Below are 57,671 nucleotides of genomic sequence, written 5' to 3' on the forward strand. Positions count from 1 at the left end.
GATAGCTCCGCTATCACGACGTTCCGGCGCCTTGCGATGCACCGCACCAGGCGCCGCACCCTGACCGACCCTGATCCACCAGACACCCCCTAGGCACCGTTCGCCCTGCGCGCCGTCCCGCCACGTGCCATTTCCCGCCACGACCGCCGTACGACGCCCAGCCCGTGCCGACGTCCATGCCCCGTGTCCGCCCGGCCGCCTCGACCCGGGCGTCGTCGGCCGTCAGGCGCCTCGCTGGACCGGACCGATCACCGTGCCCGCGCCGACGGTCAGCGGTCCGTACGCCGTGGACTCACCCGGGATCACCCCTCTGGGGGCTCCCAGCGTGAAACCCGCCGCGTCGGCGGGAGCACCGCCGGCGCTGTTGGGGACCTGGATGTCGAAGTGGACCGGGTGGCCCGGGCCGAAGGTCACCACCGTGTTCTGCGAGCCGTACCGGCCCGCTGTGACTCCGTCCGGGGCGCCGTGGTGGTAGAACCGCACGTCGCCCGGGGAGCCGGCCAGCTTGCACGGCGCGTAGCCGCGCGCGGCGGTCAGGGTGACACGGTAGTGGCGGTGCCCGGCGGAGGCCGGTGCGGCAACGATCTTCGCGGTGTGATTCGCCGGGCGGCATGCGGAGGGCGCCTCGCTGCCCGCCCCGGCCGTCGATGACGATGCCTGTGCCACTCCCCCGCCCACCGCGACGGCCAGCACGGCGGCGCCGGCCGTGGCGATTGCTGCGGTGACGGCGGACTTCCGGACGATACGCATCGCGTACTCCCCTGCTGTTCTGCGGCCCACACAGGTGGTTCCGCTGGATCGACGGTCAAGCCCATCCCTCCCCGTCGACCGCGGGGACCAATGTCATGAAACCGTCACAATGGCGGCCCCTCGCATGCCTCCCCGGGCAGCGCCACGCCGATCCGACGGCCGCCGGGCCGCGCATCCCGTGCGGTAGCGCACGCCGCGCGACGCACATCCGACCGGCCACACGACAGATCAGATCGGACGACGGTCGAGTACTCCGGCATGCCCATGCCCCCCGCTCACCCGCGTGGCTCGGCGCCGCTCAACTCCCCTTGCTCAGGCGGCGGGAGCTCACCCGCGCGCGACGACCACGCGCTCACTCGGCCACCGTGTCACCGTGGCGGTGGGACACTCTCCACTCGCCTTCCTCCCGGCGGTACACCTGGGTGGCGCGCAGTGTGTAGGTGCGCGGCTCTCCGTCGACGGAGATGGAGGTGTGCTCAAAGCCTGCCGTATAGGCCATGTCCCCCACGACGTCGTACGACGTCAGCTCGAAGGCGTACGACGTGCAGTCCGAGAAGCTCGCGGCGAGCGCGGTGAAGAGCTCGGTGATCCCCTGCTGACCCTGGACGTTGCGCCACGCCCCCAGGACGCTCACGGGCTCATTGCGCGACCAGAGCGCCCGGCGGGGACCCGCGTCGCCGTTGTGCAGCGCCAGCTCCGCCTCGTACAGATCGTTCCTGACCCACCTCAGGAAATCGTCGCCATCGGTCATGTCTTCATCATGCGCCCGCCGATTTGGGGACGCACACCCACCGGCATGCGGGTGCCGCTCACGCCATGCACACCCACCGGCATGCGGGTGCCGCTCACGCCATGCGCACGACCACCGCCACCTCGGGGGCCCGACGGCCGGCGGCGCGGCGGGCCTCGCCCGCGGTGGCACCCGTGGCCAGGACGCGGCCCTCGCCCACCGCGAACCAGGTGCCCTCCGCAAGGCCCTCCGGCACCGGTACGGCGAGCGCGGCCGTCAACTGCGGTGCCGGGGAGGCACCTTGGCGGCTCGGCAGGACCCGTACGGCGGTGCCCGCACGCCAGTCGACCGTGCTGCGTTCGCCTCCGTACCGTCGTACCCACACCAGGTGTTGCGCCACGATCAGCGGGCCGAGCACGGTCAGCAGGGGGAAACCCGCGGTCAGGGCGCCGAGCGCGAACAGCAGACTGACGACTCCCGTGACCGCGACACCGACACCCGCCGCGACGAACCCCGCGCGCCGCCCGAAGGCGCGGGTCGCGACCAGCGGGAAGAGGACGAGGAGCAGGAGGTCGCCGAGGCCGACGGCCACCGGGCTCGATCCTCCGGTCAGCGCGAACATGGGGGCGAAGGGGCGGCCCTGGACCTGGGTCACGAAGTCGAGGGTGACCCGTGTCAGGGTGGTCGCGATCAGGTCGTAACAGGTCAGGACGGCGGCGAACGCGGCCACGTGCACCGGGCGCATCCCGCTCTGGGCCCAGAGGTTGGCGACGCCCACCACGGCCACGGCGAGCAGTACGTCCGTGCAGACGCGTACGGCGACGGCGTGGCCGGTGAGCGCGACGGCCACGGCGAGGGCCGTGGCGCCGAGGGCGAGCAGCCAGGACCAGCGCCCCCCGCACAGAGGCGCGAGGGTGAACTGGGCAGCCAGGCACAGCACAAGGCCGAAGAGCGCGGAGACCGCGGCGCCCGGCATCGAGAGGTAGAGCAGCGGCGCCACGACCACGCCGACGCTGAGGACGGCGATGTCACCGGCGGCGTACACGCCCACCGGCGGTCTGGGCATCGGGACGCGCGCGAAGTAGCCGGCCGCGGCCGCGATCATCGCGGCGGCGCAGGCACTGAGCGCGACGAGGGCGAGGGGGTTCATACGCCGCTCCCGGTACGGGTGTTGGCCGCGCGGGCCGATTCGAAGGTGTGCTCACGCAGGTCGGCGCGGACCGGTGCGGTGGGTGGCAGGTCGGCGCGGTCGTCGTGCAGGACGATGCCGGCCAGCGCAAGCCCGGCGGCCGTGGCGCGGTCCTCAAGCCGGCCGAGCAGCGCGGCGGCGGGCAGCGTACGCACCAGCAGGTGCAGGTGGACGCCGGAGCCCGCATCCTCGGTGAGGGTGTACCGGGCGGGCAGCGGGACGTCCGGTTCCGCCTCGATCAGGTCGAGCAGGGACCGGGTGGGCAGTTCGGCGCTGAGCGGCCCGGTCCAGCGCCCCAGCACGGCGGAGGTGGCGGGCATATGGGCCAGTTCGCATGCCGGGGCCGTGTCCGGCAGCCGCACGAGGTCCCCGGTGGCGTAGCGCAGCAGCAGGGTGCACTCGCGATAGGGCACATACGGGGTGTGCACGATCATGCCCGTCGCGCCCTGCGGTGTCGGCTCCCAGGTGAGGGGGTCAAGCACCTCCAGGTGCCCGAACTCGCTGGTGTGGTGCAGGTGTCCGGCCGCGCACGGGGTGGCGCCGGACGGCAGGGTCTCGGTCATCAGGTAGGACGTCGACACGGGCGCGCCGAAGACGGCTTCGGCTCGCTCGGCCAGGGGCGCGGACAGCACTTCACCGCCGACGCCGATGCTTTCCAGGCCGAAGTCGGCGGGCCGCCAGCCGCCGCGTTCGGCGAGTTCCACCAGGGCGGCGAGGTAGGAGGCCGAGGCCGTGAGGTGGGTGATCCCCGGGGACTTGCCGGGCAGTCCGAGCGGTGCGGCGAGGCGGTCCAGGGCGACGGCCGGGTCCACCGTGCCGAACTGGACGAAGGACGCGCCGACCCGCGTCGCCGACTCGGCCGCGTTGAGCAGCGGAAGGGTGGCTCGCGAGCAGCCGGCGTAGGCGAGGGTGTGGCGTGGTCTCAGGCCGAGGCCGAGAGCCGCCGAGATGGTGCTCAGCGCAATGGTGGTGTCGAGTTCGGCACGTGAGTACCAGACGGCGGTGGGTGTGCCACTGGTGCCGGTGGTCAGGGCCATGAGGGCGGGCACGGCCGCGGACGAGACGAACGCGGTGGGCATGGAGCGCAGCGCCTTCTTGGGAGTGACCGGCACCCGGGCGAAATTGTCCGCGTCCAACTCGTCCGGTTCCAGGGCGAGTTCGTCGAACACCTGGCGGTAGTACGCGGTGTGACGGACGGCGGCGCGGGTGGTGGCGCGCAGGCTGCGGCGGGTGACGGTGCGGCGCACCTCGGGGTCGATCTGGGCGGCCTGGCCGGACTGGCCTGGCAGCAGCGCCGAGTCGGCGCCGGGTTCGCCGAACTCGGCGAGGGTGGCGACCAGGTCGCGGGCGATCCGCTCCAGGTCCTGCGGGCGGATCCGCCGGTTGCGCAGGATCGCCATGCCGTAACGGAGTTGACTCAGGGCGGTGCCGAACAAGAAAGCCTCCTGGCCTGGACCGGACAGTGTGTCGCCCGGCCCGGGCCGGGGCCGGATCAGGTCAGGCCATGTGCGCGAACATCGCGGCGGTGAGCGTGCTCAGTGCGTACTTGAGGTAGTGCTTGACCATGTCGGTTCCTCCCTCGTCGGGCGGCGGCTCGGTGGCGGCCACGTCTCGCGGTGCTGAGCTTCCGGCCGGATCGGCCGGAGCAGCGGCAGTCTAGGGACGGTGGGGTGAGCTTCACCAGATGTGGTGGCCACCAACTATTCACGACTTTCGCGCATGTGCCTCACACCCATGAGAGCGGCAGGAGGTCGCTTGTGACATCTTTGTGGCCGGAATTATGGCCTCCGCCACATGTGCCCGGCCCACTTCCTGATGGGGTGACCCCATGCGACAACGTACTTGCCTCCTGGCCGCCCTCGCGGCGGCCGCCCTCCTGCTCACGGCCTGCGGTACGGAGCACGCAGGCGCGGGGAGCCCGGGCGCGTCCGCGGGGCCGTCACGCAACGGGGTCGAAGATCCGGGCAAGGACGGCGTCCGGATCACTTCGCTCACCCTGCCCCCGGGCCCCGCGTCGCCGAGCCGCAGCGCTTCGGCCTCCGTCGATGATCCGGCCGGCCACGCGGGGATCTCCGTCGACGATCCCAGCAAGGATTCCGGGATCGTCGCCTTCTTCGAGATCACCAACAAGGGCGCGCAGAGCCTGACTTACTCGGTCGTCGTCACCTTCATGAGCGGCGACGGCGGAGCGATGGCACAACAGACCGCGACCGTGCGTGATGTCGGGCCCGGGAAGACGGTACGCGGCTCGGTCCGGGCCGGCCACCTGCCGCCCTCGACGCCGCGGGTGACACGGGCCAAGGTCCTCGAAGTGACCAAGGTGCCCGCCGGTGAGGCCCCGGCGGCGCCGGGCACGTGCCCGGCCTCGGGGATCCGCGTCAGCGCCGACGAGGGCAACGCGGCCATGGGGCTGCGCGTGGTCGGCCTGCACCTCGACAACTGCGGGACGCGCGACTACAGCGTCGAGGGCTACCCGCTCCTGGAGCTCATGGACAGCGACTTCAACGCCGTTCACGGCATCACCATCCGCCACGGCGGCGGGGTCACCACCGAGGCCGGACCGGACGAACAACCCCGGCCCGTCACGCTCAAGCCCGGCGAGTCGGCGATCGCCGCCCTGGTGTGGCGCAACACCACGCTGTCCGGCACAGCGGTGAACGTGCCCCATGTCAGGGTCCGCGCGAAGGCCGGCGCCGAGCCGGTCACGGTGACTCCCCACCTGGACCTCGGCACCACAGGAGAGCTGGGCGTCAAGCCGTGGACCAGGGCGAAGGCGACGGGCGCCCGCGAGTGAGGTCGCGTGGGCTCCGGGCCCCCGGCAGGGGGTTCAGTGGCTCCGTCGACGCCCGTGGCGGGGGCTCGCCGTGTGGTCGAAGGCGAAGGCGAGGATGACGGCCATGATGAGCGGCGGAAGCGAAAGCATTACGAACGTCATGGCGGTCGTGTGCCCGGTGCACCAGGGTTGATGTACCCCCGTTGGGGGGACTGCTCCTCGCACATCCGGAGCGGGGAAGCGAGTTCGAGTGGGGAGTGCGTCGGCGGCCCCCGTCGGCGCCGAGCACGGTCCGTAGCGGGTCGTACTCACCGAGACATCACCCGGGTGGCCCAATTCGACTCGAAGAACCCCGCCGGGGCCTGGGGCGGGTGTCGCCCGTTTCGGCGGGGAGTTGCGGTAGCTGACGCGGGCGGGTTGTGGCGGGGTTGGAGGGAGGAATGCGGCACCACATCCGGACGCCGCCTCTTCCCCCACACGTCAGGAGTGATCCGCATGAGCACTGGTGACATGTTCAACCGCCCCGAGGGGCTCAAGGGCCTGGTGGCCTACGACCCGGAGGGAGAGAAGATCGGCGGTGTCGAACAGGTCTACCTCGACGACGCCTCGGGCCGCCCGGAATGGGTGACGGTCAAGACGGGGCTCTTCGGCACCAAGGAGTCCTTCGTGCCGCTGGCGGGAGCCCGCCACGACGGCGAGGCCCTGCACGTCGCCTACGCGAAGAGCATGGTGAAGGACGCCCCGCGTCTGGACGCCGAGGAGCACCTGGACGCCGAGTCGGAGCGCGAGCTGTACCGGCACTACGGCGTCGACGGCCACAACACCCGCACGCCGGGCCCGGGTGGGGCCGCGGGAAGCGTCGACGTACCCGGCAACGCGACCGGAACCGACGTCCACGGCCGGTACGCCAAGGACGAGGACTCCATCGTCCGCTCCGAGGAGCGGCTGCGGGTCGGCACCGAGAACGAGCAGGTGGGCCGGGCACGGCTGCGCAAGGTCGTCGTCACGGAGAACGTGTCAACGACCGTCCCGGTCAGCCACGAGGAGGTCCGCGTCGTACGCGAGCCGATCCGTGAGGGCGACCGGACGCGTGCCGACATCGGCGAGGCGGAGACCGAGGTGACGCTGCACGCCGAGCGGCCCGTGGTGCGCAAGGAAGCCGTTCCGGTCGAGCGGGTGCGCCTGGAGACGGAGAAGGTCACCGAGGAGCGCGAGGTGAGCGACACCGTCCGCAAGGAGCAGATCCAGTACGACGACGCGACCGGCAAGGACGAGCGTCGGCGCGGCGAGGGCAACCGCGGCGAGCGCGGACGCCGCTGACCCCGCGCGGCTGCTCATGGTGACCGCCCGTCGCCCCCGATGAGTCGGGGGCGACGGGCGGTCATGCGATCCGGACGAGGAACGTCCGCCACGGGCCCACCCACTGCGGCGCCCGTGCGCTGGGAGGGCGGCGCGGCGGCCAGGTCCGACGACGCCCCGTTCTGCCCCTTCCCTCCCGCCGGCTCAGCCGGTCGATTCGTGGGGCACGGGGTGGCCGGGCCGCTTGCTGCCGGAGTGGGGGGCGCCCCTGCGGCCGGTGCCCGCCTCGTCGGTGTCCGGCACCTCGCGGTCGGGCCGGTCGCCGTGCGTACCTTCATCGGGGTGGTCCGCGGCGTCCCAGCGGTCGCCTTCGCCGCCGGCCTGCTGGTCCGGCAGATCACGGGGTATGGGCTCGGGTACGGGCGCTCCGGCGTCTCCCGGCCCCTCGGGCCTGCGGTCGTTCACGGTGGGTGCTCGCTCTCGGTCGGCGTCTCGTGATGGCAAGTCGTAATGGCATCTTGTGATGGCAAGTCGTGATGGCATCTCGTGCCGCAACGCGTACCCAGGTCGGCACCACTGATTCGGACGGGCGCCACTGCCCGTCCCCCGCGCTGCGGCGAGGGGCGCTGCTACGAGTGCACGGGGCCGGGGCCCGCGGCGCCGGGGTGGCCCGATCGCAGAGCTGCGGCCGCCTCGTCCAGCAGGGCCCAGCCGTCGACCTCGACGTTCCGCTTGTCGCCCGGTTGCCACCCGCGGGCCACGGCCACGTCGAGCAGGGCCCGGACGGCGCCCGGCTCGTGCAGGTTCAGCGCACTGCCCCGGACGTACCCCACATCACCCGAACCCAGGGGGAAGCCGCCCGGCACGAACCGGCCCGGGCCCTGCGCGAACACGATGCGCAACGAGCCCGCGGCGCCGGCCGGCTGTGGCATCAGCGCGAGCGTTTCCCGGCAGACCCTGGGCCCGTCGCTGTCCGGTACGCGATGGCTGTGGCGCACACTCCACCAGTACACGCGGCCGTCAACGACCAGGCGACGGAGCTTCTTTGGGTGGCGGGGCACGGGTGCGAGCGTACGCCGCTCGAACGACGAATCGGCATCTCGCACCACAGGGGCTCATCTTCACCGCGTTCGTCGGACCGCGCCCCTACCGATCCTCTACGGTACGAACACGCCGTTGCTCATCGCGGTCCGTATGGAGGAGGAATCCTGTGCTGTCTCGCTACGGCCCCCAGAACGCTCCCGCCGGCGACGTGGGTACGGCGCTGATGATGATCGACTCCCGGCTCAAGGGCATCCACAGCGGCACCTCCGGGTCCGACCCTCAACAGCAGGCGCTGACCCGCCAGTTCACGGAGTCGTTGAGCTCGAAGGCCATCGACGACGTCCTCGACGGCACCTGCACCCTGATCTACATGTTCATGACGTGGCTGCGGCAGGCCCACGAGGAGCACGACAAGGACGTCATCGAGTACGTCGTGCCGAACCTCGTGGCCTCGATGCGCATGATGCCCAAGAGCATCCGCCCCGAAGCCATCCCCACCATGGCCGGTCTGGTCATCGCGGCGGGCACCGAGCTGAGTCCCAATCTGTGGCGCAAGCAGTACGGAGACTGGACGGACGCGGAAATGACTCCCCTGGAAGCCACCGCCTTCCTCCTAGCGGAGCACATCAACCGCATCACCGACGACCCCGACTTCGCCACCCGCCTCATCGCCGAAGCTCTGCCCTCTTCGGACGACGACCCGGACCTGGCCGACGAGTACGACGACGACTTCGACTCCTGAGGCGCCCCAACTGAGGCCCTGTGGCGTCGATCTGACGAGGCAACAGGCCAAGGCAGCGTGGCGGCCGTTGGGGCCCAGGCCGTCTTGCCTGCCCCAACCACCGCTGCCGGGCGCGGAATTCGCCCGCTACTCCTCATCCGCCCCCTCCTGGGCGGCCCGGTTGGCACGGTCGATCTCGGCCATGTGCTCCTCCGCCCAGCTCCTCAGCCCCGCGAGCACCGCGTCCAAGGAGCGCCCGAGTCCGGTGAGCCGGTAGAAGACCCGTGGCGGCACGGCCGGTTCGACCCGGCGCGCCACCAGACCGTCGCGGACCAGGCTTCGCAGCGTCACCGACAGCATCTTCTGCGAGACGCCGGGCATCCGACGCTTCAACTCCGCGAAGCGCACCTCGTCCGGTGCGGCGTCGGCGAGCGTCTTCACGGCCATCGACGTCCACTTCGTACCGATGCGGTCCAGCAACTGCCGCGTCGGGCACTGGGGATCGAACAGATCGCCGCGTACCCCGCGATCGGCGGCCCGGGCTCCTCGGGTGGTCACCTGTGGCTCACCACCTTCCTTGAAAGTGCCGTCTGGTAAGCGATCGGGCAGTTACCTATCGTTCCCTGGTCACCCATGGTAACCAGCCGGAAGGCCGTCATGCCCGTCACCACCGCGCTCCACCTGCGCCGCATCGCCACGAACGGCGTCGATCTCCACGTCGCGATCGCCGGGGACGGTCCCGCGGTCCTCCTGCTGCACGGTTTTCCGCACACCTGGGAACTCTGGCGCGACATCATGGGCCGGCTGGCCGGACAGTACCGGGTCATCGCCCCGGACCTTCGAGGCTTCGGTGCCAGCACACGGGCCGTCGAGGGGTACGACGCGGGCACCCTCGCTGCCGATGCCGAAGGGCTGCTCGACGCGCTCGGTGAACCCTCCGCCGCGGTGGTCGGCATCGACGCGGGCGTCGCACCCGCGGTCCTGCTCGGGCTGCGCCAACCGCACCGCGTCCGGCGCCTGGTCGTGATGGAGGCGCTGCTCGGCCGCCTGCCCGGCGCGGAGGACGTCCTCGTGGGCGGCGCCCCGTGGTGGTTCGGTTTCCACGCCGTCCCCGGCCTCGCCGAGAACGTTCTGCACGGCAACGAGGCCGCCTACATCGACTGGTTCCTCGACTCGGGGACGCTCGGGCGTGGCGTGCCCGACGCCATCCGCGCGGCCTTCGTGCACGCGTACACCGGGAGCGAGGCCCTGCGCTGCGCCTTCTCGTACTACCGGGCCCTGCCCACCAGCGCGCGCCAGTTCCAGGACGCCGTCGCGACGGCTCGGCTGACCATGCCCACCATGGCCGTCGGATCGCACCCCGTCGGCACGGGGCTCGAAGGCCAACTCCGGCTCATCGCCCATGACTTGGTTGGTCACCGGATCCAGGACTGCGGCCACATCATCCCGCTCGACCGCCCCGACGCGCTGTTCGCGCTCCTCGCTCCTTTCCTCGCCGCCGATCCGCGGAACTGACCGGAGCGGGGCCCAAGAAGCGCCCGGCATAGGGAAACCCCTCTCACTTCGCGCAGTGCCTGGCCGACGGGTTCGGGACTGCGGACACTCATGCGTCGGCGCGGCTCCACCCACGAGCAGCGTCGTCCGCACACCCGCACGTGTCCGCCGCCTTCCTCGACCGCCCTGTGCGCCACCGGCGGCCGCCCCCGTGCACGAAGCGAAAGGAACCCCCACCCCCATGGAGATACGAAGAGCCGGGAGACTCCTGACGGTCGCGCTGGCCTGCGTGTCCGCGTCCGCCATCGCGCTGCCCGCCGCCACGGCGGCCCCGGCCCCGCCCCCGCACCCCGCGCCCGTCGGCGCCGGCGCCTTCGCCGCGGCTCCCTACACGGCCGACCCGTCACCCGACGTCCGCAGCCACGTCGTGGACGCCGCGCAGAAGGCACTGGCCGCCCACGCCGGCGCCGCCCACACCGCGGACGGTGACGCCTTCTCGGTCCGCAATCTGGTGGTCGACCGGGACGGTTCCGCATCCGTCCGCTTCGACCGCACATACAAGGGCCTTCCCACCTACGGCGGCGACGTCGTCGTGCACCTGAACAAGGACGGCGCGTACCAGTCGCTCGCCACGGGATCCGGGACCTCCGGGTCGGTCTCCACCGAGCCCCAACTGGCCGCCTCCAGTGCCGCGGAGACGTCGAGGGCCGCGTTCCGGGGCCACGTCGACTCGGTCTCCGCCTCGCACCTGGCGGTGCAGATGGCGGGCTCCGACGCCACCCTGGTCTGGGAGACCGTCGTCAGCGGCGTACGCGCGGACCGGACACCGAGCCGCCTGCACGTTCTGGTGGACGCCCGTACCGGCAAGGTCGTACGGACCAATGACGAGGTGAGTACGTTCGCGGCCGAGGGGGCCGCGAACGCCGACGCCTCGAAGGTCGGTGCGGCGGCGCGATCCGCCGCCGCACCGACGGTCGCCGGCACCGGACAGTCGATCTACAGCGGCCGGGTCGCCCTCGACGTCACCCAGAGCGGCAGCGGCTACTCCATGCAGGACCCGTCGCACGGCAACGGGTACACGACCAACCTCAACCACGCCACCAGCGGCACCGGTTCGGTGTTCACCAGCTCGACCGGCACCTTCGGCACCGGTTCCACCAGCGACCCCGCCTCGGCCGGCGCCGACGCGCACTACGGCGCGGCGAAGACGTTCGACTACTACAAGAACGTCCAGGGCCGCAACGGCATCTTCGGTGACGGCCGCGGCGTGCCGTCGCGGACGCACTACGGCAACGCCTATGTGAACGCCTTCTGGGACGGCACCCAGATGACCTACGGCGACGGGCAGAGCAACGCGCGCCCGCTGGTCGAACTCGACGTCGCGGGCCACGAGATGAGCCATGGCGTGAGCGGCGCCCTCACCGGCTGGGACGAGACCGGCGAGACCGGCGGCATGAACGAGGGCACCAGCGACATCTTCGGCACGATGGTCGAGTTCTACGCCAACAACCCGGTGGACACGCCCGACTACACCATGGGTGAGCTCATCAACATCAACGGCGACAACAAGCCGCTGCGTTACATGTACAACCCGTCCCTCGACGGGTCGTCGCCCAACTGCTGGAACAGCAGCAACGGCGGTCTCGACCCGCACTACTCGATGGGCCCGCTGAACCACTGGTTCTTCCTCGCGGCCGTCGGCAGCGGGGACCACGGTTACGGCAACAGCCCCACCTGCAACAGCTCCACGGTCACCGGAATCGGCAACGACAAGGCCGCCAAGATCTGGTACAAGGCCCTCGCCTCGTACGCCAACAGCAGCGAGAACTATCACCAGGCACGCACCGACTCGCTGAAGGCCGCCGCCGATCTGTACGGCGCGCACTGCACCGAGTACAACACCATCGACGCCGCCTGGGCGGCGGTCAGCGTCACCGGCGCCGACCCGGTCCCCGGCAGTTGCAACAGCCAGCCCGGTTCGCCCTCGGTGACCAACCCGGGCAATCAGAGCGGCACGGTGGGCACGGCCGCGTCCCTGCAGATCCAGGCGAGCGACCCCGGCGGTGAAACGCTCACCTACAGTGCGACCGGCCTGCCCGCCGGGCTGTCCATCAACTCCTCCACCGGCCTCATCACCGGCACTCCGACCACTGCCGGCACCTCGTCCGTGACCGTCACGGCGAAGAACACCGACAACGCCACCGGCACGGCGTCCTTCACCTGGACCGTCAGCGGCGGCGGCACCCCGCCGCAGGGCTGTGACAACCTGCCCGCCTGGAGCGCGTCCACCAGTTACGCGCCGGGCGACCAGGTCGCGTACAACGGCCACACGTGGTCGTCGCAGTGGTACTCGACCGGCGCCGAACCGGGCGCGCCCGGCTCCTGGGCCGTCTGGAAGGACGCCGGCGCGTGCTGAGCGTTCCTGAGTGACACAACTTCCGTACCCGACCGGGCCGTTGGTCTTTCGACCGGCGGCCCGGCCGTGTGCGCCGACGACGTGCGCCCGATCCCCGATTGGTCTTGACCTTTCACGGAACGCGGTCCTAGATTCGGCGCGGCACCATGAAGGGCAGGTTCATGATTGATGTCCGGGTCATGAACACAGCTGTGTCCGGAAGGGCTTGCGATGACCGAGCCGACCACCCTGCCGGAAGGCGTCCGGCCACTCTCGGTGGAGCGTGGCGCGGTCCGTGACGCCGTACGGGCCCATGTGTCACGCGGCGGCGGTGTTCTCCTCACCGGCCCGGAGGGCATCGGCAGGTCCACGCTGGCACACCAGGTGATCGCGGATCTGAGCGGCCGCGGCCACCGCGTCCTGCGCTGTTCGCCCTCGCCCGCCGAGACGGACGCCCCCTTCCTCGGACTCATCGACCTGCTGTCCGACGTCACCGATGACAGCCTCGCGGCGCTGGCCGCCCACGAGAGAGCCGTACTCGACGACACCCTGTTGCGCAGCGCACCGGCGCCGCGGGCGGGCCGGGCCGCGGCATCCGGGCCGGTGGCCGGGCGTGACGCGCTCGTCCTGCGGATCGCCGTGCGCAAGGTCCTCGCCCTGCTGTGCGGTGCCGGTCCGCTGCTGCTGGCCGTGGACGACGTCCAGTGGCTCGACCGGCCGACGGCGGACATCCTCACGTACTGCGCACGGCATGCCGGCCCGGGCCTGTCCGTGCTGGTCACCCTGCGGCCGGGACAAGCGCCCGCGTCCTCCCCCGCAGGCCCGGACTACACCGGCGGCGCGATGGACCTGTGTCCGCGACCCGTCCGCCGGATCCAGGTCCCGCCCATGACCGTCCATGAGATCGCCGACATGCTGGAGTGGCACGACCACCCCTGCTGGCCCCGCCCTCTCGTCGCCCGTCTTCACCGGGCGAGCGGCGGCAACCCCCGCACGGCGCTGGTGCTCAGCTCCGCCCTCGACGAGCGCGTGCGGACCGAAGGCGTCCACGGCGTGCACGGTGTCGACGGCGCGGCGTTGCCCGACCCCGCCGAACCGCTCCCGGTCCCGCACTCCCTTCGCGGCCCGATCCTCGACCGGGTCGGTGCCCTGCCGGTCCGCGCCCGCACCACACTCATCGTCGCGGCCGCCGCGGTGCGGCCCACGGTGGGGCTTCTGCGGCGCGCGGGCCGCCGACATGTGGGGGCCGATCTCGACCTCTGTGTACGCCATGGCCTCCTTCGTGTCCTTTCCGCGTCGGACCACGGGGCCATCCGGTTCATGGATCCGCTGACCCCGATGGTGCTCCGGGCCGAGACCCCGTACGAGCGGCTGGTGGACGCGCACCGAGCGCTGGCCGAGGCGTCCGACGACGCGGTCGAGCGCGCGCACCACGTGGCGCGGCTCGCGGCGGGCCCCGACCCGGTCGTGGCGGCGGGGCTCTCCGACGCTGCCGCCGCGGCACGGCGCCGGGGCGCGCCCAAGACGGCGGCGAGACTGGGCCGCATGGCCGCCGAGTACACGCCCGCCGGGCACACACATGCCGACATCGACCGGCGGCTCACCGCCGCCGAGGACGGCATCGAGGCCGGAGACCTCGACTTCGCGCGGCAGCTCGCGCACGAGGTACTGGGCGACGCCGAGCGGCCGGCCGACCGTGTACGGGCCTGGAACGTGATCATCGACTCCTGCGGCCAGGCCATGGCCGAGATCGCGGACGTCTTCCCGGAGGCTGTACGCGACGCCGCGGGCGATCCCGAACTCCTGGCCCAGCTGCACTACCGGATGAGCTGGCGCGCATGGATGGTGGGCGGCTCCGCGGCACGCGCCCACGGCCATGCCGTCCGGGCCGCGGGGCTCGCCGCGCGGACCGGGGACCGGCGCACCGAACTCATGGCGCTGACCCAGCAGGCCGCCCTGGAACTCTTCCTGGGGCGTCCGGGGTCCGAGGCGACTCTGGCGGCCGCCCTCGCCGCTCCGCACGACGTGTACGCCATGGCGCACCACAACGGGCCCCTCTACCTCAAGTACCGCTTCCACCTGGTGCGCGACGAGCTGGACGAGGCCAGGGCCGAGCTGCGCACCCTGGTGTACCGGCTGCGGCAACGCGGTTCGGCGGACAGCCTGAGCCAGTGCCTGATCGGTCTTGCGCAGGTCGAGATCCATCGCGGACGCTGCCAAGCCGGCCTGACCATCGCGCGGCAGAGTCTGCGCATCACGCAGGAGGCGGGCCTGAGCCAGGGGCCCGCCTGGTACGCGGTGGCGCTCGCCGAGACCGCCGGTGGCAGCCTGAGCCAGGCGATCACCGCGGCCGAAGCGGCCAGACGCCACAGCGAGGACGACAACGACCGGCTCTTCCTGCCCCGGGCCCTGCACGCCGAGGGAAGGATCAGGCTGTTCCTCGGTCAGAGCGAGCAGGCCGCCGAACTCCTGGCGCGCACAGGCGAGTTGGAGACGGCGCAGGGCCAGCGGGACCCGGCGACCCGGCGGTGGCACGCCGATCTCGCGGAGGCCCTGGCCGCCGTCGGCGCACTCGACGAAGCGAAGTCCGTCATCGCGGTGGCCCGCCACCAGGCCGAGCGGCTTGCCCGGCCGAGCGTCCTTGCCCTGCTGGACCGCGCGGCGGCGGCGGTCGCGACCGAGCGAGGCGAACCCGCCCGCGCCGCACGTCTCCTGGAGGGCGCCGCCACCCGGCTGCGGGCCGCCGGGTACCCCTTGGAGGAGGCCAGGACCAGGGTGGCACTGGGCCGGGCCGGGCGCCTCATCGGGGACGAGAGCGCCGCCCGCGCGGCGTTCGCGGCCGCATGTCGCGTCTACACCAAGGCCGATGCCCGCCCCTTGGCCGCCATGGCGCGTGCCGAACGCGACCGCGCGCAGGACGGCCCCGCCGCCGCCCGCCTGCCCGAGAGCGGCTCCTGGTCGGAACACCTCACATCGACCGAGCGCAGCGTCGTCGCCCGGGTCGCCCAGGGCGCCACCAACCGCGAGATCGCGGCCGGTCTCGTCGTGAGCGTGAAGACGGTGGAAGCGGCCCTCACCCGCGCCTATCGCAAGCTGGGCGCGAAGTCGCGCGTGGACGTCGCCCGCATGGTGATGACGCGGCCCACGGCTTAGGGGGTGTCTGGTGGATCAGGGTCGGTCAGGGTGCGGCGCCTGGTGCGGTGCATCGCAAGGCGTCGGAACGTCGTGATAGCGGAGCTATCGGGGCGTTTCGGCAACGCCGCGAGGTGCCGTGCCAGGCGCCGCACCCCCGGCCATGATCCACCAGACACCCCCTAGGGGCCATCCTGGGCCGCACTCCTTGCGGCGCGGGGCCGGGCGGGCCCGACCGCGCGGCCCCGCCATCGGCGGCCCGTCAGGCTCGGCAGTGCAGCATCTCCAGCGGCGGCTTCGCCAGGAGGTCCGCCCAGAAGTCCTCGCCGTATTCACGGATGCCGGCCTCGGAGATCTGCAAGGGGACCCACTGCAGTTCACTGAACCCCGCCGCGCGCAGGCAGTCCTCGTAGACCTCGCGGCGCGGCACCGTACCGAGAATGCTGATCGGCTCCGGGTCGAGGAGTGCGGTGACCCGCGCCCGTGGGCCCGCCTCGGCCTCCTCCCCCGTCGGCTCGCAGAGGAACCCGTAGCGGTCCAGGGACGGGCAGTCGAATTGGTAGTCGGGGCTTTGGGCGAACATGAAGAACGTTCCGCCGGGCACCAGGCTCCGGTGGATGTTGCGACACATCTGCTTCAACTCGGCAATGCTCTCCGCGTAGTTGAGGCACTGCACGCCCAGCGCGATGTCGAAGTCCTGGTCGAAGGTGCGCAGTTCGGCCACGTCGCCGACCTCGTAGCGCACACCCAGCGGTTCACGCTCCTCGATCCCCCGGGCGGCGGCGATCATTTCGACGGAGATGTCGACCCCCACCACATCCGTGGCGCCGCGCCGCTTGAACTCCCTGCTGTAGAATCCGGTGCCGCACGCCAGGTCGAGGACCGACTTGCCGCTCACATCCCCGACCATGGCGAGGAAGCTCGGCACCTCCCCGTGCCGCGTCAGGGGAAGCGCCTTGAACCCCTCGAATGCCTCGCCGATCTTGTCGTACTGCTGCACGCTCACGTGCCGCTCCCTCGTGTACTTCTTCGTCCGGTACATGGCTGCGCCGGGCCCTTCGGATCCAGAGATCCGCGGGGCCCGGCCCGCGCCAGAATCCTCCTCCGCGCCGCCCGGCCCGCCGTACTGGCAGAACACACGAGAAGTCGCCCGGACGACCCTCGTATCAACCAACACCCTGTGTGGCGGTGTTGGTGGCCCACACACGGCGCGCGACGATGACACGACGGTGACGCGGCACGTCCCCCGGCGCCCATGGCCATCGCGGCGGCCGTGCCGTTACTGTGCGGCCATGGCGAATTTCGTACTGGTGGCAGGCGCACGGCTCGGAGCCTGGGCGTGGGACGAGGTGGTGCCGGAGCTGCGCGCGGCCGGCCACGGGGCTCATCCGTTGACGCTGTCGGGCCTTGCCGAGAAGCGGGATGTGCCCGCGGGGCAGCACACCCATGTCCAGGACATCGTGGGGGAGGTCGAGGGCAAGGACCTGCGCGACGTCGTCCTGGTGGGCCACAGTTACGCCGGCATTCCGGTCGGTCAGGCGGCCGTCGGGATCGGTGACCGCCTGACCCATCTGGTCCTCGTCGATGCCGAGGTCCCGGTCGACGGCGCGGCGTTCGTCTCCGCCTGGCCGGACGGCGGCGCGACGGTGACGGCGTCGATCGCCCAGAACGGCGGGTTCTGGCCCCTCGCGCCCGCCACCCACTATGACGGTCACGGTCTCACCGATGAGCAGATCGCCCGGATCGCGCGGGGCGCGACACCCCACCCCGGTGCCACGCTGACCGAACCCGCCGTGCTGACAAGGTCACTTGGGGAACTCCCGGCGACGTACATCCACTGCCTGCTCGCCGGAGCCGAACCGGGTGACGACGTGGCGGCCCAGTCGTCGGCCGGTCAGCACTGGCGGCTGGTCGAGATGGACACCGGGCACTGGCCGATGTTCTCCCAACCGCGCGAACTGGCGCGGCTCCTCCTCGGTACGGTGGAGGTGTGACGCTTGTCTCCCGCGCGGCTCCGCATCGGGCGCATCCGGCCCGGACCTGAGTGGGCGTCACCCATTAGGCTGCTGCAACGGGCGGAGCCGTAGCGCAGAGGTCGACGCGCGCGGTCTCCAAAACCGCGAGGACGCCGGTTCGAATCCGGTCGGCTCCGTCCGCCCGGCGCTGCGCTCACTCTCACTCCTGGGGCAGGTCCAGTTTTTCCAACGGCCGTACGGCGGGGCCGTGGACGACCTCGCCGTCCACGGCGAAGCGGGATCCGTGGCAGGGGCATTCCCAGGCGCGTTCCGCGTCGTTGAAGGAGACCAGGCAGCCCAGGTGCGTACAGCGCGCGGACACCGCGGTCGTCGTGCCGTCCTGGTCGCGGTAGACGGCACAGCGCCTGCCACCGACGCGGACCACCGCGCCCGAACCCGGGGCGATCTGTTCGACGGTGTCGACGTGGGTGGGCCGCAGCCGGTCGCCGATGAAGTGCTTGGCCACCTCGATCTGCTGCCCGAGCAGAGCGGGCGCCTCGCGCACCGTACTCGCGACGCGTCGGGGGTCGTACAGTCCCACCCACGGCGGCTCATTGCCGGGATCGGTGATGAGCCTGGTCAGGAGGCGTCCGGCCAGCACGCCACCGGTCATGCCCCAGCCGCCGAACCCCGTGGCGACATAGGTGTGCCGGGCGCCCCGGTGGAAGGAGCCGATCAGGGGCACGGTGTCGCTGGGGTCGTTGTCCTGCGCCGCCCAGCGGTACGCGGTGGGGCCCACCGGGAACCGTTCGCGCATCCAGCTGTCGAGGCGGAGGAAGCCCTGGTGGGCGTCGCCGGTGCCGGGGGTGAAACTCTCCCCCGTGACGATCAGGAGGCGCTGCCCGTCGGCGAGCGGCGCCGACCGTACCGACCGCTTGCCCTCGTCCTCGGTGATGTACATGCCTTCGGGTGCCCGGTCGGCGGCGATGGGGGCCGCGACCACCAGTTCCCTGCGTACCGAGAGGCGGGCGAAGAGCATCGCACGGTCGAAGACGGGATAGTGCGTGGCGATCACGACGTCGTGTGCCGTCACCGTGTGCCCCGCTTCGGTGGTGACACGGCACGGCGTCCCCTCCTCAAGGCCGGTGACGCGACTGCGTTCGACGATGCGGCCCCCGCGGCCGACCAGGTCCTCGGCCAGCGCAAGGAGATACTTGCGCGGATGGAACTGTGCCTGGTCGGGCACGCGGACCGCCCCGGCCGTGGCGAAGGGAAGGTCCGTTTCGGTGACGTACTCGGCGTCGAGCCCGGCGTCCCTCGCGGCACGCGCCTCGGCCTCGATCGCGGAGTTCGACGAGGCGTGGGCGGCGTAGCAGTAGGCGCTCGTCCGCTCCAGGTCGCAGGCGATGCCCAGCTCGTCGACGATGTCCACCACCCGCTCCACGGCGTCCTGCTGGGACCGCGCGTAGAGCCGGGCGCCCTCGGTGCCCCGGGTCCGCAGCAGGCTCCCGTACACGAGGGAGTGCAGGGCGGACACCTTGGCGGTGGTGTAGCCGGTGACGCCGGAGGCGATGCGGTCCGCCTCCAGGACGACGACGCTCCGGCCCGCCCGAGTCAGCTCCCACGCCGTGCTCAGACCGGCGATCCCCGCGCCCACCACCGCGACATCGGCCTCGATGTCCTCGCTCAGGGGGGCGTGGCGCGGCCCGGGGGTCGTGTCCATCCAGTACGACTCGTTCTTACCGGGAAGCTGGGGCGAAGTCTGCATGGCGTTGCTCTCTCCCACGTCTCACTCGGACCGGCGGCTGTGCGAGTGCCCTGATCGGCGGCGCGCACACCCATGGTCCGTCGGCACCGCCCCGCGCGCCCGCCGTACGACGGCGCGCCGGTCCAGGGCCTCCCGCTACGCAGCCGCCGGCCGGTCCCGGGCCGGCCGTCCGCCATGTGCCTCTCGACGGGAGCGCCGCAGGCGCCGGCGGTCAGGCGCGGACCGCGGGCTTCAGGACCTCCTCACACCATGCGCGGAAGGTGGTCGGGCTCGCGGTGTCGGGAGTGCGCGGTACGCCGTCGTCGAGGCCGTCCTCCTTGGCGCGCATCATGTCGACGTAGCCCGCCACGAACGCGCTCCCGAGCCCCTGCCCGACGAGCGTGGCGCGGAACGCGTCCAGTGACTGCCGCTCGTAGCGGACCGGCCTTTCGAGTACGTCGGACATGATCCGCGCCATGTCGCCGGCCGAGAGGTCCGCCGGGCCGAGCACCGCGACCTCGCCCGTGCCCGTCCATGAGCGGTCGACGAGCAGAGCCGCGGCGGCCGCGGCGATGTCCCGGGTGGCGGCCGCCGGTGCCCTGCGGTCGACGGCGACGGTGTCGGTGAACACGCCGTGGTCGCGGATGGAGGTCACCTGCCGCAGCAGGTTGTCCATGAAGCTCGGGTTGGCCAGCGCGCGGTAGGCCACACCCGTACGCGCGATGAGATCGTCCATGGTCAGGGACGCGGTGACCAGTCCTGCCCGGTCGGCGACAGGGGTGCCGCGGCCGAGCGCGGAGACGCCGACGACGTGCCCCACCCCGTGTGCCGTGAACGCCTTCGCGGCGGCGCTGGTGAACCCGCTGTACGCGGCGTCCAGGCTGGGTGCCCGCGGGTTCGGCGGGACGAGCCAGAAGACGGCGTCCGCGCCCGCGAAAGCACGGTCGATCACGTCGGCGTCATCGTGCGCGCCGGTCACGACGTCGACGCGGGAGCGGACCTCTTCGGTGAGTTTGCGCGGGTCGCGCACGATGACGCGCAGCTCGTCGCGACGCTCGGGGACCTCGTTGAGCAGGATGTCGAGGAGTCGGCTGCCTATGTGGCCCGTAGGGGCGGTGATGACGATCATGTTTCGAGTCTCACGGCGGTCCCCCAGCGGCGTCCAATGCCCTTCTCGGCGGATTGATACCGTGAGGGCATGGATCTGGATCTGCGCAAGCTCCGTTACTTCGTCGCGGTGGCCGAGCAGCGGCACTTCGGCCGAGCGGCGCAGCAGCTCTACATCACCCAGCCGGTCCTCAGCCGGCAGATCAAGGCTCTTGAGCAGGAGCTGCAATGCGCTCTGCTCGTACGGACCACTCGCAGCGTCGAGCTGACGGCGGCCGGGCAGCGGCTGCACGAGGAGGCGGAGGCGATCCTGGACGCGGTCACCACGGCGGTGCGGCGCGTGCACGACACCGATCGCGGCGTCCGGCGCCTCAGCGTCGCCTTCACCCCCGGACTGCGGGTCGCGGAGGCGATCCGGGCGTTCACCTCGCGCCACCCGGAGGTGGAGATCGAGATCGTCCCTGCCCTGTGGTGGGAGCAGGACGCGCCCCTTCGGGACGGCCGGGCCCAAGTGGCCTATCTGCGGCGGCCGTTCGACGACGTGGGACTGCGCACCGTGTCCATCGGCCGGGAGGCCCGGGTGGCCTGCATGTCCGCGGGGCACCGCCTGGCCGGCCGTGACGAGCTCACCTGCGCGGATCTCGAAGGCGAGCGCCTGCTCGACTCGCCTGCGCGCCGCACCTCTTCCCTGGAGGAGAAGTTCGAGCTCGTCGCGTCCGGGGACGACATCGCCCTCGTCCCCGTGAGCGTCGCGCGCTCCTACTCGCGCCCCGGTCTCGTGCACCTTCCCGTAACGGACGCGCCGGGCCTCGACACGTGCCTGGCGGTCCTCGCGGACCGGCGCGAGAAGCTGCTGCGCGACTTCCTGACGGTCGCCACCTCGACACTGCGGGGCAGCTGAGGCTCGCCCGCCACGGGCCGCCACGGGCCGCCCACCGAGGTGCCGGCTACGCCGCCTCAGTCGGGGAGGGCGCCGAAGAGCATGTTTCCGGCGCAGCCGCGCTCCTCACTGGTGAAGTAGTCCTGGAATGCCTCGTTGAGCTCGTCGAGACTGACGGCGCCGTCACCGTTGGTGTCGAGGCGCCGGGCCACGGTGCGGGCGTCCGCCGCCGGCACTCCGAAGGTGTCGAGCAGGCGCTCGGTCTCCTCGGTTTCGAGCATGTTGTTGCCGTTGGCGTCCGCGGTCGTCAGGAGGGCCACCACCATGGGCAGGAAGTGCGTGCGATAGGCGCTGGGGGTGCCCACCAGCTGGGCCACCGCCTCCTCGAAGGCGTCGCGGTGCAAGGGAGTCGACGGCGGCGCGCCCGCCACTCGGCGCACGTGCGTCCACGAATCCTGGAACGCCTGCGTGAGGAGGGCGGCCCCGGAGGATTCGGGAGTGTGCCCGAACGCCTCGCCGATGTTGCCCGCGGCCCTGAGCCAGTCGGCTTCGTCGACCAGACCGTCCTGGTCCTTGTCGAACAGGGCGAAGAGCGCCCGGTACTTGGTGGCGAGGAACGGCGCGACGGCTCCGCGCCGAAGGACCGTGCCCGATGGCGGGAGCGTCATGGCGGTCGTCGTGAGGTACGAGCGCGCCACGGGGTTGGCCGAGGACGCGAAGTGGGGGGCGCGCCCCTGGTCGAGGGTGTCCAGGTAGGCGCGGGTGGCCCGGTGTCCCGCGGCGGCGCGGCGCTCGTTGACGGCGATCTCCTCGCGCGGACCGGCCCGGAAGGCGGCGTCCGCGCCCTCGTCACCGGCTTCCCCGCTGGGCAGGATGTGCACCCGGACGCCGGGCGGGTGGGCGCTCAGGATCTGCGCGAGCCGGTGACGGCGGGAGATCTCGAAGGCCGTCGGGCCGATCTGCCAGGGCCATCGCGCGGGCTGGAGAGGGCGCTCGCGCTGCCGCATCCGCAGGACGTAGACGGTGGTCACGCCGTAGGCGACGGCCCTGCCGACGGGGGCGGTCTCCACGATGCCGCCGTCCACGTAGTGCTCGTCGCCGATGCGTACGGGCGGCCAGAGGCCGGGGATGGCGCAGGAGGCGAGGACCGCGGGGAGGAGGGGGCCGGAGTCGAAGTACCGGGCAGCGGCACGTTCGATGGAGGCGGCGACGCACTGGTAGGGCAGCACCAGGTCCTCGATGCGGGTCCGCCCGCCCAGATACGATCGGGCCACCTCGTGCAGGGCGTCCATGGACGCGAGGGCCGCCCGGCGCCGCAAGGCGTTGAGCAGCAGCCCCCGGGCCGTTACGGACATGACACGTTTGCCCAGCAACTCCCTCCACATCTCGGCGAGTTGGTCACATACGGCCACCGTGGGGTTCCTGGCGAGCAGCGCGCCCTGCAAGGCCCCGACGGAGGTGCCGAAGACGAGATCCGGGACGATGTCACGTTCCAGCAGTGCGCGCAGCATGCCCACCTGGTAGCCGCCCAGTTTGCCGCCACCGCCGAGGACGAACGCGGTGCGGGGTGCCGATCCGTCCGACGTGGGGGCCGGGATGTCCGCTGCGGGCATGGTCTCCTCCTGATGACGCTCTCCGTGCCATGGTGGGGTCGGCGCGTCGCCCGTCCCCGGTGGACTCGGCCAAGTGGGTGGCCGTTCCTCCGGGTGCGGGGGGCGGCACGTTCGTCCGGGCGTGTACGTGTGCTGACCGCTCACCCGGATGCGGGGGGCGGCACGGCGTGTACGTGTGCTGACCGCTCACCCGGGTGCGGGGGCGGCACGTTCGTCCGGGCCGGTACGTGTGGTGCGTACCCATGCGTCCAGTTCTCCCCAGCGCTCGTACAGCCAGGTTTCGAACCCGTCCGGGTCCCGCGGCACCTCGCCCGCCTCGAAGCTCTGCCAGGAGACATGGACCGACGCGTCGCCACGGGAGGGATAGCCCCGGCCCAGGCGCCACGGCAGGACGTCCTCCAGCCCCGTGTGTGCCACCACCACGACGTGGGCGCCGGGCGAGTTGGCGAGCAGCACCGCGGCGCCGCGGGCGAAGGGCGCCATCACATGGGGCATCGTCTCCGCGGCAGCCGCCAGGTCGTGTCTGCCGGAGCGACGCAGGGACGCGATGCGCGCCCGTCGGCGCCGCATGCTGAAGTTCGTGCCCTCGGGCAGGATCAACGCGGCGTCACCGGCCCCGAGGCGGGACCCCATCGCCGCGAACTCCCGCCCCGCCGCGGCCCGCCCCTCGGCATTCCACCGCATCGGGATCACAGGCACCATGTCCACCAGCGCCGCCGCACCGGGCAGGCAGACGGCCGCGCTCTTGCACACGCCGTGCGGACTCCGTCCCAACGCCTTCATGGCCACGTGGACCGCGAGCTGCATGTTGAGCAGTCCCGCGTGCCGCAGCAGCACGACGACCGGCCGCGCGGGGTCAAGACGCGGCGGTTCTGGACAGTCCATGGGCATGCCGACCGCACGGAGCCCGGCACCGAAGAACAGGCTGGTCGACTTCCGCGCCAGTGCGACACCCATGCCGGGGCACTCCGACGGGCCGAGCGCGCCACGACGCCGGGCCAGGTGAAACCGCAGGCCGCCGACGACCGCGCTCACCTCGCAGGTGAGCAGGTACGCCGCGAACAGAAGCGCCAGGCGCGCCACGCCGCGGACCGGCCCCGGGAGCCACCGGGCAACCACCCTGAGGGCCACCAGCACGGGTGACAGGCCCAGCACGACGAGCACGCCCAGCACGAGGAGCGCGATGTGACCGAACACGCGGAGTGCCCTGCCCAGCACGTGTGCCGGGGTGGCCCCCCCGACCCCGCCGACGACGTGGACCGGCGCCCCGGCGACCGTCTCCGCGAGGACGGGACCGACAGCCCGCTCGATTGGCTTCATGAACCAACTGGTTCTCACAGCCGAAGGAGCCCCGCAAGCGGAGCCCCGCCCCGCCGGACCACCTCGACGCCCGCGTCCTCGGAAGATGGGATGACCCGGAGGACCGACGGCGGGTGCGCCGGACGGCCGACGTCCCGTCGGTCCCGGCTGCCCAACAGGGCACTCCGGCAAGGCGCTTGGGCGAATCGTAGCCACTGGGGGCATGTCCCACGGGAAAATGCCAGAAGTTCCCCCTTCTCGCGACACAGCGCGTAACTTCTCCGTCACTGCGGCACGGGATGCGTACCGCGGTGATCTGTCATCACACGACGCCAAGGAGGGGATCTCCGCGTGCCCGGAATCGACGAGTGCCTGCTGGAGACGATGCGGCTGCCCGGCGCGCTCGGGGCAGCACTCGTCGACTGGACCAGCGGGCTCGCTCTCGGCACCATCGGTGACTCACCCGGCGGCGACCACGAGGCGGCCGCCGCGGAAGCCGCCGAGTTCGCCAGGAGCGCCGTCGAACACCCCGTCTTCGCGCCCGGCGCCCCGGACACCGCCGACGAACTCGTCGAGGACGTCCTCGTCACCGCTCAGGGCGGCTACCACCTGCTGCGTTTCGTCAGGACCGCCTACGACAGCAGCATCTTCCTGTACCTCTGGCTGGACCGGGAGCTGGGCAACCTCGCGCTCGCCCGGCTGAGGCTGCGCGATCTGGCCGAGCGGCTGGTACTGGCGTGAGCCCCATGGCGGGGTCCACCGGCGAACGCCAACTCTCGCCGATGCTGGCCCGGTTGGTGGCGGAACGGGCCAGCGGCGCGCTGCTGCGCGACACCGGCACGCTCTACCTCGTCGACGGCCAGGTGGTGCACGCGGAGAGCCCGTCCGCCCCGGGCATCGACGTACTGCTCACGGTGGGCGGCCGGCTGCGCCCCGAGGGCTGGCAGTGGGCCGTCGAGCAGGCGGGAGCGCAGGGAAAGGTGGGCCGCTTCCTGGTGGACAGCGGTCAGGTCACCGGCGGTGAACTGGAGTTGTGCCATCTGGGTGCGCTGTTCGACGCGGCGTTCTTCACGCTCTCGCCCAGCAGCGGCCCCACCCGCTTCCGTTACGGAGTGGCGCACTGGATCGGCCCGGTGCGGCCCGTGCCGGCGAGCGCGGTGGCCCGGGAAGCGGCCCGGCGCCGGGAGTTCCTGTGCCGGCTCTGGCCGCACCCCGAGGTCGACACGGCCCCCGTGGTGCCCGCCCAGGGCCGGCACGGGATCCCGGTGACCGGCCGTCGGCGCGCACTGCTCGCGCTCGCCGACGGCGTCCGCACACCGCAGGACATCGCGCGCCTGCTCGGCCGTCCGGCCTTCCACACACTGGTCGACGTCCGCCGGCTCGCGGCGTGCGGGGCGATAGAGACCCCGCTGGCGATCGTCCCGCAGCACGGCATGCCCGCTTCGGTGGCGCTGGCCTCGGCCGAAGCGGAGTCCGTCGCGGACGTGGCCCTGCTGCGCAGGCTGCGTGACGGTCTGGAGGCCACGCTGTGATCCGCGTGCGCAGGCAGCGCGCCGAAAGGAGACAGATGATGGCGGCAGAGGCGGAGGTCCTCGCCGAACTGCACAGGCTCCGCGTCCGGTTGCCTCAGCTCAGCGGCGCCGTGGCCGCCAGTGTCGACGGCCTGGTGCTCGCCCAGGACTCCACGAGCGAGGCCGAGCCCCTGGCCGCGCTGACCGCGGCCGCCCTCGGTGTCGCCCAGCGCCTCACCGACACCGCGGGCCAGGGCGCCTTCCACGAACTCCTGTTACGAGGCGAGGCCGGCTATGTGGCGACCTACGCGGCGGGCTCGTCCGCCGTGCTGACCCTCCTCGCCCAGCCCCGCATCAACGTGGGGCGGCTGCATCTCGAAGCCCGCCGGGCGAGCGCCCGGATCGGCGACCTGGTCGACGGCAGCCTCGGCCGACTGGAGACCCCATGACTCCCACCCGTCCCCGGGCCGACCGGCCGGGGAACACATCGGACGGCAAACAGCGGAAAGGAAGCACGAATCCCATGGCGAACACGGAAGCCACGCTCAAGGAAGCGATGACCACCATCGAGGGGACCATCGGCGTGGCCCTCGTCGACTACAGCAGCGGCATGGCCCTCGGCACTCTGGGCGGCGGCAAGGAACTCGACCTCGCGGTGGCCGCCGCGGGCAACACCGACGTGGTGCGGGCGAAGGTGCGCACCATGGAACTGCTCGGCCTGAAGGACGAGATCGAGGACATCCTGATCACGCTCGGCTCCCAGTACCACCTGATCCGGCTCCTGACGGGACGCGGCCACAGCGGGCTCTTCCTCTACCTGGCCCTCGACAAGGGCCGGGCCAACCTGGCCATGGCACGCCACCAGCTCAGGAAGGTCGAGGCCGAACTGGAGGTGTGAGCCGCGCGCGCCCGCCGGCCCGTGGCGCCGCGCCCTTGAGGGGCGGCGCCACGGGCCGGATGCGTGTGCCGGGCCAGGAGAACGGTCGCGCCATCGGCATGCGCTGAACTACCCGGTCTCCGTAAGGGAGTTGGCCGGAGCGGGCGCTCGGCCTCAACGGCCGGCCGATGTCTCCTTCCGTACGCATTCGATGAGGTAGTCACCGGTGTCCGGGTCGATCACGACGCCGTGGGCCTCGCTGTGGAAGCCGGGGAAGGCCCGGTCGAACGCCTCAAGGGCGCCGAGGTAGCGCAGGACCGGCCCGTCGGGGGCGCCGAGTGCTTCGCCGGGCATCAGAACGGGGATGCCCGGCGGGGTGACCGTCACCATCGCCGCCGCCACCCGTCCCGCGGCTTCGGCGAGACGCAGACGTTCGGTGCCGCCGCGGATGAGCTGCTGGTAGCAGCGCTGCGGCGGGACGACTGGCTCGGGCAGGTCACGGAAGGCGGTGTCCAGGGCGTCGATGAGGTCGGCGCGCGTGAGGTGTTCGTGCATCTCCTGGCACAGGCCGCGCAAGGTGGTGTGGCCGTAGCGCTTCGGGTGTCGCTCGACCAGCTGGGGCAGCACCTGTCGCAGGGGGGTCTCGCCGTCGTGCAGCGCCTTGAAGTCCATCAACGCGTCCATCAAGGTGCCCCACTTGCCCTTGGTGATGCCCATGGAGAAGAGGATGAGCGTGGTGTACGTGTCCGTCTTCTCCACGACGATGCCCCGCTCGGCGAGGTAGGAGGTGAGGACGCGGGCGGGAATGCCCCATGGTTCGCTCACGCCCGCGGCCGTGACTCCGGGGCAGGTCAGGGTCACCTTGATGGGGTCCAGCATGCACTGGCCCCGGCTCAGGCCCGGGAACCCGTGCCAGTCCGCGTCGGGGTCGAGCTGCCAGCACTCCGGTTCGGTGGCCAGCAGCGCGGGTGGCGCGTCCGCGAAGGGCGTACGGGTTCCGGTGGCCGGTTCGATGACGCTCTCGGGCTGCCAGACGCCGAAGAACCAGGCCGGCCGGTCACCGGCGGCGGCGATGCGGCGGCCGGTACGGACGACGGCCTGCCGGAACCGGATGGCCTCGCAGACGGCCTCGTTGATCAGCCATTCCCCCTGGGGCCCGTCCATCATCGCGGCGGCGACATCGAGTGAGGCGATGGCGGGATAGAGCGGCGAGGTGGTGCCGTGCATCATGAACGCCTCGTTGAACCGGTCGTGTTCGACCGGGGCACGCGGCGAGGACCGCACGTGCACCATGGCGGCCTGGGACAACGCGGCGAGGAGTTTGTGGGTGGACTGGGTGGAGAAGACGGTGGGCCGCCCCTCGCCCTCGAACGTGTCCGGCCCCACCGCCATTCCGTAGCGGCCGCGGTAGAGGGGGTGGAAGCGCGCGTAGGCGAACCACGCCTCGTCGAAGTGGAGCCGCGGGGTACTGGGCGCGAGGGCCCGCGCGGTCCCGACGGTGTCGTAACACAGGCCGTCGTAGGTGGAGTTGGTGATCACCGCGTACTGGGCATCGGCGGAGAGCGCCCCCGGCGTCAGCGGGTGGGACGCGATCCTGGCGGCCACCGCGGCCGGGGCGGTCTCACTGGCGGGAAGCGGGCCCGCGAGGCCGTAGCCGTTGCGTGTCGGCACGAGGTAGACGGGGCGGGCGCCGGAGATCACGAGCCCGTGCAGCACCGACTTGTGGCAGTTGCGGTCGACCAGGGCGATCTCGTCGGTGGTGACGCAGTAGTGGCCGACCATGCGGTCCGCGGTGGAGTCGCCGTGCAGGACGAAGTACGTACGGTCCGAGCCGAAGATCCGGGCGGCGTTGTGCTCGGCGTCGCCGATGGGGCCGTTGTGCTCGAAGAGAGAGCCCAACTCGCCGACGGAGATGGAGAGATCGGTGCGGAAGAGACGTTCCCCGTAGTAGTCGAAGAACGCCCGGCCCACCGGTGACTTCAAGAACGCCACCCCGCCCGAGTGCGCGGGCGTGTGCCAGGAGTATTCGTGGGCGTCGTCGAATCGCCGCAGCGCCTTGAAGAACGGCGGCAGGACGGCGTCCCCGTAGGCGTGCGCGGCGTGGGCCACGCGTCCGGCGATGAACGAAGGGGTGTCCTCCAGCGGCCAGACGTATCCGACGACGGCCTCGGCCACCCACAGCGGCAGCCGGTCGAGGCCGTGGTCGGAGTCCTCGGCCATCACGACGAAGACGGGCAGGTCCTTGAACCGCCGGGAGATCTGCCGCAGGACGGCCGCACCCCCTGCTTCCGCGTCCTCGGCGCCGGCGTCGGCACTGACGTCGTCCGGCCGGCCGCGTTCGTACGGAAGCTCCCACGCCACCATGGCGGCGGTCAGGCCGGCTTCGGTCCGCAGAGCGGCGCACGCACTCTCGGCGCTGCGCGCCCACCGCACTTCGAGGCCCCGGTTCTCCAACTCCTTTCCGATGCGGCGCAATTGCTCGGTTCCGGCGCCGCCCCCGAGGGGGTCCTCACGCAGGGCAAGCAGGACACTTCCGTTCGCCATGACCATCTCCACGCCGCTTCGCGATCCGGGCGGATCGGTGGCCAGCTTCCTGCCAACGCACCGGGGCATATGCGAAAAGCGTGACGGAACCACCTGTACGGGTCAGGGACGCGGCACGCCTTGACGGGGCCGCCCGGACGGCGGACCCCACCGCGTGCCGCACCCCGACAGGCTTCTGGCAGGCCGTCAGATGGTCATTGCCTCCTGGATCCAGCGGTTCACCCGGTAGGGCATCCACCACCCGAGCTCGCCGACCCGCAGCATCAGGCGTTCCTCCAGGAAGTCCGCCAGGACGGCGGCCGGCACCGATGCCGTGGGGCTGCCGTAGGAGAGGGTCTCGATGGCCCGCCGGTACTCGGGCTCCTCGACGGTGAAGCGGCGCAGGTCGCCCCAGCGGCGGTCGCGGATCTGCACGAAGCCGGGGCCCTGCCTCCACAGGCACTTGCACAGGTAGTGCCCTTCGCGCCACTGGCGCAGGTCGCCGGACGCGTCGCCCGTGCCCTCCAGGCTCTGCGGCGGCTGGAGGTGGCTCAGGTCCCGCCAGGTGGCGTCGGGCGCCGCCGGGTCCATGCGCAGCTTCCACTCGACGAGGACGGCCCGGGCCGTCAGGTCCCGTACGAGACTCAGCAGACGTACCGCACGCTCGGCGGCGCCCGGGGCGTCGAGACCGGTGAGGTCGACGGTTTCGCGCAGCCGGACGCGGCGGGTCCCCGCCTCCCACAGCCGGTCGCTCTCCTCGCCGATGGGGCCGGTCAGTTCGATGTCACCGAGGTGCATGCCGGGCAGCGCGCACGCCTGCGGGTCGTAGTCGCGCCAGGCGGCGACCGTGAGGGCCGGGGCGGCGGTGGTGAGGGCGGTGCTCATCGGTCTTGTCCTCCTACTGCTGGGTCAGACACTCACGGGCTCGGGCGCGGCGGTCTGTCCTGCTCCGTCGATGGCGGCATGCGCGTGACGCATGAAGTCCAGGCGCAGCAGGTCCTCGTTGACGGCCGATGGCGCGATGTGGACGTACTGGCCGCCGTCGGTGAAGACCAGGCCGAGCGCGAGCCAGGAGTCCAGGAGCTGCTGCACCTCGTGCTCGCCGCGTGCGGCGCCCTTGGCCCGGGCCGCGGCCTTGCGGGTGAGGGCGGCGGTCGTGTGCGGCTGGTCGAGGAGGCGGAAGACGGCCAGTTCGAACGGGTCGGTGAGCTCCATGGCCCGCCAGTCGAAGGTGCGCCGCCGGCTGACCAGGACGATGCGGTCGCCGAGGTCGGTCTGGGTGAGCCGGGCGTCGGTGTGATGCTTCTTCCAGGCGTCGATCGCGTCGTTCAGGGCGGTGACGGTGGGCTCGGTGATGCCGCGCTGCGGGGCTTCGAAGACGTACGCGAGGTCGTACAGCTCCGACTCGGGCAGGTCGTAGGTGAACCGGTAGTGCTCTTCGGGGCGCAGTCCGTCGAAGCCGAGTTCGGGGCGGTTGAAGTACGGGCTGAAGCGCTCGATGGCGATGCGCGCGGAGAGGTCGACGGGCGGGTCGAGGTGTTCCAGTGCGGGTATCTGCGCGATGACGGGGTCGTAGTCGTCCGCGGTCTCGCCCGGGAAGCCGTGCAGGTAGTTCCAGGCGACGGAGAGTCCCGTCTCGGCGCCGTCGCGGAGCATGCGCACGTTCTGGCAGCCGCTGACGCCCTTGTCCATGAGGTCGAGGACGCGGTTGTTCAGGCTCTCGATGCCGGGCTGCACGTAGATGAGGCCGGCTTCGGCGAGCGTACGCAGCTGGCCGCGCCGCATGTTGGCCTTGATCTCGATGTGCATCCGCAGGTCGTAACCGCTCTCCATGATGCGGGGCAGCACGGTGGTGAGGTAGCCCATGTCGAGGATGTTGTCGACGAGGTACATGTCGAGCACGCGATGCTGCCGGGCGAGCTCCATGATCTCTTCGAAGAACGTGTCCGGGCTCTTGGAGCGGAACTGCATGAACGAGCCGTTGAGGCCGCAGAACGTGCAGTGGTGCTTCTCGCCCCACCAGCAGCCGCGCGCGCCTTCGACGACGAGTTTGGGCTCGGCCCAGTTGCGGGCCACGGAGGCCGCGAGGCGTTCGAAGTAGCCGCTGTAGTCGGGGGCGAGGATGGTGGCGGGTGGCAGCGGGCTCGTGGCCATCGGGTTGACGACGCTCCTGCCCTGCGCGTCGCGGTGACACAGGCCCGGTACGGTGGCCAGTTCGTCGGCGCCGGCGCCTTCGGCGATGGCGGTCAAAAGCTGCGGGAAGGCCGCCTCGCCCTCGCCCCGGATGACATGGTCCACGAACGGGAAGTTGCGGTGGACGGCCTCGCCCTGCTCGCCGTCGCAGTTGGCGCCGCCCATGACGGTCACGATGTGCGGGGCGAGCCGTTTGACGTGCTTGGCGGCGGCCAGTGCGGCGGTGTTCTGCTGGAAGGTGGAGGTGAATCCGACGACGTCGGGCGCGTAGTCCACGATCCGCCGGGCGATCATTTCGACGAACTCCGGTACCTGGCGGTGGAGTTCTCGCGACATGCGCAGCCGGGACTTGCGTAGTTTGCCCTGCATGGCGGTCGCGAATTCCTCTTCACGCCAGGTGGGGTCGTCATAGAGCGCCGAGGAGAACACCCAGTCGCCGCAGCCCAGGAAATAGGAGGACAGCGAGTAGTACTGGTAATCCTCCGGGGCGAATTCGGTGCGCTCGGTGATCCAGTCGGTGAATTCGAGATTGGCGTGCAGGACCTCGGCGCGGGCACCGGGCACACGTTCGTCCACGCTGCGTTTGAGGATTCCCAGCGCGAGCGAGGGAAGGTCGATCGGCGACCAGGGCATATTGACCAGCAGGACACGCATGTCGGCTCCTCGGTGGGTGCGGAGACGTGACGGGACGGGGGCCAAGGGGCCGGGGGCCAAGGGGGCCGAGGCTGTGCCGGCCCGGCGGCGGACCGCCGGGCCGGCCGCGAGGATCAGTCCTCGTCGCCGTCTTCGGCGTTGCGGAACGGAACCGTCACGGATATGCCGATACCCGGCTTGCGGTTTTCCTCGTCACCCGCGAGCGGGTCATTGTGGATGATGTCCTTCTGCATGGCCGGAACTCCTCTCTGTGTGGGTGGTGCCTTGTGTGCTGTGTCCGGCGGGTGCTCAGGAGCGCACCCGTCCGGGATCCCCGGACCGTTCGGAACGGGGAGACTTGGGGGCGGCGCGGGGCCGCCGGCGCAGTTCGCGGTCGAGGAAGACCACGGCGCGGCGCAGCACGGCCACGTGATCGCCGGCCTCGTAGCCGTCGTGGCCGGTGTCCAGCCACATCGACTCGTGCCGCACACCTGCGTGTTGGAGGGCCGTGAGGTAGTCGCGGACCTGGCCCGGCGGGCACTTGGCGTCCCACCGCGCGGCGGCGACGAGCAAGGGGGCCCGGACTGCGGCCGCGTAGTGCAGGGGTGAGCTGCGCCGGTACCGCTCGGGCACCTCGTCGGGGGTGCCGCCGAACAGCCGCTCGTCCAGGGCGCGCAGGGCCGGGGTCGTGGTGCGGTGGGCGGCCGCGCAGTCCGCGACGGGTTTGACTGCCACGCCCGCCTGCCACAGCCCGGGCCGCACGCCGAGCGCGAGCAGGACCAGATAGCCGCCCCAGGAGGTGCCCCACAGGCCGGTCGCGTCGGCACGGACGACACCGCGGGCGACGAGATCGGCGCGTACCGCGGCGAGGTCGGCCACCTGGGTGAGGCCGACGCCCTCGCCGAAAGCGCGCCGCCAGCGGGGACCGTATCCGGTCGAGCCGCGGTAGTTGACGCGGACGACGGCGAAGCCGGAGGCGACGAGGGAGTGCACCACCCCGTCGTAGGCGTCCCGGTCGTGGTCGGCGGGCCCGCCGTGCACCAGGAACACCGCGGGTACCGCGCCCTCGCGCCCCTCGGGAAGGCTGAGCAGCGAGTGCACGGGCCCGTCCGGGCCCGGCGTCCACAGGTCCCGGTGTTCGCCGGGCACCAGCACGGTGACGCCGTCCGCGAGGGGCAACGCGGTGCCCGCGGTGGAGAGCATGCGCGGCGGGTTCGCGGTGTCCGTCCAGAGATAGTGCACGTCGTTCCCGTGACGGGGTGCCGCGTCGAGCAGGGTTCCCCGGGGTGTCGGCACGGGCTCGACGGTGCGCTCCAGAAGGCGTACGCGGTGCAGGGTGCTGCGCCCGTACCGGTCCTGGCGGACCAGGACCGACTGTCCGTCGGGGTGCCAGCGTGCGGTGATCTCGGTGTCGAAGGCGCACCAGGAATGGCTGACGGTCCCCGTCTCAGGGCTCCAACTGGCCAGTACGTAGCGGTTGTTGGTTTCGCGGACGAGGAGGAGTTCGGCGCGGTCGGTGAGGGGTGCGAAGCCCAGTGACCAGAGCCGGCCCTCCGGCCCGTCCCCGGCCAGGACCACGCGGGTGGCGCCGTCGGTGGCGAGCACGGTCACGGCCCGCGCCGAGCCGGCGGCGCCGCTGAGCGCGAGGAGGCGTCCGTCGCGCGTGATCCCGGACAGAGCGGCGTGGCCGTCGACGCGCGTCACTTCGCGGGCCGCTCCCCCGCGCGGGCCCAGATGCACGGTGGTCGATCCGGCGACTCCCAGTGCCATGGCGACGCACGCGTCGTCGCTGACGGCGAGGCCGTGCGGCTCGCCTTCGGGGACGCCGGTGAGTCCCGGCAGGTCGGGCCCGCCGGTGAACGGCTGGAACCGCCAGTGTCCGGTGCCGTGTTCGTCCTCGTCGAACCACCACACGGCGGCGTCGCGGTCGATGGCGCAGTGCAGCGTGCCGTGCGGGCGGGCGGTGACGCGACGGGCGAGGAGTGTGGTGGCGTCCCACGTGAACACCTCGCAGCGGCCGTCGGCGTCGGCCGTGAACACCATCCGCGTGGGATCGGCGGCGCACACCTCGGGCAGCGCGGCACGGTAGACCTGATAGCGGCGCGTCATGCCGTCGCCCCCCTCAGCCGCGAACGCACCACGGTCGTGCGCCACGCCAGCGCGGCCAGTGCCCCGGCGCACACCACGGCCGGCGCGGCCGTCCCGGCACGGGTCACGCACAGTCCCGCGAGCACCGGCGCGAGGGCGGCCGACCCGCCCACGGCGCTCGCGAGGACGGCGCCCGTACGGGCCTGAAGTCCGGGCGGGGTCTCTTGCAGGGCGCGGGCCTGGAGGACGACGCCGACCAGCGGCATGAGCAGACAGAACACGCCGAACAGGGCGCCGTACGTCCAGGGGCCCTCGGCGGTGGCGAGGCCCGCCGCGAGCGGGACGAGCAGCCACGTCACCGTCACCAGCAGCCGCGCGGCGTCGATGCGGCCGGCGAGGCGTGGCGCGGCCAGCGAGCCGGCCAGCCCGGCGGCCCCGGACAGCGCGAGGACCAACCCCATCGGCCAGCCGCCGTGGCCGCTTTTCTGGAGAGTGAAGACCGCTCCGTAGTAGAGCGCGACGATGACGCCGTTGACGGTGGCCATCCATGTCACGACGAGCCGCAGGAAGGGCGAGCTGCGGACCAGGGCGAGCCCGGCGCCCAGTTCCTGCCGGACGCGAGGCACCCGGCGCGAGCGCGGAGCGCGGGCGGCCTCGGCGGGGACAGGGGCGACGGAGCTGGGTGCGGGAGCGGCCCCGGCTCCGGATCCGGCTTTAGCTCCACCTCCGGCTCCGGCTCCGGCTCCGGGTCCGGGTCCGGGTCCGGCTCCGAGGCGGTTGTCCGCTTCCTCCGCACGGGCCCCGGTCGGCGAGGACGGCTGTCGTCTTGGCCGCAGGTCCGAACGCAGTGCCCGTACGCATCCGGCGGCGACGGCGTAGGACACGGCGTCCGCGAGGAACGGCAGGGCGCGGGCGGCCTGGTAGAGGGCGCCGCCCAGCGCCGGACCCAGGATCAGTGCCGCCTGGTCGCCCGCCGACAGGCCGGCCACCACGCGGGGACAGTCGGCGGGCGGGGCGATCATGGCCACGGTGCCGGCGGCGGCAGCCTGGTACACGGCGGTGGAGAACCGCTCCACCAGGACCGCGCCGAGCAAAAGCGTGAGGGGTGGGCTGCCCGCGGCGGCGGCCAACGCGACGCCGGCCATGGCGAGCGCGGAGACCGTCGCGGACCAGAACATCACGGGTTTGCGGGCGCCCCGGTCGGCCGGAACGGCCGCCAGAGGGGCCAGGAGCAGGCCTGCCGCCGTGGACACTCCGGCGACCAGACCCACCACCGCTGCCGAATGCCCGAGTCCCAGGAGCAGCAGCGGCAGCACGACCCCGGACGCCTGGCTGCCCAGCGCGTCGGAAGCACTCGCCCACCAGAACAGCCGGACGTCACGCGCTGCCGGCCGTCGGGCCGCCCGCCCGGCGGTGGCGGTGCCGGGGCTCAACAGTGCCCCGCCAGCGCCGCAGATGTCCCCGGAAGATCAGGGGAATCCGTTTCACGCACAGCCACCCCACAGTTGGTCAGGTTGCGAAGAATATGTGCAGGAATCGAAACGAGCGGGAGCCTAACCAGGCGTTCGCCGGAGCCACAAGGGTTCCGTCTCGGAGGCCGGAATCGAACGCCGTAAGGCCCAGGCAAAGAAACCGGTTGCTCTGTACGGGGCGTACCTGCGAACAGGGGATCGTCGCGACCGGACGAAGGAGGGGCGGCGCAGAGGCTGCTCCTGGTACGAGGAGCCCTCGCATGCTTCCGCTTCCGCTTCGCTCAGGCGAACAGCCAGGCCCGGCGCATCCGTTCGCGCACTCCACCTGGCATATGCACATTCCCGTCGGCGAAGGCAACCGTGCTCGCGCCCGTCGGGCCGCGCCCGCCCGGTGGAGCTCCGGGCCTCCCCGCGCGTGGACCAGGGGCACTCCGCGCGCCCCTGACTCGCCATCGCGCCAAAGGGTTCCATCCGGCGCGGGCATTGGCCAAAAACGTACGGGTCGGCGAGGGCGACGCCCGCCCGGGTCGTTCCCGCGCAAGAGAGCCCACGCGTGAGCCCCTGGCCGAATCATCGACCAGGGGCTCGTGGCCACGCTGTCCCGACCGGGCCCCGTGGAGGGTCCGGCCGGGGTCCAGGGCGGGGTCGGCGGGGTTACGGCGCCATCTCGTAGGCGCCGGCCAGCGCCTCGACGCGCTCCCAGACGCGGGCCGAGCGGGCTTCGTCGACGACCGGACGCCGGACCGCACCGAGGGCCCAGCTCTGCTGATCCGCGGTGGCGGAGTCCTTGCCGTGCAGCTCGACGGCGTGCGCCGAGAAGTCCCGTACGAGGACGGCGAAGAGCTCGTCGAGCACGTCCTGCTCAAGTCCGGTCAGGCGGGCCTGCTCCAGGATCAGCTGGCCGTGCACGACCAGGGCGAACAGCTGGCCGACCGCGAGCAGCAGGTCGAGGTCGCGGCTCTGCTCCTCGTCGGGGGCCGCGGTGGTGACGAACGCGCAGAGTGCGTCGGCCTGTTCGCGGAACCGGGCGACGTTGGGCACCTCCGCGTACGCGTCGAAGGCGGTGCGCCAGTCGTGGAAGCGGATGGCCCCGAGGCCACGGGCGGGGCCCTGCCGGAACAGGAACGCGTCGTCGGCGGCGTCCAGGCGGCTCGGCACGTCCGCGTACGCGACCGGGTTCAGCAGGTGGTTGCCCATGAACTTGAGGATCAGCGCCAGGTTGACGTGGACGGTGCCCTCCAGCTTGGGCAGTCCACGGATCTCGACGGCCGCCTGGGCGAAGTAGTTGTCCTTCTCGAAGCCCTTGGCCGCGATGACGTCCCACATCAGGTCGATGACCTTCTCGCCCTCGGTGGTCACCTTCATCTTCGTCATGGGGTTGAAGAGGAGGTAGCGACGGTCGTCGGGCCCGGCGGAGCGGAAGTAGTCCACGGCGCGGTCGCTGAACAGCTTCATCCCGACGAGGCGTACGTACGCGTCGGTCAGCTCGCGCCGCACGTGCGGGAAGGCGGTCACGGGACGGCCGTACAGGACGCGGTTGTGCGCGTGGGTGACGGCCTCGTACATCGCGTGCTCGCAGATGCCGATCGAGGCGGTGCAGAGGTTGAACTTGCCGACGTTGACGGTGTTGAGGGCGGCATCGAAGGCGGCGCGGCCGGTGTGCAGGATGTCACCGGGTTCGACCGGGTAGTCCGCCAGGCGGAACTCGCTGACGTACTTGGAGGAGTCCACGACGTTCTTCACGAGGTGGTACGCCTCGTGGCGGCTGTCGGCGGCGAAGAAGACGTAGCCGTCGGGGCCCTCGACGTCGGTGCGGCGGCCGAAGACGGAGACGAGTCCGGCGGCGTTGCCGTTGCCGATGTAGTACTTGGACCCACTGGCCCGGAACCCGCCGTCGCCGTCGGGTTCGAGGAGCATGTCGGTGGAGTAGATGTCGGCGCCGTGGGTCTTCTCGGAGAGACCGAAGGCGAACACCTCGCCCTGGGCGAGCAGTTCGGCCGCGCGGGCGCGGGCGTCGGCGTTGTCGCTCTGCCAGACCGGGCCGAGTCCCAGGATGGTGACCTGCCAGGCGTACCAGTAGTCGAGCCCGTAGAACCCGAAGATCTCGTTGAGTGCGGCGATCCGGGCCGTGTCCCAGCGCTTGTCGTCCTGCTCCGCGCCGGCGGCGGACGCCGGGGTGAGGAAGGTCGCGAACAGCCCTTCCTTCGCGGAGAATTCGAGGAAGTCGGCGAGCCAGGCGCGGGAGCGGTAGTCCTCGATCAGCCTCCGCTTGCCGCGCGCCTCGAACCAGTCGATGGTCGCGCGCAGCAGCCTGCGGGTCTCGGGGTCGAAGTGGGTCGGGTCATAGGTGCGGGGGTTGAACAGCAGCGGGTCGGCCACGGTCATTCGCCTTTCCGGCTCGGGGAGTTGGGGAGGAAGGGGTGGAGTGCGATGGGCTGGGTGCGTACGGGCGTCGCGGCCGGGCGGATGCCGCCGCGGCCGTGGGGCATCGGTTCAGAGGCCGGCGTCGAGCCGGTGCAGGGTGGCGATCACGTCGTCGAGCCAGGTGAGCGTCATCCGCTCGTACGCGATGCCGCCGCGCAGGACGACATGCTGCAGTTCCCGCCCGGGGTCGAGCGGGTCGGGGTTTTCGGCTTCGATGAAGTCGCGCCGCTCCCCCGCGAGATAGCGTGCGAGCCGGTCGGCGTGCGCCCGGCGGTGCCGCTCCACCTCGCGCAGCAGCGCGGCCGGGTCGTCGAAGGCGGCGCCGCGGATCTTCACGGCGAGCTCGTGCCGGACACTCTCCGGCTCGATCGGTTCGTGCAGCCACCGCGCGAGCGCGTCCCGGCCAGGGCCGGCGACGGAGTACTCCTTCTTGTCCGGACGGTTGTGCTGCGCCACCTCAAGGGCGTCGATCCAGCCGTCGCTCTCCATGCGCTTGAGGACGCGGTAGATCTGCTGATGTGTGGCCGTCCAGAAGTAACCGATGGACCGCTCGAACCGCCGGGCCAGCTCATAGCCGGAGCCCGGCTTCTCCAACAGCGAGACGAGAATCGCGTGCTCAAGCGCCATACGCGAATCCTTCTATGCAACTCGTTGCATAGACAAGCCGCGCCGCCCAGGTGAGACACGGCTCACCCGCCGACGCCTCCCGGGCCTCCCCGGCGAGTTTCGTTTGGAGCGGCGCGCCCTGGGCACTGGGAGGGACCGGCGCGGGCGCGCGGATGAGCGGCCCGCACCGGCTGGAAGACCCGAACCACAGAACCGCGAGGTAGTCATGAGCGACGACGGCAGGGCGGACGACGTCTATCAGCCCACGGGCGGCAACGAGGAGCAGGAAGACGCCGCTCCGCTGGACCTCCAGGACGCCATCGGCGAGCGCACCTACGACGACATGCTCGATGAGGGGTACTCGCCGCCGGAGAAGCCGCTGGGTGTCACGAAGACCGGCGTCACGGCGGCCGAGCAGAGCGCGGGCGAGTCCCTTGACGAGCGGTTGAGCCAGGAAGTGCCCGACACACAGGTGCCCGCGGGCGATGCCATCAGGGACCTCCCGGGCGGTGACGGCGAGCCGGTCGACCCGGAGTCGGGCGATGAGCGCGCCGGACGCCTGGTGGCACCCGATGCGGGAAGCCACCCGGACACCACCAAGGAGCTCATCGCCTCCGACGAGGGCATCGACGCGGGCGCGGCCAGCGCCGAGGAGGCGGCGGTGCACGTCGTACCCGAGGAACAGCTCCCGCCGGAAGCGGGCTCCGCGCGCTGAGCGGCATCACCGCGGCCGTCGCCCGGGGCACGGGCGCCGTGGTGATGCAACTCCCTCATGCGCCTGCGGCACCCACGTTGAAGGGGCGGCGAGTGGGGGCCTGGAGGAGGCGCCGCCGGTTGAACTTCACCCGCCCACCCAGGCCAGGCCCCCAGCCGCCCCCAGGGCCGCCGTAAAGGACTCCTTGACATCGTCACCACGTAAAGGCACCCTTTACGTGTGACCGATTCACCGTTGTCCCTCACCGCGCTGAGCGCCCAGCTCGCCGAGCAGGCCTCGGCGCTGGCGGCGTCCGCCGGCAGCCCGCTGACTTCGCCCGCCTACCTCGACCTGGTCCGGCGCGCCCAGCAGGTCGATGCGCTGGCCGAGCAGGTCCTGAAGCTGTGCGTGCAGCAGTCACGAGACGCGGGTCACACCTGGCAGGAGCTCGGAGATCTGCTCGGGGTCACCCGGCAAGCGGCCTTCCAGCGCTTCGGCAAGCCCATCGACCCCCGGACCGGAGAACCCATGGACAAGACAGTGCACATGACGGACGCGGCGGAACGCGCCACCCGGATCGTCACGGATGTCCTCGAAGGCCGGATGGACGCGGCACGGCCGTCGTTCAACGCCGAGCTTCTGGCCGCGTTCACCGACCAGGTGCGGGCCGACGGCCTGGCCACCGTCGCCGGACTCGTGGGAGCCTTCGAGGGGTTCGGCGACGGCGAACCGTTCGTCCGCCGGATCGGCGACCACACCGTCGTCGACATCCCGCTGCGGTACGAGGCCGGGGACATGAAGGCACGAGTCGCGTTCGACACCGAAGAGAAGGCCGCCGGCATCTTCATCCTCCCCGCCGAGACGGCCTGAAGCACCACGTCGCACACCGGCGTCGGGGGTGGTAGGCCGCACGGCGTGGCCCCACGCGCGCCTGCCCCCTCCGCTCCGTCGGCCCTCTCCCCCGCACGGAAGAGAACCGGCGGGCGCCGCGTCAGGGGTACGACACCACGGTGGACGGTGTGGTCGACGTGCCGGACGTCGGGGAACCCGCTTCGTTGATGACGTGTTCGTACTGCCCGTTGCCGCCGAGTGACACCACGAGCACGTCGTGGAACTTCACACCCGCGGTGTTGGGGGCGGCGAAGCCGTGGTGCTGGACGATGCCCGGGTCGGCGGTGTAGTTGCAGTAGCTGCCCAGACCCCAGGCTTCGTGCGTGGCGACGTTGTCGCCGACCTTGTACGCGGCGTAGCCCTTGATGTTGCCGTCCTGGACGGCCGCCTGGCTCGGCGCGTCGTACGCCTTCTCGTTCTGGAAGAACACGGTGCGCCCGCGCCGGCCGAACCACTGGACGTCGTACTTGTTGAAGTGCTCCACGAACAGGCCGGTGCACAGCACGTCGTCGCCGTTGACGACGACGCCGTAGTCGGCGCGGTTGGTGTCCCAGCCCACGCCCGTGCCATGGTCGGCGCGCCACACCCAGGTGTGGTCGACGATGGTGCTGCGGCTGTTGATCACCATGCTGGTGGTGGCCTTGCCGACGCCCGCGCCTCCGATGCGTATGAACACGTCCTGCACGGTGGTCGGGTTGGCCGCGTGGTCACGCGAGGCCCCGGCCGGGCCGACTTCGAGCAGGGTCGTGGAGTTGACCGGTCCGGCGTCGATCAGGAAGCCCGCGAGCCGCACGCCGTCCACGTCGGCGACCCGCAGCGCGGTGGCGCCGTTGTCCGGCACGATCGTCGCGTATCCAAGGCCCAGGACGACGGTGTTGGCCCGGTCCACCTGGATCGGCCGGTCGACGTGGTAGATCCCCGGGGTCAGCAGCAGATGCAGGCCCTGCGCGAGTGCTTGGTTGAGGGTGGCCGCGCTCACCCCGGGCTTGGCGACATAGAACTGCGACAGTGACAGCGAGGTGCCCCTCGGTGTGCCGCTCCCCCAGGTGACGCCGCGCGCGTCGGTCCGCTTCTCGGGCAGGAAGACGCGGAATTCACTGCCGTTGACGTACAGGAAGGGCTTCTCGCGGGAGACCGGCGTCGTGTCGAGTGTGGTGTACGGAGGGTTCGGGAAGCTCTGGGCGGGGGCGCCCTGGACTCCGGAGAACACCATGTTCCACACGGCGTTGACCCAGCCGCCGATCACACTGTCCCGGGTGTACCACTGCTGTTGCGAGTACGGGCCCACCTGGCCGTCGATGCGGCTGTCGGCGATGTAGCCCCCGCTGGCCCAACCGTAGCCGGACGGCGCGAGGTTGAGGCCACCGCGTACATGCATCCGGCGGAACGGCGCGGCCTGGGCCACGGCCCAGCGGTCCGTGCCGTTGACCGGGACGAGCGCCAGGTTCTCCGCGGAGCGCCAGAAGTTCTGCGTCGCGTTGCCGTTGGCCCAGCCGGCGTCCACGGTGACGTCACCGTTGATGGTGGTGTCGTCCGGGGAGAGCCCGAGGCCGGCGATGGAGGTGTAGAAGCCGATCTGCGCGTTGAGACCGCTGTAGCTGCCGGGCTTGAACAGCAGGGCGTAGCGGCCGGTGCCGAACTGGGCGGACTCCTGCTGCTGGAAGACCTGGTCCAGCTTTGCCTGGATGCCGGGCGTGGACGGGTCGAAGACGATGACGTCGGGGCCGAGGTCGCCCCCGCCCGGCAGGACGCGCGGCCGGGCGGACGGAGCGGCCGCCGACGCGTGGGCGGCCGGGCCCGTCAGAAGAGGGGCCGTCGCCGCGGCGGCGGCGACGGCGCCGAGCACGCTACGGCGCGCGACCGAGGAGGGGCGGGAGTTCGGGGCGTCGGGCGGAACAGGGGGCATGGGGCGACTCTCCTGGTTCAAGAGGTGAACGTAAGGGGGTGGGGGAGCGCTCTCTCGCCGGGGAATGCTTCATCCCGCTGAACCCGGCGTCAAGGGTAACGGCAGAATCTCCACGGTTCGCGTTCACAGGTCGTCACCTACCGGGTGCACACGACCATCTCCCCGTTCGCTCAGGTCAACTGCCCTTCAGAGACGCCCTGTTGCTGTGCACGTGAGAGCGCAGATCCTCCGTCGACTCCTGTCGGACCTCTTGACACCTGCGCGTCGACAACCGGAAACTCCAGAACCGGGAGAGCGCTCTCCCATTCTCCGGCCGCCCTCGGCGTCCGACGCTCCCCGGCTGTGTCCCGTGAAGCCGCGCCGCGACAACAGCACCTACATCGACGGCGCCAAGCAGGTGGTCTCCCTGTCGTTCACCGACCTCGGCGGCGGCCGGCTGACGTTCACGGCGCCCGACCGCCCCGGCGTGTGGAAGGTCTACGTCAAGGCGACCGACGGCCATGGCAACGTCGGCGTGGAGACCCGCTCGGTCAAGGTCGTACCGCCCGTGGTGAACGGGACGGACCTGGCCCGTGGCAAACCCGCCACCGCCTCGTCCTTCCAGGCGAGTTACGGCGACTGCCCGTGCACGGCCGCGAAGGCGGTGGACGGCGATCCCACGACCCGTTGGGCCGGCGACTGGAGCGATCCCCAATGGCTCCAGGTCGACCTCGGCTCGCGGACGTCGTTCCGGCATGTCCAACTGGTGTGGGAGGCCTCCTACGCCAAGGCCTACACGATCCAGACCTCCGACGACGGCCGGACCTGGCGGACCGTGCGCACGGTGACCGACGGCAACGGCGGGATGGACGACTTCGACGTCACGGGCGCCGGCCGCTACGTGCGGGTCGACGGGACGGCGCGCGGTACGGGCTACGGCTACTCGCTGTACTCGTTCGGCGTCTACACCTGACGACTCGGCAGGAGGAGGGGGCCACCGGGTGGACGAGGAGGGGGCGGGGATGAACGACGACGAGCTCGACCGGTTGATCGACAAGCTCACGCTGCGGGCGAAGGTCGCGCTGCTCACGGGCGCCGACACCTGGCGCACGGCGGCCGAGCCCGCGGTGGAGCTGCGTTCGTGGACGATGTCGGACGGGCCGGCCGGGGTGCGCGGCCCGTCGTGGGACGAGCGGCACACCGCCGCCCTGCTGCCGTCGGCCACCGCGCTCGCCGCCACCTGGGACGAGCAGCTGGTCGAACGGCTCGGCCCGCTCCTCGCTCTGGAGGCGCGGCGCAAGGGAGTGCACGCGGTCCTCGCGCCCAACCTCAATCTGCATCGCAGCCCGCTCGGCGGCCGGCACTTCGAGTGCTTCTCGGAGGACCCGGAGCTGACCGGCCGCATCGGCGCCGCGCTGGTGCGTGGCGTCCAGGCGCACCAAGTGGCCGCCACGGCCAAGCACTTCGTGGCGAACGACTCCGAGACCGAACGCCTGACGGTGGACGTCCGGGTCGGTGAGCGCGCGCTGCGCGAGGTGTATCTCGCGCCGTTCGAAGCGGCGGTGGCCGCGGGTGTCCGGCTCGTCATGGCCGGCTACAACGCGGTCAACGGGGTGACGGCGACAGCGAGTCCGTTGCTGAGGACGCCGCTGCGGACCGAGTGGGGGTTCGACGGCGTCGTCGTCTCCGACTGGGGCGCGGTGCGCGCCGCGCGGCCGGCCGCGCACGCCGGGCTCGACCTGGTGATGCCGGGGCCCGGCGGGGTGTGGGGCGAGGCTCTGGTGCGCGCGGTGCAGGCGGGGGACATCGCGCCGCACATCGTGGACGAGAAGGTACGCAACCTGCTGAGGCAGGCGCATTGGTTCGGCGGGTCGAGACCGGCTCGCGCGCGGGCGCGGCCACCCCTGCGGCCGGGCTGGGTGCGGGCGTTGCTGCGCCGGGCGGCCGCCGCAGGCACGGTCCTGCTGGCCAACCGCGGCGTCCTGCCGCTGGATCGCGACGGCCTGGCGACGGTGGCGGTCATCGGGGCGCACGCCGCCCGGACGCGCACCCAGAGCGGCGGGAGCGCCGGCGTGTTCCCGCTGCGCGAGGTGGGTTTCCTGGACGGCATCAGGGCTCAGCTGCGTGGCCGCGCGAAGATGGTGCACACCCCGGGGCCCGCTCCCGGCGGGCCGCCGCCCCCGCTGGACGGGACGTGGTGCACCGATCCGGACAGCGGCGCGCCCGGGGTCCTGCTGTGCGTCCTCGACGCCGCCGGGCGCGCATTGCATACGGAACACCGGGACTGCGCACGGCAGTTGGAGCCTCCCCTGCCGCCGGACACGCACACCGTGGAGATCCGGGCCCGTCTGCATCCGCGGGAGAGCGGCGTCTGGACGCTGGGCATCGCGGGATTCGGCCCCATGAGTCTGCGCCTGGACGGTGAGCTCGTCCTGGCCGGAGATTTCGCCCTGGACACCGACGACCCCGCCCTCGTGCACGTCACCCCGCCGCTTCACAGCGCCGCCGTCCCGTTGACCGCGGGCACCGCTCCGCTTCTCGTCGCGCGCCGCGAACTGGCCCCTGGCACCGGTCGCGCGGTGGTCATCGGCGCCGCGCCGCCCGCCCCGGACGAGACGACGGCCCTGGCCGCCGCCGGCCGGGCGGCGAGCGGGGCGGACGTGGCGATCGTGGTCGTCGGCACGACGGAGCACGACGAGTGCGAGGGCCGCGACCGCCACCACCTCGCCCTCGGCTTCGGACAGGACGCCCTGGTGCGCACGGTGGCCGCCGCCAACCCGCATACGGTCGTCGTCGTCAACAGCGGCGGCCCCGTGGAGATGCCCTGGCGGGACGACGTGGCGGCCCTGCTCCTGTCCTGGTTCCCCGGACAGGAGGGCGGCACGGCCCTGGCCGACGTGCTGTTCGGCCGCACGGAGCCCGGCGGGCGCCTCCCCACCACCTGGCCGGCCAGGCTGGAGGACGCCCCCGTCATCGGCACGTCTCCCTCCGGTGGGCGGCTCACCTACACCGAGGGCATCCATGTCGGCCATCGCGGCTGGCTGCGGTCGCACCGGACGCCGGCCTACTGGTTCGGTCACGGGCTCGGCTATACGACATGGGCGTACGAGGAGTTGACGGGACCGGCCACGGTCCGCACGGGAGACTCGTTCACCGTGCGCGTGCGCGTGCGCAACACCGGGACGCGGGCGGGCCGCGAGGTGGTCCAGGTGTATCTGGCCCGGCCCGGCGCCGCGGTCGAGTACCCCGAGCGGTGGTTCGCGGGACACACCGCCGTGTACGCGCCCCCCGGCGAGGTGGTCACGGCGCGGGTGCGGATCCCCGCCCGGCTGCTGCGGCACTGGGACACGCGGGCCGGCCGGTGGCGTACCGAGCCGGGAACGTGCCGGGTGTTCGCAGGGCGTTCGGCTGGGGACGTACCGCTGACGAGCGAGGTGGAACTGCGGACGGGTGAGTGAGCAGGCCACCCCGGTGGCCGGGCCCGGAAGGAGGGCGGAGAGCGCTCTATACGGTGTCACAGGCGTGCCGTTAGGGTGCGGGCATGAGCAGGCAGGCCCCCACCCTTGAGGACGTCGCCCGCGAGGCAGGCGTCTCCCGGGCGACCGTTTCCCGCGTCGTGAACGGCGTGCGCAACGTGGACCCGGCGATCCAGGCACAGGTGCGGCGGGCGATCGACCGGACCGGGTACGCGCCGAACCGGGCCGCCCGGTCGCTGGTCACCCGGCGCGCCGAAACCATCGCGCTGGTGGTGTCCGGCGCGGGCGGCGGGCCGGACGAGAGCCAGGAGGCCTTCGCCGCCCGCGTCTTCGCGGACCCCTTCTTCGGCAGGGTGGTCGCCGGAGTGGTCGGCTTCCTGCGCCCGCGCTCGATGCATCCGGTGCTGATGTTCGCCGAGTCGGCCGACGACCGCCACGAGGTGCTGACCTATCTGCGGCAGGGGCGCGCCGACGGCGCCCTCGTCGTGTCGACCCACGCCGACGACCCGCTGCCCGCGCTTTTGGCCTCGGCGAAGCTGCCGACCGTCCTGTTCGCCCGTCCGGCGCTTCCGGTGCCGCTGAGCTATGTGGATCTGGACCACCGGGACGGCGGACGGCTCGCGGCGGAACGGCTCATCGCGCGCGGTTGTCGCCGGCCCGCCACCGTGGCCGGACCGCTCGCCGTGACCGCGAGCCAGGAACGGCTGGCCGGCTTCCGCGACACGATGGCACGCCACGGTCATCCTTACGTCCCGGTCGCCGAGGGCAGCTTCACCCTGGACAGCGGCGTTGCCGCCATGGCGCGACTGCTCGCCGAACTGCCGGACGTGGATGGGGTGTTCGCGGCCAACGACCTCATGGCGCAGGGCGTCTGCCGGCTGTTGGGGGAGCGGGGGCACCGAGTGCCCGACGATGTCGCGGTGATCGGTTTCGACGACTCCGGCATCGCCACGAGCTGCCGTCCCCCGCTGACGTCGGTGCGCCAGCCGGTCGAGGAGATGGCCGCGGAGATGGCCCGGCTCCTCGATGAACACATCCGCGGACAGCGCACCGATCCGACGTCTGTCGTCTTCGACCCGGAACTGGTCGTGCGGGAAACGGCGTAGCGGCGTTCCCCGCGCTGCTGGCGGAGCCTGGGGCCGAGCACCGGGAACCCCTCTGACGCCTGCGGGCCGTGCGTGGCCGGTCGCGCAGTTCCCCGCGCCCCTGACCCCGTTCACGGCTGGGCCGTGGTCGCTCCTCGCGCAGTTCCCCGCGCCCCTCACCCCCTTCACGGCCGCGGGCCGCGGTCGCTTCCCGCGCAGTTCCCCGCGCCCCTCACCCCCTTCACGGCCGCGGGCCGCGGTCGCTCCTCGCGCAGTTCCCCGCGCCCCCCTGGCGGGGCGGCCTTGGCAGCGTGTCTCGTTCGAGCATCTTCAGCCTGTCCGGCGTTTGAGGACGAGCGCCCTTCAGGCGCGAACGGGGTGTGGGGCGGAGCCCCAGGGGGCCGACGTGGGCCTCATCTGCCGGGCGGGGACGCGGAGTTCGTTGGGTGAGACACCCTGCTGTACCTCTTGACGCCCGACTCACGACGCCGCTTAACTCACGTCTTAAATTAAGCCATGTGGGCTTTCAGGAGTCGACCGGTGACGGCTTCGGGGAGCGCTCTCCCGGCTTTCGACTCCCGGAAAGGGACACCAGGGCCATGCGCACCATCCGAGCCGCGGCCGTAGGCGCCGCCACCCTCTCTCTCGCCCTCGCGGCCACGGCCTGCGGAGGCGGCTCGTCCGCCGGTGGGTCCAACGACTCGCCCAAGACGCTCACTTACTGGGCCTCCAACCAGGGCGCCAGCATCTCGGTCGACGAGAAGGTCCTCGGGCCCGAACTCGACAAGTTCGAGAAGCAGTCGGGCATCAAGGTGAAGCTGGAGGTCGTGCCCTGGTCGGATCTGCTGAACCGGATCCTGACCGCGACCACGTCGGGCCAGGGGCCGGACGTGATGAACATCGGCAACACCTGGAGCGCTTCGCTCCAGGCCACCGGGGCGCTGTTGCCGTGGGACACGGCGACCTTCGCCAAGATCGGCGGCAAGGACCGGTTCGTCGCATCGGCGCTCGGTTCGACCGGCGTACAGGGCAAGGACCCCGCCGCGGTGCCGTTGTACTCGATGTCGTACGCGCTCTACTACAACAAGCAGGCCTTCGCCGACGCGGGCATAGCCGCGCCGCCGGCCACCTGGGACGAGCTCGTCGCCGACGGCAGGAAGATCGAGGCGAAGGGCAGGAACGGGCTGGGGGCCGAGGGCTCCAACCTGTCGAACAACATCCACCAGGTCTTCGTCCTCGCCAAGCAGCACGGTGCAGAGTTCTTCACGGCCGACGGCAAGCCAAACTTCACCAGTGACGGGGCGGTCGCTGCCGTCAAGCAGTACGTGGACCTGATGGCCAAGGACAGGATCGTCAGCCCGAGCAACGCCGAGTACGCCCAGAATCAGTCCCTGAGCGACTTCGCCAAGGGCAGGACCGCGATGGTGCTGTGGCAGACCGCGTCGGCCACCTTCACGTCACTCGGCATGAAGGACTCCGAGTGGGGGGTGGCTCCCGCGCCCGTGCAGTCCGGTGCGCCGGGGAGCGGAACGCAGGTTAACTCGATGGTGGCCGGCATCAACATGGCTGTCTTCAAGAACACCCACAACCTCGACGGCGCGGCACAGTTCGTCAAGTTCATGACGAGCGACGCCGAGCAGAAGATCCTGAACACTGCCTACGGATCCATCCCGCCGGTCAAGTCCGCGCAGTCGGATCCGGCGTTCAACGCGCAGGGCACGGCGGTGCTGCGGCAGACCCTGGCCGCCAGCGCGCAGGCGCTGCCCCAGGTCCCCGACGAGTCACAGTTCGAGACGGCCGTCGGCACGGCGGTCAAGGAGCTGTTCGCCGAGGCGGCGGCCGGCCGCGCGGTGGCCACCGACTCGGTCAGGGCCAGGCTGCGGAAGGCCGAGCAGCAGATGCCCGCGAAGTGAGCCCGGACACCGTCATGACGACCACAGCCCCCGAAGCAGGCCCCCGAGCGGCGCCCCGGAACTCCCCCGGTGCGGCGCACGGCCCGCGCCGTACCGGGCGGATCAGGCGCATCGGACTGCCGTACCTGCTCCTGCTGCCCGCCCTGCTCCTCGAACTCCTCGTCCATCTGGTGCCGATGGTCATCGGCATCGCCATGAGCTTCAAGGAGCTCACTCAGTTCTCCATCCGGGACTGGGGCTCCGCGCCCTGGTCCGGCTTCGACAACTACAAGCTGTCGGTGGACTTCGACGGGGCGGTCGGCGAGGCCCTGTTGCACTCCTTCCTCGTCACCGTCATGTTCACCCTGTTCTCCGTCGCCTTGTGCTGGTTGATCGGCACCGCGGCCGCCGTCTGTCTACAGGACACCTTCCGCGGCCGCGGCCTGCTGCGGACGATCTTCCTGGTGCCGTACGCGCTGCCGGTCTACGCGGCCGTCATCACCTGGGCGTTCATGTTCCAGCACGACAACGGCCTGGTGAACCACGTCCTGCACGACCAGCTGCACCTCACCGACAAGCCGTCCTTCTGGCTGATCGGCGACAACAGCTTCTACGCGCTGCTGACCGTCTCGGTGTGGAAGGGCTGGCCGTTCGCCTTCCTCATCGTGATGGCCGGCCTCCAGAACATCCCCAGGGAGCTGTACGAGGCCGCCGCGCTGGACGGCGCGGGGCGGTGGCAGCAGATCCGCCGTATCACCCTGCCGTCGCTGCGCCCGGTCAATCAGGTGCTCGTCCTGGTGCTCTTCCTGTGGACGTTCAACGACTTCAACACCCCGTACGTCCTGTTCGGCAAGTCCGCCCCGGAGGCCGCCGACCTCGTCTCCATCCACATCTACCAGTCGTCGTTCGTCACCTGGAACTTCGGCACCGGCTCCGCCATGAGTGTCCTGCTGCTGCTGTTCCTGCTGGTCGTGACGGGCGCCTACCTGCTGCTGACCTCCCGTGGAAGGAAGACGGCCGATGCCTAGCACCGTCGCGACACCCCGGCCGCGCGGCCGGCAGCCCGCCTCGCCGATGGCGCCGCCGCGGTCCTTCCTGTGGTCCCGGCGGATCTTCCTCACCCTGCTCACCGGCTTCGTGCTGCTGCCCGTGTACGTCATGGTCTCCAGCTCCCTGAAGCCCCTGCAGGACGTGTCCGGGAAGTTCCGCTGGCTTCCCAGCGGGCTGACGATCCGCCCGTACATCGACATCTGGTCGACGGTGCCGCTGGCGCACTACTTCATGAACTCGCTGATCGTGGCGGGCACCGCGACGGTCTGCTCGGTCGCCATCGCGGTGTTCGCGGCCTACGCGGTGAGCCGTTATTCGTTCCGCGGCAAGCGGGTCTTCACGATCACCGTGCTGTCGACGCAGATGTTCCCGGGCATCCTGTTCCTGCTGCCCCTGTTCCTGCTCTACGTCAACATCGGCAACGCCACCGGTGTCGCGCTGTTCGGCTCGCGCGGCGGGCTGATCCTGACGTACCTCACCTTCTCGCTGCCGTTCTCCATCTGGATGCTGATCGGGTACTTCGACTCGGTGCCGCGCGACCTGGACGAGGCGGCGCTGGTGGACGGCTGCGGCCCGCTCGGCGCGCTGTTCCGTGTCGTCGTACCGGCCGCGGTCCCCGGCATCGTCGCGGTCGCCGTCTATGCCTTCATGACCGCGTGGGGCGAGGTGCTGTTCGCATCCGTCATGACCAATGACGCCACCCGCACCCTGGCGGTCGGCCTCCAGGGCTACTCCACCCTCAACGACGTGTACTGGAACCAGATCATGGCCGCATCGCTCGTCGTCAGCGTTCCCGTGGTCGCCGGCTTCCTGCTGCTCCAGCGCTACCTCGTCACCGGCCTCACCGCAGGCGCCGTCAAGTGACCAACTCCCGCCGCCCGAAAGGCACTCACGTGTCCACACCGATCGACTTCGCCGCGCTCCCGCACGATTTCCTGTGGGGTACGGCCACCTCGGCGTACCAGATCGAGGGAGCCGTCGCCGAGGGCGGCCGCGCGCCCTCCATCTGGGACACCTTCTCCCACACCCCGGGGACGATCGACAACGGCGACCACGGGGACGTGGCCTGCGACCACTACCACCGCTGGCCGCAGGACATCTCCCTGATGAACCAACTGGGCGTGAACGCCTACCGGTTGTCCATCGCCTGGCCCCGTGTCGTGCCGGGCGGCGACGGACCGGTCAACCCCGAGGGGCTGGACTTCTACGACCGGCTGATCGACGGCCTGCTCGCCGCGGGGATCACCCCCTCCGTCACCCTCTACCACTGGGACCTGCCGCAGGCCTTGCAGGACAGGGGCGGCTGGCCCGAGCGCGCGACCGCCGAGCACTTCGCCGCGTACGCATCGGTCGTCGCGGCGCGCCTGGGCGACCGTGTCTCCCGCTGGGCCACCCTCAACGAACCGCTGTGCTCGGCCTGGATCGGCCACCTGGAAGGCCGGATGGCGCCAGGCCTGACCGACCTGACGGCGGCGGTCCGCTCCTCCTACCATCTGTTGCTCGCGCACGGTCTTGCGGTCCAGGCCATCCGGGCCGGCGCTCCGGGCGCCAAAATCGGCATCGTCAACAACCTCTCCCCCGTGCACCCGGCCACCGGCAGCCCGCAGGACGTGGCCGCCGCCCTCCGTGTCGACGGCCACACCAACCGCTGGTGGCTCGACCCGGTCCACGGCCGCGGCTTCCCGGCCGACATGCGCGAGGTGTACGGAGTCGAACTGCCGGAGCGCGCAGGCGACTTGGCGACCATCGCGGCGCCCCTCGACTGGCTCGGCCTCAACTACTACTTCCCCGCGTACGTCACCGACGACCCGGGCGGCCCCGCTCCGTACGCCCGTGCAGTACGCCGCGAAGGCGCGGCGCGTACCGGCATGGACTGGGAGATCGACGCGAGCGGCATCGAGAGCCTGCTGCTGCGACTCACCGACGAGTACGGCGCCCGCAAGATCTACGTCACGGAGAACGGGTCGGCCTTTCCCGACGCCGTGCGTCCCGACGGCGGTGTCGACGACCCCGAGCGGCAGGACTATCTGGAGCGCCACCTCGCCGCGTGCGCATCCGCCGCCCGCAAGGGCGCCCCGCTCGCCGGATACTTCGCCTGGTCCCTGCTCGACAACTTCGAGTGGGCGTACGGCTACGACAAGCGCTTCGGCCTCGTTCACGTCGACTACGCCACCCAGGCGCGCACCATCAAGGCGAGCGGGCACCGGTACGCGGAGATCGTGCGTGCCCACCGCGAGCGGGCCGGGCGGACGGCCTGAGCGGTCCGCGCCCCCGGCACCGCGGCGGGCGGCCTGAGCGGTCCACGCTGCCAGCACCGCGGTGGGCGGCACCCCGGCCCGCCCACCGCGGCCGCTGCGGCATCCCTGGTGCTCAGGACCACCACACGGCAGCCGGGAGGCTACCGGGCTGTCCTGGCGTCGCGCCGACACCGTCGAGAACGGGCATCCGAATGTCCATCACGACGATGTCGGGACGCGGCCGGTATCAGTGCGCTCCCACGACGCACGCGTGTCCGAGAGGGCGACGGATGCCGGCGCCTCGGAGAATTCGGGCGACGGGCGCCAGGCACTCCACCCCTCCCACCAGCGCCCACCGCTCTCGATCAACTCCACGACCTCGGCGGCAGCGGCCCGCACCGCCTCCGGCTCGCCCGGTCCGAAGCCGCCCGCGTGCACCCGTTCCTCGAAGTGGTCGACGTCCTTCCACGTGTAGGAGGAGCCGTCGGCGGCGATCACCAGGTCGAGTTCCTGGTCGAGCGTGTCGAACCCGTGGGCCGTGCGGCGCAGGGGTTCCTGGAAGTTGACGTACCAGTCCTGGAGCTCGCCGTCCTTCAGCCGGGCCCATACGGAGTATCCGTCGCCGGCCCGCTGCAATTGCAGCACGCCGTCCGACTGCCAGGTGTGCTCGAAGTGCACCCAGGGATGCGGGCCCCACTTGAACTCGCCGCCGCCGAACGAGAGCGGTGTGCCCTTGGCCAGATAGGCGGCGAGCAGCACACCGTCGTCGGCGACGACGCGCAGGGGATAGACCATCCACTCGCGTCCCTCAAGGATCTCTCTCCTGACGATGACCTCACCGCTGCGAAAACATGGCTCCATGCCGAGCCACCCTATGAGTCATGCCGCGCCCGGTCGCCGCGGGGTGGGGCGCCCGCCGAACGGCGAGGGGCGCGACTCCCTCCCTTGCCGAGGTTCCACTCGCTCCGGAGGTCCCATCCGCTGTGGAGGCCTCCTTCGGCCCGGAAGCCCCGTCCGACCCGGAAGCCCCATCCGGCGGCGAAGCCCCATCCGTTCCAGTGCCTCAGCGGTAGTCCACTTCCGCGAAGGGCCAGTCGGATGCCAGCCAGGCGGCCACGGCGTTGTGCAGTGGACCGTCCAGTTCACCACGGGCGGCACACACCCAGGAGCGGACGTCCGTCACATGCCGGTGCGTGCGCGACGGGTAGATGTAGACACAGCCGATCACGTCACCCGCCGCGTCGAGAACCGTGTAGGTGAAACCCGTTCGCGCTGCGAAGTCCTTGGCGTGGGCCACGAGGTCCCGCAGGTTCGCCGCCAGGTCCATGCCCTCGGCCGGCGGCCAGTCACGGCCGTGGAAGCCGGGCGTGGTCCGGATGTGCTCGATGCTCGACATCCAGGCGACGTGGTCGGATTCGTTGTGCTGCGGCCCGAGCGGTTCCAGGCGGAACCCCTCGGCCGCAAGACCCCGAGGAGCGACGAAGTCATCGGGCACGAAAGGCTGCTCAGTCATGTGCACAGGTTAGCGAGCGCTCCCGGCGAACGGTCGTGCGGCGTCCCCGCTCTGCGGGCCCGGCGGTAATGGGGCGCCGCGCCGCGGCCGTTGACCCGTCCCTCATTTCTTGTCCCCCACCGCCGCGGCCATCAATTGCCCGCCTGTCCCTGCCATTCCGCCCGGTTCGCGGACACGGACGGCAGCCGAATTGCACGGCCTTTCCGCACGCCCCCGGACGGAGCGGACGTCCGAATTCAGGAACCGCCGGCCGTGTCCCTCAGCAGTTCGGGTACGAAGTCCGCGCCGCGTGCCGGGGCCGGGTATCTGAGGTGGGCGAGGCGGGCCTGTTCCTGGCGCATGTGCATGAACGACTCCAGGATGTATCCGACCATCAGCACGAGCACCGCGATGATCATGATCGCGGCTGCCAGGACGGCGGTGGGCAGTCGGGGCACGGTGCCGGTGCGGACGAATTCGGTGACCAGCGGGAGACCGAGCACCAGGGAGACCAGGGTGAGCAGTGCGGCGATGACGGCGTGGAACTGTGAGGGGCGCTGCCGGCGGGCGAGACCCAGGATGAGTTTCAGGATGCGCCAGCCGTCCCGGTAGGTGCGCAGCTTGCTGACGCTTCCGGCCGGGCGGTCCTTGAAGTCGACCTCCATCTCGGCGGTCGGCAGGCGCAGACTGAGGGCGTGCACCGTCATCTCCGTCTCGGTCTCGAACTCCCTCGACAGCGCGGGGAAGGACTTGACGTAGCGGCGGGAGAAGACGCGGTAGCCACTGAGCATGTCGCTGACGTCGTTGCCGAACAGCGAGCGCACGGTGCCGGTGAGCACTCGGTTGCCGACCGCGTGGCCCGCACGGTAGGCGGTCTCGACGATCTCCCTGCGCGCTCCGACCACCTGGTCGTAGGGGCCCTCGAAGAGGAGGTCGACCAGCTCGCGTGCTCGCGAGGCGTCGTAGGTGTCGTCTCCGTCGATGATGAGCAGCGCGTCGGCCTCGATGTCGGCGAAGGCACGGCGGATCACATTGCCCTTGCCCTTGCGCGGCTCGTGCCGCACGATGGCTCCCGCTTTCAGGGCTTCGGCGACGGTGTCGTCCGTCGAGGCATTGTCATATACGTAGATGACCGCCTCGGGAAGTGTCGCGCGAAGGTCGGTGACGACCTTTCCGATCGCGGCTTCCTCGTTGTAACAGGGAATGACACACACAATCGCCGGATTCATCAGAGGACCCTCATTATGTGAAAAAATCCAGTGGTTTTGGGCGCTGAGTGTGCAGATGGTACCTCAGCTTGTTCATTGAGCTTCCTTACGTTTACGTTCTAGGCATGCTGCAATCGAGGGCCTTGAGTCGAGTCGTATCCGAATGGGTGCGAAAGATCTGGCGAGAGGTCGCCGCCTTCGGTGTGGTCGGCGCTGTCGCGTTCGTCGTGGAGACCGCGAGTTTCAATCTGCTGATCCTCGGCTCGTCCTCCGGCGGCGGGCCCCTGAAATCGGTGCCCGTTCTCGCCTCCGTGGTGGCCACCTCGCTCGCGATGGTGGTGAGTTGGTTCGGCAACCGTCACTGGACCTATCGGGACCGGCGCGGCGCCGTCGACCGGCGCGAGGTCGTGTGGTTCGTGGCGGTCAACCTGGCGGGCATGGCCGTGACCGCGGCGCCCGTGTTCGTCGCGCATGAACTCCTGGGCCTCGGTTCGCCGTTGAGCGACAATGCGGCGCGCCTCGTGGGCTGGGCGGCGGCGACGCTGCTCCGTTTCGTCGCCTACCGCACTCTCGTCTTCACCCCTGCCGGAAAGGACTCCGCACCCGTGCCCGCAACCCTCCACAGGTGGACCACTGCCTGGGACCGCGCCCGTCGGGACGGCACCCTGTGGCCCTGGTGTCTCGCGGCGCTCGCCGCGCTCTGCGCCATGGCGGTGAACACCGTCTTCCACCCCGGCTATCTGAGCGAGGACAGCGCCGATCAGCTCCAACAGGCCCTGGGCGAACGGCCGGTGACGGACTGGCATCCCCCGGTGATGGCCCTGGTGTGGCGGATCCTCATCGACGGCACGGGCGCCATCTCCGCCATGGCCGCGCTCCAGGCCGCCGTCCTGTGGGCATCGCTGTGGGTTCTGGCCCTGCTGGTGTGGCGCAGGACCGGGAGCCGGGGGCTGTCCCTCGTGATGCTCGCCGTCGGGCTGACGCCCCACATCCTGACCTTCACGGGGGTGGTGTGGAAGGACGTCCACATGGCGTACGCGCTGCTCGCCGCCCTCGCGGTGGCGCTCACCGCGCGTGAGCTGCCGCCCGGCCGGGCCCGGTCGCGCTGGGCCCTGCTGGTCCTCGGTGTGCTGTTCCTCGCCTATGCCGTCCTGGTCCGCAAGAACGGCTTTCCCGCCGTGGTCCCCGTGTTCGCGCTGCTGGTCCTCGCGGTGTGGCCGGCCCCGGGCCGTCGCCGCTGGCTGGCCGCCACCGGCATCCTCGTTCTGGTCACCACCGTCGGGAGCGTCGGCGTGTCGGCGGCCACCGGCCCGGTGGCCACCCGCCAGTACGCGCAGATCCCGCTGGACGACCTCACCCATGTACTCGGCCCGGCGCAGATCCGCGCCGCCGCCGAAGAGGCCGGTGCGAGCGCGGACTTCCGTGACCGCCTGGTCACCGCGACGGTCGACTGCGCGAAGCGCAAGGTCCCGGCCGACGTGTACTTCAACTGCTATCCGCGGGACCGCTCGCTCGGTGTCACGGAACTCGGCCGCAACGCCGGCGTACTGACCCGCATGTGGACGCAGCAGATGCCCCGGCACTGGAAGGGCTATCTCGCCTACCGGGCCCGGGTGTTCTCGAAGCTGCTCTTCCAGGGCAATCTGCCGTTCTACGACGGCTCCGTGACCAAGCTCGACGCCTTGAAGGGCGCGCCGGTCAACGAGTCCCTTGAGTTCACCGTGCAGAGCTATGTGACGGGCTTCGTGCACGATGTGCCGATGCTCTTCCAGGGCTGGTTCTGGCTGGCGGTCTCGCTGGTGTTCGCCCTGCGCCGCCGATGGGCCGGTCCCTACTCACGGGAACTGCGCCTGCTCGGGGCCAGTTCGGCCCTGTACATCCTCGCCTATCTGCCCACGGCGCCGCAGTCCAACTTCCGTTACGTGTACTGGCCCGCGCTCGCCGGGACCGTCGGGCTCGCGGCCGTGCTGATCGGCCACCTGGCACGCCGCCGAGCGACGGCCGCCGACCGTGTCACCGGGACGGGCGCTCCCGCACAGGCGGTGCCGGCCGTACCGGTGTCCAGCGAGGCGACCGGAGGCGGACCGCACGAGAACATCGGCGTCTCCGGCTGACCGCGCCCCCGCCGGATACGGCAATGAAAAGGTCAAGCGTTACCCATCCAGGTCAAGTTTCACGCCCGTACCGCACTTATCGGGCAGCCCCGGAATAGTCGCCTGGGGAAACAGGTTTATGCCGCATGTACCCCCCGCGGGTGCGGCCGACGACCACTCCCGCCCCCGGAGGCTCCGCAATGCCCCATCCGACACCTCACCAGCAGGCCGCGCCCCGCGGCATACGCGGTGTCGTCCCGGTACTCGCCTTCGCCGGCATCACGGTCGCCGTGATGCAGACGCTGCTCGTGCCGGTCATCAAGGACCTCCCGGTCCTGCTCAGCACGTCACCGGCCAACGCCACCTGGGTCATGACCTCGACCCTGCTGGCCGGCGCCGTGGCCACCCCGATCATGGGCCGGCTCGGCGACCTGTACGGCAAGCGCCGCATGCTGCTCGCCAGCCTCGCCATCATGGTGGTCGGCTCGCTGGTCGCGGGCTTCACCAGCCAGCTCCTCGTGATGATCGTCGGCCGCGCCCTCCAGGGCTTCGCCATGGGCGCGATCCCGCTCGGCATCGGCCTCATGCGCGACCAGCTGCCCCGCGAGAAGCTGGGGTCGGCGATGGCCCTGATGAGCTCGTCCATAGGCGTGGGCGGCGGGCTCGCGCTTCCGCTCGCCGCCGTGGTCGCCCAACACACCGACTGGCACGCCCTGTTCTTCGCCTCGGCGGGCCTCGGCGTGGCCGCCATCGTCCTCACCCTCCTGTTCGTACCGGAGAGCGACGTCAAGGCGGCCGGCACCTTCGACGTGCTCGGTGCTCTCGGCCTCTCCGCGGGCCTGGTCCTGCTGCTGCTCCCGATCACCAAGGGCAGCGACTGGGGCTGGGGCTCGACCACGACGCTCGGTCTGCTCGGCGCGGCGGTCGTCGTTCTCGTCCTGTGGGGCGTGATGGAGCTGCGCGTCAAGGCGCCGCTGGTGAACCTGCGCACCAGCGCCCGGCGCGAGGTGCTGCTCACCAACCTCGCCTCCACCATGGTCGGCGTCGCCTTCTACGCCATCTCGCTCGTCCTGCCCCAGCTGCTCCAGCTGCCCTCCGCCACCGGGTACGGCCTCGGCCAGTCCATGGTCGTCGCCGGCCTGTGCGTGGCGCCGCTCGGCCTGACCATGATGCTGACCGCGCCGGTCTACGCGCGGCTCTCGGCCAAGTACGG

45 protein-coding genes, 1 tRNA gene and 1 pseudogene (1 of these 47 running past the window's edge) are annotated in these 57,671 nt (G+C 71.3%); 24 read left to right on the forward strand and 23 right to left on the reverse strand.

Annotated elements, in window-relative coordinates; all coding sequences use genetic code 11:
* Positions 1 to 222: 222 nt before the first annotated feature.
* From ACGFW5_RS23230 to ACGFW5_RS23245, 4 genes are all read right to left on the reverse strand, one after another.
* Positions 223 to 750, reverse strand: a complete 528-nt coding sequence (locus ACGFW5_RS23230) for a DUF4232 domain-containing protein (RefSeq protein ID WP_393836204.1) — start codon at positions 748 to 750, stop codon at positions 223 to 225.
* A gap of 352 nt (positions 751 to 1,102) precedes the next feature.
* Positions 1,103 to 1,501, reverse strand: coding sequence for a nuclear transport factor 2 family protein (locus tag ACGFW5_RS23235; protein ID WP_393836205.1), 399 nt, complete (start codon positions 1,499 to 1,501; stop codon positions 1,103 to 1,105).
* A 94-nt stretch (positions 1,502 to 1,595) separates the two neighbouring features.
* Positions 1,596 to 2,630, reverse strand: a complete 1,035-nt coding sequence (locus ACGFW5_RS23240) for a hypothetical protein (RefSeq protein WP_393836206.1) — start codon at positions 2,628 to 2,630, stop codon at positions 1,596 to 1,598.
* Positions 2,627 to 4,105: a phenylacetate--CoA ligase family protein gene (locus ACGFW5_RS23245; protein WP_393836207.1), complete on the reverse strand. Its 1,479-nt coding sequence runs from the start codon at positions 4,103 to 4,105 to the stop codon at positions 2,627 to 2,629. Before ACGFW5_RS23245 ends, ACGFW5_RS23240 begins: the two co-directional genes overlap by 4 nt.
* Before the next feature lie 392 nt (positions 4,106 to 4,497).
* Between ACGFW5_RS23245 and ACGFW5_RS23250 the strand changes: the two genes are divergently transcribed.
* On the forward strand, positions 4,498 to 5,463 hold the full coding sequence (locus ACGFW5_RS23250) for a DUF4232 domain-containing protein (protein ID WP_393836208.1): 966 nt from the start codon (positions 4,498 to 4,500) through the stop codon (positions 5,461 to 5,463).
* Between the two features lie 474 nt (positions 5,464 to 5,937).
* A complete protein-coding gene (locus tag ACGFW5_RS23255) occupies positions 5,938 to 6,762 on the forward strand; it encodes a DUF2382 domain-containing protein (protein WP_393836209.1) in 825 nt (274 codons plus the stop codon).
* Between the two features lie 183 nt (positions 6,763 to 6,945).
* Here the strand turns inward: ACGFW5_RS23255 and ACGFW5_RS23260 are convergent, their stop codons facing one another.
* Entirely contained in the window at positions 6,946 to 7,206 is a 261-nt protein-coding gene (locus ACGFW5_RS23260) for a hypothetical protein (protein WP_393836210.1), read from the reverse strand.
* Positions 7,207 to 7,370: 164 nt separating this feature from the next.
* The gene (locus ACGFW5_RS23265; protein WP_393836211.1) at positions 7,371 to 7,802 is read right to left on the reverse strand and encodes a hypothetical protein; all 432 of its coding nucleotides are present in this window, start codon (positions 7,800 to 7,802) and stop codon (positions 7,371 to 7,373) included.
* A 149-nt stretch (positions 7,803 to 7,951) separates the two neighbouring features.
* Here ACGFW5_RS23265 and ACGFW5_RS23270 point away from each other — a divergent pair, with 149 nt between their 5' ends.
* The gene (locus ACGFW5_RS23270) at positions 7,952 to 8,527 is read left to right on the forward strand and encodes a hypothetical protein (protein ID WP_393836212.1); all 576 of its coding nucleotides are present in this window, start codon (positions 7,952 to 7,954) and stop codon (positions 8,525 to 8,527) included.
* A 126-nt stretch (positions 8,528 to 8,653) separates the two neighbouring features.
* Here ACGFW5_RS23270 and ACGFW5_RS23275 read toward each other — a convergent pair whose 3' ends face one another.
* Positions 8,654 to 9,064, reverse strand: a complete 411-nt coding sequence (locus ACGFW5_RS23275; protein ID WP_393836213.1) for a winged helix-turn-helix transcriptional regulator — start codon at positions 9,062 to 9,064, stop codon at positions 8,654 to 8,656.
* Between the two features lie 99 nt (positions 9,065 to 9,163).
* Here ACGFW5_RS23275 and ACGFW5_RS23280 point away from each other — a divergent pair, with 99 nt between their 5' ends.
* The 3 genes from ACGFW5_RS23280 (at position 9,164) to ACGFW5_RS23290 (ending at position 15,548) form a co-directional block, all read left to right on the forward strand.
* A complete protein-coding gene (locus ACGFW5_RS23280) occupies positions 9,164 to 10,021 on the forward strand; it encodes an alpha/beta fold hydrolase (protein ID WP_393836311.1) in 858 nt (285 codons plus the stop codon).
* A 220-nt stretch (positions 10,022 to 10,241) separates the two neighbouring features.
* Positions 10,242 to 12,416: a M4 family metallopeptidase gene (locus tag ACGFW5_RS23285; protein WP_393836214.1), complete on the forward strand. Its 2,175-nt coding sequence runs from the start codon at positions 10,242 to 10,244 to the stop codon at positions 12,414 to 12,416.
* 210 nt (positions 12,417 to 12,626) lie between these two features.
* Positions 12,627 to 15,548, forward strand: coding sequence for an AAA family ATPase (locus ACGFW5_RS23290; protein WP_393836215.1), 2,922 nt, complete (start codon positions 12,627 to 12,629; stop codon positions 15,546 to 15,548).
* 241 nt (positions 15,549 to 15,789) lie between these two features.
* Here ACGFW5_RS23290 and ACGFW5_RS23295 read toward each other — a convergent pair whose 3' ends face one another.
* The gene (locus tag ACGFW5_RS23295; RefSeq protein ID WP_393836216.1) at positions 15,790 to 16,533 is read right to left on the reverse strand and encodes a class I SAM-dependent methyltransferase; all 744 of its coding nucleotides are present in this window, start codon (positions 16,531 to 16,533) and stop codon (positions 15,790 to 15,792) included.
* 286 nt (positions 16,534 to 16,819) lie between these two features.
* Between ACGFW5_RS23295 and ACGFW5_RS23300 the strand changes: the two genes are divergently transcribed.
* Positions 16,820 to 17,521: an alpha/beta fold hydrolase gene (locus tag ACGFW5_RS23300; RefSeq protein WP_393836217.1), complete on the forward strand. Its 702-nt coding sequence runs from the start codon at positions 16,820 to 16,822 to the stop codon at positions 17,519 to 17,521.
* An 83-nt stretch (positions 17,522 to 17,604) separates the two neighbouring features.
* Positions 17,605 to 17,679: transfer RNA gene (locus ACGFW5_RS23305), tRNA-Trp, on the forward strand.
* A gap of 23 nt (positions 17,680 to 17,702) precedes the next feature.
* Here the strand turns inward: ACGFW5_RS23305 and ACGFW5_RS23310 are convergent.
* Together ACGFW5_RS23310 and ACGFW5_RS23315 are read right to left on the reverse strand one after the other, a co-directional pair.
* Positions 17,703 to 19,250: an FAD-dependent oxidoreductase gene (locus tag ACGFW5_RS23310; RefSeq protein ID WP_393836218.1), complete on the reverse strand. Its 1,548-nt coding sequence runs from the start codon at positions 19,248 to 19,250 to the stop codon at positions 17,703 to 17,705.
* Positions 19,251 to 19,461: 211 nt separating this feature from the next.
* The gene (locus ACGFW5_RS23315) at positions 19,462 to 20,358 is read right to left on the reverse strand and encodes an NAD(P)H-binding protein (protein WP_393836219.1); all 897 of its coding nucleotides are present in this window, start codon (positions 20,356 to 20,358) and stop codon (positions 19,462 to 19,464) included.
* Positions 20,359 to 20,427: 69 nt separating this feature from the next.
* On the opposite strand from ACGFW5_RS23315, the gene ACGFW5_RS23320 reads away from it, so the two are divergent.
* On the forward strand, positions 20,428 to 21,237 hold the full coding sequence (locus tag ACGFW5_RS23320; RefSeq protein ID WP_393836220.1) for a LysR family transcriptional regulator: 810 nt from the start codon (positions 20,428 to 20,430) through the stop codon (positions 21,235 to 21,237).
* Positions 21,238 to 21,293: 56 nt separating this feature from the next.
* On the opposite strand, the gene ACGFW5_RS23325 is transcribed toward ACGFW5_RS23320, so the two are convergent.
* Positions 21,294 to 22,829 carry a patatin-like phospholipase family protein gene (locus ACGFW5_RS23325; protein WP_393836221.1) on the reverse strand — a complete coding sequence of 512 codons (1,536 nt, stop codon included), beginning with the start codon at positions 22,827 to 22,829 and terminating at the stop codon, positions 21,294 to 21,296.
* Between the two features lie 186 nt (positions 22,830 to 23,015).
* A complete protein-coding gene (locus tag ACGFW5_RS23330) occupies positions 23,016 to 24,149 on the reverse strand; it encodes a hypothetical protein (protein WP_393836222.1) in 1,134 nt (377 codons plus the stop codon).
* Positions 24,150 to 24,479: 330 nt separating this feature from the next.
* Here ACGFW5_RS23330 and ACGFW5_RS23335 point away from each other — a divergent pair, with 330 nt between their 5' ends.
* The 4 genes from ACGFW5_RS23335 (at position 24,480) to ACGFW5_RS23350 (ending at position 26,537) form a co-directional block, all read left to right on the forward strand.
* Positions 24,480 to 24,869 (forward strand): hypothetical protein, encoded by a 390-nt coding sequence (locus ACGFW5_RS23335; protein ID WP_393836223.1) that lies wholly within the window; start codon positions 24,480 to 24,482, stop codon positions 24,867 to 24,869.
* A 5-nt stretch (positions 24,870 to 24,874) separates the two neighbouring features.
* Positions 24,875 to 25,660: a transcriptional regulator gene (locus tag ACGFW5_RS23340; protein ID WP_393836224.1), complete on the forward strand. Its 786-nt coding sequence runs from the start codon at positions 24,875 to 24,877 to the stop codon at positions 25,658 to 25,660.
* Between the two features lie 38 nt (positions 25,661 to 25,698).
* Positions 25,699 to 26,088: a roadblock/LC7 domain-containing protein gene (locus ACGFW5_RS23345; RefSeq protein ID WP_393836312.1), complete on the forward strand. Its 390-nt coding sequence runs from the start codon at positions 25,699 to 25,701 to the stop codon at positions 26,086 to 26,088.
* A 74-nt stretch (positions 26,089 to 26,162) separates the two neighbouring features.
* Complete coding sequence (locus tag ACGFW5_RS23350) at positions 26,163 to 26,537, forward strand: hypothetical protein (protein ID WP_393836225.1); 375 nt, start codon at positions 26,163 to 26,165, stop codon at positions 26,535 to 26,537.
* A 153-nt stretch (positions 26,538 to 26,690) separates the two neighbouring features.
* On the opposite strand, the gene ACGFW5_RS23355 is transcribed toward ACGFW5_RS23350, so the two are convergent.
* From ACGFW5_RS23355 to ACGFW5_RS23385, 7 genes are all read right to left on the reverse strand, one after another.
* A complete protein-coding gene (locus tag ACGFW5_RS23355) occupies positions 26,691 to 29,060 on the reverse strand; it encodes an Orn/Lys/Arg decarboxylase N-terminal domain-containing protein (protein ID WP_393836226.1) in 2,370 nt (789 codons plus the stop codon).
* A 186-nt stretch (positions 29,061 to 29,246) separates the two neighbouring features.
* Complete coding sequence (locus tag ACGFW5_RS23360) at positions 29,247 to 29,924, reverse strand: DUF5825 family protein (RefSeq protein ID WP_393836227.1); 678 nt, start codon at positions 29,922 to 29,924, stop codon at positions 29,247 to 29,249.
* A 24-nt stretch (positions 29,925 to 29,948) separates the two neighbouring features.
* Entirely contained in the window at positions 29,949 to 31,886 is a 1,938-nt protein-coding gene (locus ACGFW5_RS23365; RefSeq protein ID WP_393836228.1) for a RiPP maturation radical SAM C-methyltransferase, read from the reverse strand.
* A 288-nt stretch (positions 31,887 to 32,174) separates the two neighbouring features.
* Positions 32,175 to 33,974 (reverse strand): alpha/beta fold hydrolase, encoded by a 1,800-nt coding sequence (locus ACGFW5_RS23370; RefSeq protein WP_393836229.1) that lies wholly within the window; start codon positions 33,972 to 33,974, stop codon positions 32,175 to 32,177.
* Positions 33,971 to 35,386: an MFS transporter gene (locus ACGFW5_RS23375; RefSeq protein ID WP_393836230.1), complete on the reverse strand. Its 1,416-nt coding sequence runs from the start codon at positions 35,384 to 35,386 to the stop codon at positions 33,971 to 33,973. Before ACGFW5_RS23375 ends, ACGFW5_RS23370 begins: the two co-directional genes overlap by 4 nt.
* A 693-nt stretch (positions 35,387 to 36,079) precedes the next feature.
* The gene (locus ACGFW5_RS23380) at positions 36,080 to 37,804 is read right to left on the reverse strand and encodes an acyl-CoA dehydrogenase family protein (protein WP_393836313.1); all 1,725 of its coding nucleotides are present in this window, start codon (positions 37,802 to 37,804) and stop codon (positions 36,080 to 36,082) included.
* 114 nt (positions 37,805 to 37,918) lie between these two features.
* Complete coding sequence (locus tag ACGFW5_RS23385; protein ID WP_393836231.1) at positions 37,919 to 38,476, reverse strand: PadR family transcriptional regulator; 558 nt, start codon at positions 38,474 to 38,476, stop codon at positions 37,919 to 37,921.
* A gap of 205 nt (positions 38,477 to 38,681) precedes the next feature.
* Between ACGFW5_RS23385 and ACGFW5_RS23390 the strand changes: the two genes are divergently transcribed.
* Positions 38,682 to 39,170, forward strand: a complete 489-nt coding sequence (locus ACGFW5_RS23390) for a DUF5709 domain-containing protein (protein ID WP_393836232.1) — start codon at positions 38,682 to 38,684, stop codon at positions 39,168 to 39,170.
* A gap of 219 nt (positions 39,171 to 39,389) precedes the next feature.
* Positions 39,390 to 40,019 (forward strand): DUF3887 domain-containing protein, encoded by a 630-nt coding sequence (locus ACGFW5_RS23395; protein WP_393836233.1) that lies wholly within the window; start codon positions 39,390 to 39,392, stop codon positions 40,017 to 40,019.
* A gap of 121 nt (positions 40,020 to 40,140) precedes the next feature.
* Here ACGFW5_RS23395 and ACGFW5_RS23400 read toward each other — a convergent pair whose 3' ends face one another.
* Complete coding sequence (locus tag ACGFW5_RS23400) at positions 40,141 to 41,946, reverse strand: coagulation factor 5/8 type domain-containing protein (RefSeq protein ID WP_393836314.1); 1,806 nt, start codon at positions 41,944 to 41,946, stop codon at positions 40,141 to 40,143.
* Between the two features lie 367 nt (positions 41,947 to 42,313).
* Between ACGFW5_RS23400 and ACGFW5_RS23405 the strand changes: the two are divergent.
* The 7 genes and pseudogenes from ACGFW5_RS23405 to ACGFW5_RS23435 form a co-directional block, all read left to right on the forward strand.
* Positions 42,314 to 42,898: pseudogene (locus tag ACGFW5_RS23405) on the forward strand (discoidin domain-containing protein); the annotation flags it as partial.
* Positions 42,899 to 42,947: 49 nt separating this feature from the next.
* Positions 42,948 to 45,383: a glycoside hydrolase family 3 C-terminal domain-containing protein gene (locus ACGFW5_RS23410; protein ID WP_393836234.1), complete on the forward strand. Its 2,436-nt coding sequence runs from the start codon at positions 42,948 to 42,950 to the stop codon at positions 45,381 to 45,383.
* Positions 45,384 to 45,466: 83 nt separating this feature from the next.
* Positions 45,467 to 46,507 (forward strand): LacI family DNA-binding transcriptional regulator, encoded by a 1,041-nt coding sequence (locus ACGFW5_RS23415; protein ID WP_393836235.1) that lies wholly within the window; start codon positions 45,467 to 45,469, stop codon positions 46,505 to 46,507.
* Between the two features lie 578 nt (positions 46,508 to 47,085).
* A complete protein-coding gene (locus ACGFW5_RS23420; protein ID WP_393836236.1) occupies positions 47,086 to 48,399 on the forward strand; it encodes an ABC transporter substrate-binding protein in 1,314 nt (437 codons plus the stop codon).
* 14 nt (positions 48,400 to 48,413) lie between these two features.
* Positions 48,414 to 49,406, forward strand: a complete 993-nt coding sequence (locus ACGFW5_RS23425) for a carbohydrate ABC transporter permease (RefSeq protein WP_393836237.1) — start codon at positions 48,414 to 48,416, stop codon at positions 49,404 to 49,406.
* Entirely contained in the window at positions 49,399 to 50,292 is an 894-nt protein-coding gene (locus tag ACGFW5_RS23430) for a carbohydrate ABC transporter permease (protein ID WP_393836238.1), read from the forward strand. The genes ACGFW5_RS23425 and ACGFW5_RS23430 overlap by 8 nt, the downstream gene beginning before the upstream one ends.
* A gap of 29 nt (positions 50,293 to 50,321) precedes the next feature.
* Positions 50,322 to 51,686 carry a GH1 family beta-glucosidase gene (locus ACGFW5_RS23435; RefSeq protein WP_393836239.1) on the forward strand — a complete coding sequence of 455 codons (1,365 nt, stop codon included), beginning with the start codon at positions 50,322 to 50,324 and terminating at the stop codon, positions 51,684 to 51,686.
* 198 nt (positions 51,687 to 51,884) lie between these two features.
* Here the strand turns inward: ACGFW5_RS23435 and ACGFW5_RS23440 are convergent, their stop codons facing one another.
* The 3 genes from ACGFW5_RS23440 to ACGFW5_RS23450 form a co-directional block, all read right to left on the reverse strand.
* Positions 51,885 to 52,526: a DUF402 domain-containing protein gene (locus ACGFW5_RS23440; protein ID WP_393836240.1), complete on the reverse strand. Its 642-nt coding sequence runs from the start codon at positions 52,524 to 52,526 to the stop codon at positions 51,885 to 51,887.
* Between the two features lie 202 nt (positions 52,527 to 52,728).
* Positions 52,729 to 53,178 carry an N-acetyltransferase gene (locus tag ACGFW5_RS23445; protein ID WP_393836241.1) on the reverse strand — a complete coding sequence of 150 codons (450 nt, stop codon included), beginning with the start codon at positions 53,176 to 53,178 and terminating at the stop codon, positions 52,729 to 52,731.
* A gap of 236 nt (positions 53,179 to 53,414) precedes the next feature.
* Positions 53,415 to 54,386 carry a glycosyltransferase family 2 protein gene (locus ACGFW5_RS23450; protein ID WP_393836242.1) on the reverse strand — a complete coding sequence of 324 codons (972 nt, stop codon included), beginning with the start codon at positions 54,384 to 54,386 and terminating at the stop codon, positions 53,415 to 53,417.
* Between the two features lie 104 nt (positions 54,387 to 54,490).
* Here ACGFW5_RS23450 and ACGFW5_RS23455 point away from each other — a divergent pair, with 104 nt between their 5' ends.
* Positions 54,491 to 56,479: a GtrA family protein gene (locus tag ACGFW5_RS23455; protein ID WP_393836243.1), complete on the forward strand. Its 1,989-nt coding sequence runs from the start codon at positions 54,491 to 54,493 to the stop codon at positions 56,477 to 56,479.
* A gap of 179 nt (positions 56,480 to 56,658) precedes the next feature.
* Positions 56,659 to 57,671: the 5' portion of an MFS transporter gene (locus ACGFW5_RS23460; RefSeq protein ID WP_393836244.1), read on the forward strand. The gene runs 763 nt beyond the window's last position; only the first 1,013 of its 1,776 coding nucleotides appear in the window; its start codon is at positions 56,659 to 56,661; the stop codon falls past the right edge of the window.

It is taken from the genome of Streptomyces sp. NPDC048416 (assembly GCF_043200435.1).
Taxonomy (GTDB): domain Bacteria; phylum Actinomycetota; class Actinomycetes; order Streptomycetales; family Streptomycetaceae; genus Streptomyces.

Excerpts from the sequence above, each read along its gene's own strand:
- ACGFW5_RS23230 (WP_393836204.1), bottom strand. The coding sequence starts at position 750 with ATGCGTATCGTCCGGAAGTCCGCCGTCACCGCAGCAATCGCCACGGCC.
- ACGFW5_RS23235 (WP_393836205.1), bottom strand. The coding sequence starts at position 1,501 with ATGACCGATGGCGACGATTTCCTGAGGTGGGTCAGGAACGATCTGTAC.
- ACGFW5_RS23240 (WP_393836206.1), bottom strand. The coding sequence starts at position 2,630 with ATGAACCCCCTCGCCCTCGTCGCGCTCAGTGCCTGCGCCGCCGCGATG.
- ACGFW5_RS23250 (WP_393836208.1), top strand. The coding sequence starts at position 4,498 with ATGCGACAACGTACTTGCCTCCTGGCCGCCCTCGCGGCGGCCGCCCTC.
- ACGFW5_RS23255 (WP_393836209.1), top strand. The coding sequence starts at position 5,938 with ATGAGCACTGGTGACATGTTCAACCGCCCCGAGGGGCTCAAGGGCCTG.
- ACGFW5_RS23280 (WP_393836311.1), top strand. The coding sequence starts at position 9,164 with ATGCCCGTCACCACCGCGCTCCACCTGCGCCGCATCGCCACGAACGGC.
- ACGFW5_RS23285 (WP_393836214.1), top strand. The coding sequence starts at position 10,242 with ATGGAGATACGAAGAGCCGGGAGACTCCTGACGGTCGCGCTGGCCTGC.
- ACGFW5_RS23290 (WP_393836215.1), top strand. The coding sequence starts at position 12,627 with ATGACCGAGCCGACCACCCTGCCGGAAGGCGTCCGGCCACTCTCGGTG.
- ACGFW5_RS23300 (WP_393836217.1), top strand. The coding sequence starts at position 16,820 with ATGGCGAATTTCGTACTGGTGGCAGGCGCACGGCTCGGAGCCTGGGCG.
- ACGFW5_RS23310 (WP_393836218.1), bottom strand. The coding sequence starts at position 19,250 with ATGCAGACTTCGCCCCAGCTTCCCGGTAAGAACGAGTCGTACTGGATG.
- ACGFW5_RS23315 (WP_393836219.1), bottom strand. The coding sequence starts at position 20,358 with ATGATCGTCATCACCGCCCCTACGGGCCACATAGGCAGCCGACTCCTC.
- ACGFW5_RS23320 (WP_393836220.1), top strand. The coding sequence starts at position 20,428 with ATGGATCTGGATCTGCGCAAGCTCCGTTACTTCGTCGCGGTGGCCGAG.
- ACGFW5_RS23325 (WP_393836221.1), bottom strand. The coding sequence starts at position 22,829 with ATGCCCGCAGCGGACATCCCGGCCCCCACGTCGGACGGATCGGCACCC.
- ACGFW5_RS23330 (WP_393836222.1), bottom strand. The coding sequence starts at position 24,149 with ATGAAGCCAATCGAGCGGGCTGTCGGTCCCGTCCTCGCGGAGACGGTC.
- ACGFW5_RS23340 (WP_393836224.1), top strand. The coding sequence starts at position 24,875 with ATGGCGGGGTCCACCGGCGAACGCCAACTCTCGCCGATGCTGGCCCGG.
- ACGFW5_RS23345 (WP_393836312.1), top strand. The coding sequence starts at position 25,699 with ATGGCGGCAGAGGCGGAGGTCCTCGCCGAACTGCACAGGCTCCGCGTC.
- ACGFW5_RS23350 (WP_393836225.1), top strand. The coding sequence starts at position 26,163 with ATGGCGAACACGGAAGCCACGCTCAAGGAAGCGATGACCACCATCGAG.
- ACGFW5_RS23355 (WP_393836226.1), bottom strand. The coding sequence starts at position 29,060 with ATGGCGAACGGAAGTGTCCTGCTTGCCCTGCGTGAGGACCCCCTCGGG.
- ACGFW5_RS23360 (WP_393836227.1), bottom strand. The coding sequence starts at position 29,924 with ATGAGCACCGCCCTCACCACCGCCGCCCCGGCCCTCACGGTCGCCGCC.
- ACGFW5_RS23365 (WP_393836228.1), bottom strand. The coding sequence starts at position 31,886 with ATGCGTGTCCTGCTGGTCAATATGCCCTGGTCGCCGATCGACCTTCCC.
- ACGFW5_RS23370 (WP_393836229.1), bottom strand. The coding sequence starts at position 33,974 with ATGACGCGCCGCTATCAGGTCTACCGTGCCGCGCTGCCCGAGGTGTGC.
- ACGFW5_RS23385 (WP_393836231.1), bottom strand. The coding sequence starts at position 38,476 with ATGGCGCTTGAGCACGCGATTCTCGTCTCGCTGTTGGAGAAGCCGGGC.
- ACGFW5_RS23390 (WP_393836232.1), top strand. The coding sequence starts at position 38,682 with ATGAGCGACGACGGCAGGGCGGACGACGTCTATCAGCCCACGGGCGGC.
- ACGFW5_RS23400 (WP_393836314.1), bottom strand. The coding sequence starts at position 41,946 with ATGCCCCCTGTTCCGCCCGACGCCCCGAACTCCCGCCCCTCCTCGGTC.
- ACGFW5_RS23410 (WP_393836234.1), top strand. The coding sequence starts at position 42,948 with ATGAACGACGACGAGCTCGACCGGTTGATCGACAAGCTCACGCTGCGG.
- ACGFW5_RS23415 (WP_393836235.1), top strand. The coding sequence starts at position 45,467 with ATGAGCAGGCAGGCCCCCACCCTTGAGGACGTCGCCCGCGAGGCAGGC.
- ACGFW5_RS23420 (WP_393836236.1), top strand. The coding sequence starts at position 47,086 with ATGCGCACCATCCGAGCCGCGGCCGTAGGCGCCGCCACCCTCTCTCTC.
- ACGFW5_RS23425 (WP_393836237.1), top strand. The coding sequence starts at position 48,414 with ATGACGACCACAGCCCCCGAAGCAGGCCCCCGAGCGGCGCCCCGGAAC.
- ACGFW5_RS23430 (WP_393836238.1), top strand. The coding sequence starts at position 49,399 with ATGCCTAGCACCGTCGCGACACCCCGGCCGCGCGGCCGGCAGCCCGCC.
- ACGFW5_RS23440 (WP_393836240.1), bottom strand. The coding sequence starts at position 52,526 with ATGGAGCCATGTTTTCGCAGCGGTGAGGTCATCGTCAGGAGAGAGATC.
- ACGFW5_RS23445 (WP_393836241.1), bottom strand. The coding sequence starts at position 53,178 with ATGACTGAGCAGCCTTTCGTGCCCGATGACTTCGTCGCTCCTCGGGGT.
- ACGFW5_RS23450 (WP_393836242.1), bottom strand. The coding sequence starts at position 54,386 with ATGAATCCGGCGATTGTGTGTGTCATTCCCTGTTACAACGAGGAAGCC.
- ACGFW5_RS23455 (WP_393836243.1), top strand. The coding sequence starts at position 54,491 with ATGCTGCAATCGAGGGCCTTGAGTCGAGTCGTATCCGAATGGGTGCGA.